At 33.8% G+C, this 49,640-nt stretch carries 42 protein-coding genes and 1 pseudogene; 21 read left to right on the top strand and 22 right to left on the bottom strand.

All coding sequences use genetic code 11. The annotated features are described in order from the left end of the window. Positions 1-379: 379 nt before the first annotated feature. On the bottom strand, positions 380-1,324 hold the full coding sequence (locus tag H0V01_15575) for an NAD(P)-dependent alcohol dehydrogenase (protein ID MBA2584791.1): 945 nt from the start codon (positions 1,322-1,324) through the stop codon (positions 380-382). Positions 1,325-1,496: 172 nt separating this feature from the next. Continuing rightward, positions 1,497-1,820 carry a hypothetical protein gene (locus H0V01_15570; protein ID MBA2584790.1) on the bottom strand — a complete coding sequence of 108 codons (324 nt, stop codon included), beginning with the start codon at positions 1,818-1,820 and terminating at the stop codon, positions 1,497-1,499. Between the two features lie 178 nt (positions 1,821-1,998). Here H0V01_15570 and H0V01_15565 point away from each other — a divergent pair, with 178 nt between their 5' ends. The 3 genes and pseudogenes from H0V01_15565 (at position 1,999) to H0V01_15555 (ending at position 3,573) form a co-directional block, all read left to right on the top strand. Then, complete coding sequence (locus H0V01_15565; GenBank protein ID MBA2584789.1) at positions 1,999-2,190, top strand: hypothetical protein; 192 nt, start codon at positions 1,999-2,001, stop codon at positions 2,188-2,190. A 24-nt stretch (positions 2,191-2,214) separates the two neighbouring features. Continuing rightward, a pseudogene (locus H0V01_15560) lies at positions 2,215-2,556 on the top strand (PAS domain-containing protein). Positions 2,557-2,991: 435 nt separating this feature from the next. After that, positions 2,992-3,573, top strand: a complete 582-nt coding sequence (locus tag H0V01_15555) for a PorT family protein (protein MBA2584788.1) — start codon at positions 2,992-2,994, stop codon at positions 3,571-3,573. A 170-nt stretch (positions 3,574-3,743) separates the two neighbouring features. Here the strand turns inward: H0V01_15555 and H0V01_15550 are convergent, their stop codons facing one another. Further along, positions 3,744-4,394: a dienelactone hydrolase family protein gene (locus H0V01_15550; GenBank protein ID MBA2584787.1), complete on the bottom strand. Its 651-nt coding sequence runs from the start codon at positions 4,392-4,394 to the stop codon at positions 3,744-3,746. Between the two features lie 26 nt (positions 4,395-4,420). Next, positions 4,421-5,308: a diacylglycerol kinase family lipid kinase gene (locus H0V01_15545; protein MBA2584786.1), complete on the bottom strand. Its 888-nt coding sequence runs from the start codon at positions 5,306-5,308 to the stop codon at positions 4,421-4,423. A gap of 294 nt (positions 5,309-5,602) precedes the next feature. Between H0V01_15545 and H0V01_15540 the strand changes: the two genes are divergently transcribed. Then, positions 5,603-6,673 (top strand): DUF2183 domain-containing protein, encoded by a 1,071-nt coding sequence (locus H0V01_15540; GenBank protein MBA2584785.1) that lies wholly within the window; start codon positions 5,603-5,605, stop codon positions 6,671-6,673. Between the two features lie 56 nt (positions 6,674-6,729). Then, on the top strand, positions 6,730-9,027 hold the full coding sequence (locus H0V01_15535) for a transglycosylase domain-containing protein (protein ID MBA2584784.1): 2,298 nt from the start codon (positions 6,730-6,732) through the stop codon (positions 9,025-9,027). Positions 9,028-9,114: 87 nt separating this feature from the next. Here the strand turns inward: H0V01_15535 and H0V01_15530 are convergent, their stop codons facing one another. From H0V01_15530 to H0V01_15505, 6 genes are all read right to left on the bottom strand, one after another. Then, positions 9,115-10,215 (bottom strand): M20/M25/M40 family metallo-hydrolase, encoded by a 1,101-nt coding sequence (locus H0V01_15530; protein MBA2584783.1) that lies wholly within the window; start codon positions 10,213-10,215, stop codon positions 9,115-9,117. 25 nt (positions 10,216-10,240) lie between these two features. Beyond that, positions 10,241-11,044 carry a pyrroline-5-carboxylate reductase gene (gene proC / locus H0V01_15525; protein ID MBA2584782.1) on the bottom strand — a complete coding sequence of 268 codons (804 nt, stop codon included), beginning with the start codon at positions 11,042-11,044 and terminating at the stop codon, positions 10,241-10,243. A gap of 86 nt (positions 11,045-11,130) precedes the next feature. Beyond that, positions 11,131-11,916 carry an acetylglutamate kinase gene (gene argB / locus H0V01_15520; protein ID MBA2584781.1) on the bottom strand — a complete coding sequence of 262 codons (786 nt, stop codon included), beginning with the start codon at positions 11,914-11,916 and terminating at the stop codon, positions 11,131-11,133. Positions 11,917-11,926: 10 nt separating this feature from the next. Next, positions 11,927-13,198 carry an argininosuccinate synthase gene (locus H0V01_15515; GenBank protein MBA2584780.1) on the bottom strand — a complete coding sequence of 424 codons (1,272 nt, stop codon included), beginning with the start codon at positions 13,196-13,198 and terminating at the stop codon, positions 11,927-11,929. 549 nt (positions 13,199-13,747) lie between these two features. Continuing rightward, on the bottom strand, positions 13,748-14,455 hold the full coding sequence (locus H0V01_15510) for a YebC/PmpR family DNA-binding transcriptional regulator (GenBank protein ID MBA2584779.1): 708 nt from the start codon (positions 14,453-14,455) through the stop codon (positions 13,748-13,750). Between the two features lie 133 nt (positions 14,456-14,588). Continuing rightward, positions 14,589-14,993, bottom strand: coding sequence for an acyl-CoA thioesterase (locus H0V01_15505; protein ID MBA2584778.1), 405 nt, complete (start codon positions 14,991-14,993; stop codon positions 14,589-14,591). A gap of 324 nt (positions 14,994-15,317) precedes the next feature. On the opposite strand from H0V01_15505, the gene H0V01_15500 reads away from it, so the two are divergent. Together H0V01_15500 and H0V01_15495 are read left to right on the top strand one after the other, a co-directional pair. Then, positions 15,318-16,076, top strand: a complete 759-nt coding sequence (locus H0V01_15500; GenBank protein MBA2584777.1) for a 5'-nucleotidase C-terminal domain-containing protein — start codon at positions 15,318-15,320, stop codon at positions 16,074-16,076. Continuing rightward, complete coding sequence (locus tag H0V01_15495) at positions 16,066-17,001, top strand: metallophosphatase (GenBank protein MBA2584776.1); 936 nt, start codon at positions 16,066-16,068, stop codon at positions 16,999-17,001. Before H0V01_15500 ends, H0V01_15495 begins: the two co-directional genes overlap by 11 nt. Before the next feature lie 56 nt (positions 17,002-17,057). Here H0V01_15495 and meaB read toward each other — a convergent pair whose 3' ends face one another. From meaB to ychF, 3 genes are all read right to left on the bottom strand, one after another. Beyond that, positions 17,058-18,074: a methylmalonyl Co-A mutase-associated GTPase MeaB gene (meaB, locus tag H0V01_15490; protein MBA2584775.1), complete on the bottom strand. Its 1,017-nt coding sequence runs from the start codon at positions 18,072-18,074 to the stop codon at positions 17,058-17,060. A gap of 85 nt (positions 18,075-18,159) precedes the next feature. Beyond that, positions 18,160-20,175 carry an OmpA family protein gene (locus H0V01_15485; protein ID MBA2584774.1) on the bottom strand — a complete coding sequence of 672 codons (2,016 nt, stop codon included), beginning with the start codon at positions 20,173-20,175 and terminating at the stop codon, positions 18,160-18,162. A gap of 259 nt (positions 20,176-20,434) precedes the next feature. After that, on the bottom strand, positions 20,435-21,532 hold the full coding sequence (gene ychF / locus H0V01_15480) for a redox-regulated ATPase YchF (GenBank protein MBA2584773.1): 1,098 nt from the start codon (positions 21,530-21,532) through the stop codon (positions 20,435-20,437). 183 nt (positions 21,533-21,715) lie between these two features. On the opposite strand from ychF, the gene H0V01_15475 reads away from it, so the two are divergent. The 5 genes from H0V01_15475 to H0V01_15455 all read left to right on the top strand — a co-directional run bounded on the left by H0V01_15475 (position 21,716) and on the right by H0V01_15455 (position 27,123). Beyond that, a complete protein-coding gene (locus H0V01_15475; GenBank protein MBA2584772.1) occupies positions 21,716-22,564 on the top strand; it encodes a transketolase in 849 nt (282 codons plus the stop codon). A 157-nt stretch (positions 22,565-22,721) separates the two neighbouring features. Further along, a complete protein-coding gene (locus H0V01_15470; protein ID MBA2584771.1) occupies positions 22,722-24,074 on the top strand; it encodes a VWA domain-containing protein in 1,353 nt (450 codons plus the stop codon). A gap of 78 nt (positions 24,075-24,152) precedes the next feature. Further along, positions 24,153-25,109: a transketolase family protein gene (locus H0V01_15465; GenBank protein MBA2584770.1), complete on the top strand. Its 957-nt coding sequence runs from the start codon at positions 24,153-24,155 to the stop codon at positions 25,107-25,109. Positions 25,110-25,124: 15 nt separating this feature from the next. Further along, entirely contained in the window at positions 25,125-25,808 is a 684-nt protein-coding gene (locus tag H0V01_15460; protein MBA2584769.1) for a hypothetical protein, read from the top strand. Positions 25,809-25,935: 127 nt separating this feature from the next. Beyond that, the gene (locus tag H0V01_15455; GenBank protein ID MBA2584768.1) at positions 25,936-27,123 is read left to right on the top strand and encodes an aspartate aminotransferase family protein; all 1,188 of its coding nucleotides are present in this window, start codon (positions 25,936-25,938) and stop codon (positions 27,121-27,123) included. Between the two features lie 171 nt (positions 27,124-27,294). On the opposite strand, the gene H0V01_15450 is transcribed toward H0V01_15455, so the two are convergent. Further along, positions 27,295-27,789: a T9SS type A sorting domain-containing protein gene (locus H0V01_15450; protein ID MBA2584767.1), complete on the bottom strand. Its 495-nt coding sequence runs from the start codon at positions 27,787-27,789 to the stop codon at positions 27,295-27,297. A gap of 122 nt (positions 27,790-27,911) precedes the next feature. Between H0V01_15450 and H0V01_15445 the strand changes: the two genes are divergently transcribed. Beyond that, on the top strand, positions 27,912-28,421 hold the full coding sequence (locus H0V01_15445; GenBank protein ID MBA2584766.1) for a hypothetical protein: 510 nt from the start codon (positions 27,912-27,914) through the stop codon (positions 28,419-28,421). A gap of 192 nt (positions 28,422-28,613) precedes the next feature. Then, entirely contained in the window at positions 28,614-28,772 is a 159-nt protein-coding gene (locus H0V01_15440; GenBank protein MBA2584765.1) for a hypothetical protein, read from the top strand. 2 nt (positions 28,773-28,774) lie between these two features. Here the strand turns inward: H0V01_15440 and H0V01_15435 are convergent, their stop codons facing one another. Then, positions 28,775-31,153, bottom strand: a complete 2,379-nt coding sequence (locus tag H0V01_15435; protein MBA2584764.1) for a DNA topoisomerase 3 — start codon at positions 31,151-31,153, stop codon at positions 28,775-28,777. A 203-nt stretch (positions 31,154-31,356) separates the two neighbouring features. After that, positions 31,357-33,651 carry an aconitate hydratase gene (locus tag H0V01_15430; protein MBA2584763.1) on the bottom strand — a complete coding sequence of 765 codons (2,295 nt, stop codon included), beginning with the start codon at positions 33,649-33,651 and terminating at the stop codon, positions 31,357-31,359. Between the two features lie 197 nt (positions 33,652-33,848). Here H0V01_15430 and H0V01_15425 point away from each other — a divergent pair, with 197 nt between their 5' ends. The 3 genes from H0V01_15425 to H0V01_15415 all read left to right on the top strand — a co-directional run bounded on the left by H0V01_15425 (position 33,849) and on the right by H0V01_15415 (position 39,223). Then, positions 33,849-35,090, top strand: coding sequence for an ABC transporter permease (locus H0V01_15425; GenBank protein ID MBA2584762.1), 1,242 nt, complete (start codon positions 33,849-33,851; stop codon positions 35,088-35,090). A 136-nt stretch (positions 35,091-35,226) separates the two neighbouring features. Continuing rightward, complete coding sequence (locus tag H0V01_15420; protein ID MBA2584761.1) at positions 35,227-35,811, top strand: DUF479 domain-containing protein; 585 nt, start codon at positions 35,227-35,229, stop codon at positions 35,809-35,811. Between the two features lies 1 nt (position 35,812). Next, on the top strand, positions 35,813-39,223 hold the full coding sequence (locus H0V01_15415; protein ID MBA2584760.1) for a SpoIIE family protein phosphatase: 3,411 nt from the start codon (positions 35,813-35,815) through the stop codon (positions 39,221-39,223). Between the two features lie 148 nt (positions 39,224-39,371). Here H0V01_15415 and H0V01_15410 read toward each other — a convergent pair whose 3' ends face one another. Genes H0V01_15410 through H0V01_15400 form a run of 3 tightly spaced genes read right to left on the bottom strand, consistent with a single transcriptional unit; the run spans position 39,372 to position 40,480 of the window. Further along, on the bottom strand, positions 39,372-39,821 hold the full coding sequence (locus H0V01_15410; GenBank protein ID MBA2584759.1) for a 50S ribosomal protein L9: 450 nt from the start codon (positions 39,819-39,821) through the stop codon (positions 39,372-39,374). 12 nt (positions 39,822-39,833) lie between these two features. Beyond that, positions 39,834-40,100, bottom strand: coding sequence for a 30S ribosomal protein S18 (locus H0V01_15405; GenBank protein ID MBA2584758.1), 267 nt, complete (start codon positions 40,098-40,100; stop codon positions 39,834-39,836). Positions 40,101-40,111: 11 nt separating this feature from the next. Beyond that, a complete protein-coding gene (locus H0V01_15400) occupies positions 40,112-40,480 on the bottom strand; it encodes a 30S ribosomal protein S6 (GenBank protein ID MBA2584757.1) in 369 nt (122 codons plus the stop codon). Positions 40,481-40,679: 199 nt separating this feature from the next. On the opposite strand from H0V01_15400, the gene H0V01_15395 reads away from it, so the two are divergent. Both H0V01_15395 and H0V01_15390 read left to right on the top strand, forming a co-directional pair. Then, the gene (locus tag H0V01_15395; GenBank protein MBA2584756.1) at positions 40,680-42,506 is read left to right on the top strand and encodes a DNA polymerase III subunit gamma/tau; all 1,827 of its coding nucleotides are present in this window, start codon (positions 40,680-40,682) and stop codon (positions 42,504-42,506) included. A 3-nt stretch (positions 42,507-42,509) separates the two neighbouring features. After that, entirely contained in the window at positions 42,510-45,464 is a 2,955-nt protein-coding gene (locus H0V01_15390) for an insulinase family protein (GenBank protein MBA2584755.1), read from the top strand. A gap of 104 nt (positions 45,465-45,568) precedes the next feature. On the opposite strand, the gene H0V01_15385 is transcribed toward H0V01_15390, so the two are convergent. Further along, positions 45,569-46,267, bottom strand: a complete 699-nt coding sequence (locus H0V01_15385) for a diphthine--ammonia ligase (GenBank protein MBA2584754.1) — start codon at positions 46,265-46,267, stop codon at positions 45,569-45,571. Between the two features lie 125 nt (positions 46,268-46,392). Between H0V01_15385 and H0V01_15380 the strand changes: the two genes are divergently transcribed. Beyond that, positions 46,393-47,496: an SPFH domain-containing protein gene (locus tag H0V01_15380; GenBank protein MBA2584753.1), complete on the top strand. Its 1,104-nt coding sequence runs from the start codon at positions 46,393-46,395 to the stop codon at positions 47,494-47,496. 10 nt (positions 47,497-47,506) lie between these two features. Next, positions 47,507-48,655 carry a hypothetical protein gene (locus H0V01_15375; GenBank protein MBA2584752.1) on the top strand — a complete coding sequence of 383 codons (1,149 nt, stop codon included), beginning with the start codon at positions 47,507-47,509 and terminating at the stop codon, positions 48,653-48,655. Here the strand turns inward: H0V01_15375 and H0V01_15370 are convergent. After that, on the bottom strand, positions 48,648-48,977 hold the full coding sequence (locus H0V01_15370; protein MBA2584751.1) for a hypothetical protein: 330 nt from the start codon (positions 48,975-48,977) through the stop codon (positions 48,648-48,650). The two genes, H0V01_15375 and H0V01_15370, sit on opposite strands and share 8 nt — an antisense overlap. A gap of 84 nt (positions 48,978-49,061) precedes the next feature. Next, positions 49,062-49,640: gliding motility-associated C-terminal domain-containing protein (locus tag H0V01_15365; protein ID MBA2584750.1), on the bottom strand; the 579-nt coding region annotated here is incomplete at its 5' end.

Genomic DNA, 49,640 nt, shown 5'->3' with positions numbered 1-49,640 from the left:
TGGTTTGCAAACAGCTCTTTTATAATTTCATGTTTCTCCGACTCGCTGAAAAGTCTATTCGATTTTTGAATGATTTTTTTGTCCATTTTACACTTTTTTAGTGTAAACCTATTTCAGGACAAGACAGATGGCAATTTTAAATTTTGTGCGCGAGGTAAAAAGGATAAAGCACGAAACGTTTGGCTGCTCAGTTTTTGAGAGTTATACAAAAGGTGTTAAATGCTTCTATCTAAAGGATTGTGGACTATTCTGTCTCTCCGAAATCACACGCTATCATATAAAAATTCAAATTGCTGATTCTTTTTCTTGGACAAGGAAAAAATTTCCTAGGTGCTAAGCAATAATTTATTATTCCATTGGAGATGATTCCAAAACCGGTTTAATGACCAATATCAATTGCTACTTTTCCATTAGGATGATTGTTTTCAAGGTAATAATGTGCCTGTGGCAAGGCATCCAGTGGAAATACAGAATCTACAAAAACAATGATTTTATTTGACTTAACCATTTTGGTCAAAAAATCAAGATCATCAGCATTGCTTTTCATTTTAACATATTTTGCACTTTTTCCCTGAGTGAGTTTTAAAAACAAATTATAAATCCCCCCACCCTTTGTTGGTTCAGTAGTAACATACCTACCATTGCTATTAAGCAAATGATAACAGCTGTCAAAGTTCTTGTTGCCCTTAACATCGAAAATCACATCGTATTTTTCTTTCTGTTTTGTAAAATCAGTAGTGTTGTAATCTAGAAAATAATCGGGGTTTAATTCCTGCATCATTGTTGTGTGCTTTGCATTGCAAACCGCTGTTACTTTAGCTCCTTTTTCCTTAGCCAATTGAACAGCAAAGCTTCCTACTCCTCCTGAAGCTCCATTTATCAATATTTTTTCTCCTGCCTGTAAATTTGCATAATCTCTCAAAGATTGTAATGCAGTTAAACCAGCATATGGAATAGAAGCAGCTTCAAAAAAGGAAATATTGTCAGGTTTGTTTGCAATTGCATTTTCCCTTACTTGTGCAAAATGGGAATAAGCTCCCGCGGAGTCACTCTCAAGGTTACCATAAACAAAATCCCCAACCTTAATTTTCTTTACATCATTTCCTATTTCAATAACCTCTCCGGCTATATCATAGCCCATAAACAAAGGCCTTAGCAATGCCTGTTTAGTGTGAAATCCTTCCCGGATTTTGCAATCAATTGGATTTACACTACTGGCCAACACTTTAATAATTATTCCATCATTTCTCAACTTTGGATATTCAACCTCACTTACCTTCAAAACTTCGGGTCCACCGAATTTATAGATCACTACTGCCTTCATAATTATTTAATGAATATATTTTGTTTCATGTTAAATTGAATAGTGATATATTGAGTTTATCAGGTTTTTTTATGGCATCCAATCCATAGTATATCCAATTATTACCGCAACAAGTAAAATTGCCAGCAAAATCCAAATAAACCCACTTATTGCCAATGAAGTTTTTTCATGTTTATTCATTATTTCTGTATTTTTTTTCAACTGATTTATAGTTTACTGGACTCATTGATGCAGCGTATAAAACAAAAGCGAATATGGCACCCACTATTAGAATTGGAACCCAGGCTAAACCAAAAAAAACAGGGCCTACGGGTATAATCCATAACCTTTCTGCCACTGATGCAAGAAAAATGACAACAAAAAACAATAGAACATTTCCTGGACAATTACTTTTGCTTTTAAATATGTAATAAAACATCCCTGAAACAATAAAAGCAATGAACAATATTATTAGCAATTCAATAAAGATCATTGGTACTTTTATTTCCTTTTTCAAAATGAAATTATTTTGCCAATGTTATATTTGACATGTAATTGCCTTATTTTATAAAGTATTTTACCATGCCTCCAAGAATTAAAATACCCAATTAATAGCAATTTATCCTCAATATATATGAAATTGAAAGTGAATTTTTTCAAATAAACTAGGGCGTAAAATATGTTTTGTAAAAAAGATGAATAATGATAAGAAAACAAGGTTATTTCTTGCCATTCCTTTAGATTTAAAAACACTGGAATTAATCCAAGCATTTGGCAAAAAACATCCTGAAATAGATGGATTAAAATGGGTATATACTTCACTATTAAGTAAAGTGTTTAAGTATTATTTGAGATTGTTTTATTTAATATTGAATTATCTGAATTAATTTTCACTTAAAAAAATGATAATCATGCATTCTAAGGAAGTCATTAAAAATCTAATTGATCTTAATGAAGAATTTGAAAATTATTTTTTTAATTACTATAATTCCGCAATTATTTATTTATGCAAATTTAGTGTTAAGAAAATTCACACCTCCAGCAATGAAGCAATTTAATTTTCATCCCTCTGATGTTGGTAAATCTATCTATGAAATAGCCATGCACGAACCGTTCACAAACGCTAATGAATATAACATGGCTATACCATATGACCTTAAAAAAACAAATTATATACATATGAAATTCAAGATAATTTTCGCTTTAATTCGCTCATAGAAAATATTCAACATGTTATAGATAGTGAAACTTGACTAATTTAAATTTAAGATCAGGCAAAACAAAATCACTCCCGCTAATTATTTTTATACCAGGTAATAAGTTACCTTCTGCCTATTAATTTCCCAAAATCTGCTATATCAAAGGCTTGCTCTAGTCCAATTTTAGCACTTGGAATTAAAAAATATTTCAATTACTTCTTCTATATTAGGTGAGAGCCACGCATTTATAGGTGTATTTTTTTGTCATGTCTATTTAATAATCAAAACTTTATTCCTAATAAAACAAATTAAAAGCCAATTTTTAAGGATTTGACTCCTTTTATTTTGCTACCCTTAATGTGTGAATAGTGCAAGTTATAATTGAAATTGTATAACATGCAAACAAGAAACAAGCCTCACCTTTGCCTTAAATAAAAAGGACTCTTTAAATTAATTAAAGACAAGTAACTTAACCAAACACAAAAAATTATGAAAAATTATTTAATCGCAGCATTGACTGCAATAACAATGATTGGAACTGTAGGTGCACAGCATTTTAACCTTGGGGTTAAAGGAGGAGCAAATTTATACAATATCAAATACGGAAATGGTACAAGACATGATTCCAAAGTAGGTTTCCATGCAGGCTTGCTTGGGCATTTCCATATGAGTAAACATTTTGGACTGCAGCCGGAAGTTTATTATTCTAACCAGGGTGCAAGACATACATTCAACAATAGAGTTACTACTTTAAACTTAAATTATGTTAATGTTCCTGTTTTATTTCAATATATGATAAATGACGGATTTAGGCTTCACGCTGGACCTCAAATAGGTTTTCTTGTTAACTCAGAAACAAAACATAATGATATTAATGTATATCAAAACAAGAATATAAACTTCCTTGACTTTGGTATAACTTTAGGTATGAGTTATGTGTTTAAATCAAATTTCGGAATAGATGCACGATACAATCATGGATTGCGTGATATTTACAATAATAGCAGTGTAAATTCATCCAACAGAGGATTTCAATTAGGCTTGTTTTATTTATTCAGTCATAAATCATAATGACGCTTTTAAAAATAGAAGGGAACTCCATTGTTGTTGTTCCCTTTTTTTTATTTAGGAATTATTGGCAAGTTGGCCTTTTATTAATGGCTATGAGGTTGGTGAATTAAGGATAAATTCAGAGATAATACTTTAACCAACAAATTTTATTTTGATTTTTTAAAGAGAATTTAAATCTTTTTAGAAAGCTCTGTCAATACCTGGGAATTTATTTCATGTTTTCCTTCAAACCTGATTAAATTATATTCAATCTTATGCTGTTTTAATACTTTTTCCTGACTTTCAAATTCTTCTGCACTAATAAACTCATCTTTATCGCCAAATACCATATATATCCCCATGGAATCAAATAGGGTTTTGTCAGGTTCAAAGGCAAGATCAGAAGGAAATCCTCCTGCCCATATTATGAGATTGTTTACTTTTGATTTTTTATTTACAAGCCACCTGCAAACAGTAGCAGTCCCTTGTGAAAATCCCAATACATTAATTTTTACTTTCCTACCATTAAATGAATTTAATATCTCCAAATACAAATCATCCAGAAAATGAATATAATCCTTAATATCATTCATTCTATCTTCCTTTGTCATCCAGGATGCCCCAACTCTGCCAGAATACCCTCCAAGGTAAAAGCGATGCAAACCCTCAGGTGCTACTATTAAGTTTTTACCATTGTTAAGCACTTCAAATTTTCGCAGAAAATAATTGGCCAATTGCCCGTAGCCATGGCAAACAATCCAAACAGAATTGATTGCATTAGTTACTTCTCCTGAAACAAAATACCTTGCAGTTTTTTTTATGGATATGTGTCGCTCATTCATTTTCAAATTTTTTTTTGTAATAATCCTTATAAGGGTACAATTATTTTAAGGCTTAAGGGATTTATTTCCGCTTCAATTACACTTGCTAATTCAATAATTTCGCCATCTATATGTAAGGGTTGATTGCTCTTATTTATGATCGTTATTTTTGTAAAGCTCCTGATATCTGCATACTTTATTTTATCTAAATAACCAAGGAAGATAGCTGCGGTTATTGTAAAAATTCCCCAAAAAGGATAGGGCTTAACAATGCAAACTTCAAATTTGCCATCATCAATTTTTCCGTTTGGATTAATTACTGCCCCTGTTCCATAACGTGTGGCATTAGCAATTGCTACTACATGGGCTCTTTTTTTAAACTTTAAATTATTATACAAAAACACATACCGGGAAGGCTTATAATACCATAACTCTTTGAAAAACTGTTTTGCATATCCATAAATTCCCCTTACTTTCTCCTCTTCAAAACGTTTTATCACTTTTGCATTTAATCCAATATCTGAAAGGTGTATGCAAAGCCTTTTGTTAATTGTAATGGTATCAATTATTTTAACCCTGCCGTGAATTAAAATATGAAGCGCCTGAGAGACATTCACAGGAATATTAAGCTCACTTGCCATCCCATTTGCAGATCCAAAAGGTACTAGTGCCATTACCTTGTTTGTATTTACAATTGTACTACCAACTAAATTGCATGTTCCATCACCACCCACTGCAATTATTATTTCAGGATTAAAATCAAGAATTTGTTCTTTAAGTAAAATGAAATCGTTGTTTCCCGTAGTATAAAAAACCTTGTATTCCATGTTATTTTCCATGGAGAAGTTTTGCAGGGAATCAACAAAGGGAGTTTTGTCATTACCACCTGACAATGGATTAATAACATACAAAACTTTTTTTTTATCGACAATCATTATTTTTGAACTCAGTAAAAATTAAATATATTTTAAACCAGCAGGTATAAAATTCTCTGCTAAATATACCATAAAGACCCTGATTTTTATCAAATTTATTTTACATTAAAAAAATTATTTCAGGTGATGGAAAAAAAGCAGATTCATTTAAATCAAGTGCGATTTGCAATGTTAGGAGTAATTTAGTAAATTGAACCATTCCCAACAACAGGAAATGTGGTAAAAAAATCAATAGGTATCTGGGCGAAAAAAATAAATCCCTTCAGAAAATTAGGATTGTGGACCAAGCAAAAGATGGGCTGGCTTGGCATTCCTGTGATTATTCCATACCGTGGCTATGGCAATAGGTTGTCTCTTTATATTTCAGGAACTGTTTCCGAAGACAAAGGCTTGGCTAAGCCCATAGAGGAACATAGCATTTGGGAAAACATGAGGGCTATGATAAAGCGTTTTATAAGCGATGAGATACCAGGAGTAAGAGTAAAAGCAACTTTTATGGGAAAGCAAATGACTGGCATTACAAATGAGCGCGGTTTTTTTCATTTTAAATTTGATTTGATAGGGATGGAAATTCCAGACTTAAATTGGCAATTTGTGGAACTCGAACTACTGGATTTTATAATACCCTTGCAGAAAAAAACAACAGCAACAGGAGAGGTACTTATTCTTAAAGAAAACGAAAAGCAGTTTGGTGTAATATCAGACATTGACGACACTGTTCTTGTTTCTCATGCTACCAATAGTATAAAAAAAACAAGGTTAATGCTTTTTAAAAACGCCATTACCAGACTTCCATTTGAGGGAGTAGCTGGTTTTTACAATGCACTTTCACGTGGAAAAGGAGACAATAATCAAAATCCTATCTTTTATGTTTCAAGCAGTCAATGGAATGTTTATGATTTGCTTTTGGATTTTTGTCGCCATCGAAATATTCCTGATGGTCCTTTTTTGCTTCAGCACTTCCATCCATTAAAGCTTAAGCATCTATTTAAAGGAAAAAACCAGTTGGACAAACATGTGCATAAAATCAAAAAAATAAGGCATCTTTTAACTACTTTTGACTTTCTGAATTTTATCCTAATTGGGGATAGTGGACAAAAGGATGCCGAAATTTATAAAAGCATCTGTTTTGAATTTCCTGGTAGAATACTCGCAATTTATATTCGGGACATTAAGAAATCAAAGGCAAAAAAAGTTACATTAATTGGTAAACAATTAAACCATGTTGGAGTAGAAATGCTATTGATAAAAGACACATTACTTGCAGCTAAACATGCTGTTGACAAAGGTTTTATAAATGAAGATGCCTTGATAGAGGTTGTTTATGAAAGAGAACTGGACCATTCTGCAGCAATTGTAATATAAAACCTATCAATAAAATTACATTAGATACGTTTGAAAAATAACAACAAAAAAAGCAAATGCCCCTGTTAAAAAAAATTCTTATTTTATTTGCTGCTTTTTTTATCCTTGTCAGCGCTGGCCTAACCTTATTTATTTTTTCTATTAAAAATGGAAGCTTTGGAGAATTGCCTGATCACAATCAACTAAAACAAATTGAAAATCATGTAGCCTCAGAGGTTTACTCTGCCGATAGTGTTTTATTGGGCAAATATTACCTTGTAAACAGAACAAATACCAGCTGGCAACAAATATCTCCAAATATTGTCAATGCCCTGATCGCAACAGAAGATATACGTTTTTTTGATCACCAAGGAATTGATAAAAGGAGTCTATTTAGAGTTCTTGTAAAATCGCTCATTTTGCAAAATGAAAGCTCCGGTGGCGGTAGTACAATAAGTCAACAACTTGCAAAAAACCTTTATCCCCGTGAAAGACATAATTATCTTTCCTTAACCATTAATAAAATAAAAGAAGTATTTATCGCAGTGAGTTTAGAAGAAATTTATTCAAAAGAAGAAATCTTAACTCTATACTTAAATACAGTTTCTTTTGGGGAAAATGTGTTTGGGATTGAAGTAGCATGTGAAAGGTATTTCAGTACTACCCCAAAAAACATAAATTTAAATGAAGCCGCAGTTTTAATAGGTATGTTAAAAGCAACTTCTTCCTACAATCCAAGAACCAATGCAGAAAAGGCTCTTCATAGAAGAAATATAGTATTAAATCAAATGCTTAAATACAACTTTTTGGAAAAAGAAATAGTGGATAGCTTAAAACAACAAACATTAAATTTACGCTACAAAAATATTACTCACAATGATGGCCTTGCACCCTACTTCAGGGAAAGTTTAAGACTTGAAATTCAAAAATGGCTAAAAGAAAATCCAAAACAAGATGGGTCCGTTTATAATTTATATACAGATGGTCTTAAAATTTTTACAACCATAAATTCAAAAATGCAAAAGCATGGGGAAAAAGCGGTTAATACCCATTTAAAAGAATTGCAAAAGGCATTTTTTAGTACTTTAAATGTAAAAAAACAATCAGCACAAAATGAGAGTGAAGTAAAAGCTAAATTTCGAAGTTCACGGTATAAAGAGTTGAAAAGTAAAAATTTATCCGAGGAAAAAATCAATGCGATTTTTGAAAAGCCTATTCCTATGAAAGTCTTTAGTTGGAACGGAGAATTGGATACGCAAATGAGTCCTATGGATTCCATTCGTTATTACCGTAATTTTTTTAATGCCGGTTTTTTTGCAATGGAACCCCAAACAGGCAAAGTTTTAGCCTGGGTGGGTGGAATTGATTATAACTATTTTAAATATGATCATATCCGATCAAAACGACAAGTTGGCTCTATATTTAAACCCATTGTATATGCAGCAGCAATTGAGCATGGTATAGATCCTTGCCATTACATTTCCAATGAAAGGGAAATATATAAAGAATTTGCAAATTGGTCTCCAGAGAATTCAAATTCAGAATATGAAGGATACTATACATTGCAGGGGGCTTTAACTAAATCTCTCAATACAATAAGCACAAAAATAATCATGCAAACCGGAACCAAACCAGTAATAAATATGGCTCAAAGAATGGGCATTACAAGTGAGCTTCCTGCTGTTCCATCTCTTGCATTGGGAACAGCAGATATTTCACTGGAAGAAATAGTAAGCGCTTATACAAGTTTTGCAAATGGGGGTGAAAGAACACAAGCGGTTTATATAGAAAGAATAGAAACTTCAAGCGGTGAAATAATTAAAGATTTCTCATCTGATTTTCCCCTAAAAAACAAGGCAATGGAAGCTGAAACAGCGGACATAATAACTCATTTTTTAAAATGCGTTGTGGATAGCGGAACGGCAATAAGTTTGAGGTATAAATACGGTTTTAAAAATGAAATGGCTGGCAAAACAGGAACTACCCAAAATCAGGTGGATGGGTGGTATGTTGGTTACACCCCCGATATTGTTGCAGGAGTATGGGTTGGGCATGATGATCCTAGTGTTCATTTTAAAAATTCCCAATTAGGCCAAGGCTCAAAAATGGCTCTTCCTATTTGGGCCAATTTCATGAATAATGTTTATGGAGATAAAGATTTTAAACATAAGAAAAAACTTACATTTCCGCCTTTGCCAGAAGAAACAGCATTAAAATTAAATTGCCCCCCTTTTGTGAAAAAAAACCCCTACAACAATAATATTTGGGATTTAATAATTGGAAAAAAGAGGGATAAAAGGATTAAGCCTACAATAAAAAATGCACACCCAAAGAAAAAACGTTTTATGGAAAACATTAAAAAAGTTTTTAATTAAACAGCTGGGTGTACTAATTTAGGATTAGACCAAAACTTCTCAAATCATTGAAAAAATTTCTCATTTCAAAATAAACCCAATTCCTGGTTATTGTAAAAGCTTACTTAACATAGCTATATACATGCTTATTCCCTCGTTTATTTCATAGAGGTAAACGAATTCATCACAGGTATATGATCGAGCTGGATCTCCTGGTCCAAGGATTAAGGAAGGAACATCAATTAATGCTTTGTCCCTGGTACCGCGTGAAGAAAGAATATTTCTTCCCAATGCTGTTCCAGCACTAATTAAAGGATGACTTTTATCAATAATATCTGAATTTAACCCGGAAGATAGCACCTTTATTTCTGAAAAAATGTTTTTGCCAATAAGTTCAAGCAATTCATCTATGTCAAAAGTCTCCCCTGTTCTTACCTCTACTGTGAATTTACATGATTTAGAAACATTATCACCTGTATTTGTTGTTTCTATATTGGTAAGTACTATTTTTAATGGACTTAAAAGGTTAGAATGCTTAAAATTTCTAAACCAGGCAATATCATTCATTGCGATTTCAATTGCATTTCCTTCATTTTCCTGTATGGAAAATCCTGGTTTTGTATGGGCAACACATTCAAGTACAAGTAAGGCTTTTTCAGCAATAATTAACTGCATTTTGGTTGGTTCTCCTATTATTGCAAAATCAATTTCACCTAATTTAGAAAATATCTGTTTCATTCCATTGTTGCCAGAAATTTCAACTTCCGAAGTTGCTGCAAATACTAAATTGTACTTAAGATTTTCATATTCGTTAAAATATAAAAAAGTAGTGATTAGAGAAACCAAAGCAGCTCCTGCATTGTTGCTCCCAAGGCCATAAATTTTTCCATTTTCAATAAGGGGAAAAAATGGATTTATACTCCATCCAAATGCGGGTCTTATTGTATCATGGTGAGCATTTAAGAGAATAGTAGGTAATTTGGGATTGAAATTTCTATTAAAAGCCCATAAATTATTAGACTTGCGTTGATGTGAAATTCTTTTCCTACTAAAAAAATCACTTAAAATTTCTGCTGATTTATCTTCTTGTTTGCTAAAAGACTCCACCGCAATAAGTTCTTTTAACAAGTTTAAGGATTCGCGGTATAATTCATCCATTGTGTAATTAATTATGGGTATCCCTTTCTCTTGTTTCAACACGTTCTCCATTTATTTTTTTTTTAAATTATTTATCCTAATACAATTCTCCTGCTTTCTTTGCTGATACTTTTATTCCTTTTATCATTGCTGCACTAAAACCTTTGTATTCCATCTCATTCAATCCTGCAATTGTACATCCTTTAGGCGAGGTAACTTTATCAATTTCATTTTCCGGATGCCCACCCGAAATTTTCAGTAATGAAGCTGCTCCCTTTGCAGTTTGTGTAGCCATTTTAAGCGCTTCATCAGCATGAAAACCCAGTTCGATACCTCCTTGAGATGCTGCCCTGATTGCCCTTAAGAAAAATGCTATTCCACATGCACATAATGCAGTTGCGGATGTCATTAATTCTTCCTTTATTTCAATTGTTTCCCCTACTGCATTAAACATTGCCTTTACATAAGCCATATTCTCAGCATTGGCATTACCAGAAGCAATACAAGTCATTGATTCGCCTATTGCTATAGCCGTGTTTGGCATTGCCCTTATAATCTGAATTTCCGGATTTAAAAAGCCAGAAATTCCTGATATTGGAGCACCTGAAACAACCGAAACAATAAGGTGTTTTTCAGGAACAGTGTAATCTTTTAACTCCTTTAACATTGTATCCAACTGCTGAGGCAAAACGGCAAGTACAATTATATCCGCTTTTGAAATTGCATGCTCAATGTTATTACTTACCAAATATCCCATTTTGGTGAATTCCGCAATTGTTGCTGTATTTCTTTTTACAAGAGCAATATGATTTGCATTAAATTTTCCAGAAGAAACAAGCCCTTTTGCCAAAGAAATTCCAATATTGCCAGCTCCTATAATAGCTATGTTTTTTGTAGTCATTTTTAAATCTGTTTTTTTCGGCAAAACTACATCTTTTATGTTTTTAATGGATTAGAAAAATACATTTTATATTGTATAAACCGTTTTTAAACATAAAGTTCCGTTCCAACCCTCTCCGGAGAGTTAACAGTATTCAGTAATTTATCAACGGAACAAATTCGAACAGATAGTACTTTCCTTTTTAATGCACTAAAAGCCTTATCTAGCTTTGGGGTCATTCCCTCTGCTATTACTCCATCCTTTTTCAAATGATTGTAATTTTCAAGAGTGATTTTGGGAATAACAGAATTATTGTCTGAAATATCCTTTAAAATCCCTTTCTTTTCAAAACAATAAATTAGATGAACATCATATAAATTAGTGAAAGCAACGGCCAGTTCAGATGCAACATTGTCAGGATCAAGATTTTTAAAATTACCATTACCATCATGGGAAATTGGGGCAATTACAGGAATTAAACAATTTTCAATAAGTGCAGCAATAACAGAAACATTTATGGTTTCACTATCCACATATCCTTCTTTATTCTCTTCTATTTTAACCGCGGGAATTATATTTGCATCCACTCCAGACAAGCCTATTGCATTGCATTGATTTGCTTGAAGCCTAGCAACAATACTTTTATTTATTAGCCCTGCATAAACCATAGCACTAATTTTAGAAGCATTTTGATCCAGTGATTTTTTTCCATGACTTTTTTCTGGATCCACACCTAACTTTTTACAAATTTCATTCACCATAACTCCACCTTCATGAACAAGAATCTTATTTGTCCTTATTTGTGAAAAATCCAATAGAAAATTATTGAGTCTGTCTTGATCATCGAGAATATTCCCACCTATTGCGATTATATATAATTTTTTCTTTTTCATTGATTTTTTTTTAGTCCTCAAGCAGGCTTGAATGATTATTTATTTGAACAGTTGATTCATTTGATTGATTTAATTGACCTTCTATACTCATTTTAATTCCATTTACCTTATGCCAAATGGAGACATGATTTCCTGTTATTTTTGAAAATCCCTTCACATCATCACTTGTCCAGGTGCTTTCCATCTGGTCAAAACTCCCGAATTTATCTGACATTAAATCAAAAGGTGATTTCACTCCTGTAACAGTAAAGCGTTGTGGAGCAAGAGAAACATAAACCTCTCCGCTCACATTTTTTTGTGTGTCCTCTAAAAATCTTTCAATATTTCTCATCACTGGATCAAGAAATTGCCCCTCATGCAATAAATTTCCATACCAGGCCGATAATTGCTCCTTCCAATACAATTGCCATTTAGCGAGCACATGTTTCTCCAGCATGTTATGGGCTTTTATTATTACCAATGGTGCTCCCCCTTCAAAAGCAATTCTACCTTTAATCCCCATTATTGATTCTCCTACATGTATATTTCTTCCAATTCCAAAAGGAGTTGCAAGCATATCGAGTTCATAAATTGCTTCAACAGGTGAATTGAAAAACACTCCATTAATTGCCTTTATCTCCCCTTTTTCAAATGTTAAGATAATATCCTGAGCATTAGTATCGGTTAATTCGTTTGGAAATGCAGTTTCTGGACGATTCTCTTTTGATGTTAATGTTTCTTTCCCAACAATTAAAGTTCCCCATAATCCCTTATTCACAAAATACTTGTTTTTAGATCCCTCAACATTAAAGTTAAAAGAATGCAAAAACATTATTTCTTCTTTCCTTGAAATTAATTTTTCCGTTAAAGGAGTTAATATTTCTATTCCAGGCACAAGGGTGTTAAATATTAAATCGAATCTAACCTGGTCATTGCCTTTGCCTTTGCAGCCATGGGCCAAAAAATCCGCATGTATGGTTTTAGCATAACCTGCCACTGAAATAGCCTCAAAAACCCTTTGTGAGCTTAAAGACAAGGGATAAGCATTGTTTTTAAGTAAATTTCCAAAAATCAAGTACCGGATGCATGATTCATAATATTTATTTGTTTCTTCTAAAACAGTATGATCTTTTGCCCCTAATAGCAATGCTTTTTTTTCAATTTCTTTTAATTCCTCCTGCGTGAAATTTCCTGTATTTACTGTTACAGCATGAACTTCCAGCTTTTTTGTTTCAATCAAAAATTTAGCGCAATAGCAGGAACTTATTCCTCCACTAAATGCTAATACTACCTTTTTTCTCATAATTTATTTTTTATATTGGTTATTGATACCATTCCTAAGTGCATTTCAATTCAACATAATTATGAATTATAAATTCCCTTCAGTTTTTTCAGGTATTTTTTTCCGTTTATTTAAAATTAAATAGAAAATAGAAATAATGCATGATCGAAAATCATAAATTTTTTCTTTATATTAAGAATGAAAAGGGTGAAAAACTTTAAAGATTAAATAATAAAAAAACTGATGGAAGATTTTTTTTTTAGAAAAGGATAAGCCTAAGCCTTTGTTTATTTTTATGCCCAGTTTAAGCTTTGTGGCAATTCAAATTAACCTTAAGAAAAGGATTTAATAGCAAAAACTCCATACAATTGTCAATTGCAGCAGCTTTAGTATGAAAGTGAAAAGGAAAATAAAAATTTGCTAAGAATTAAAAGGAAGATAAATAAATTTATTCCACTAGAAATAATCCTTTTATTACACATTTAAATGGTAAAAAAACAAAAGAAGCTATGAGCCAGCTTTAAAAAAGTAGAATTAAGGATGCAAATATTAAGAGAAATGCAATTATCCTTATTTCATGTTATGAAAAACAGCCTGAACATCCTCATCCTCCTCAAACTTCTCAATCAACTTATTAATATCTTCTTGTTGTTCCTCATTAAGCTCTACAACATTATGGGGGAAACGGTGTAATTCTGCACTGCTTACATTTATATTTTTTTCTTCAAGTAGTTTTTGCATGGCTCCAAATGCTGTGAAATCAGTGTAAACAACAATTTCACCTTCTTCTTCAAAAACCTCTTCAGCACCTGCATCAATTAAATCGAGTTCAATATCATCAAGACTTATACCCTCTTTTGGAAACTTAAATACTCCAATTCGGTCAAATAAAAATTCAAGTGAACCTGTTTTACCTAAAGTACCTTCTGATCGGTTGAAATACATACGAATATTAGCCACAGTTCGGGTAGGATTGTCAGTTGCGCACTCAACAAGTATAGCAATACCATGTGGGCCGTATCCTTCATATATCATTTCCTGATAATCCTTTTCATCCTTAGATGATGCTCTTTTTATAGCTGATTCAATGCGGTCTTTGGGCATGTTTACCCCTTTGGCATTTTGCATTGCAACCCTTAACCTGGAATTCATTGTAGGATCCGGTCCAGCTTGTTTTACAGCAATGGCAATCTCCTTACCTAGTTTAACAAAGGACTTGGCCATTTGTCCCCATCTTTTTTCCTTACGTGCCCTGCGAAATTCAAATGCTCGTCCCATAGTGGTTCTTGATAATTAAATGCAAATCTAAAAAATTGTATTGAGTAGTTAATACTGAAAAACCAAGAAAATAATAAATAATTGAAAAATTTAAAAGTAAATATTTCCAAACACGCAATCACTAAAATATCATTTAAAAAAAGGGCTGTATTTTTTCTATAAAATTTTCAGGAGGTGAACAAGGCTTTTTTGTGGTGCTGTTAACAAAAACCAATACTATTTCTCCTTTATTGAGTAATTCATTTGCTTCATTGTATGTTTCACAAATAAATTTTATTCGAGTTGTAGGAAATTCAGCAACTGTGGTACGAATAATAAGTAGGTCATCATAATAGGCAGGCTTGAAGTATTTCACATTCATTTCCAAAACTGGCATTATTATTCCATTATCTTCCATATCCTTGTAACTTAAGCCAAGTTCACGCAAGGATTCTACCCTTCCCACTTCGAAATATTCAGCAAAATTTCCATAATAAACATATCCCATTCGGTCTGTTTCAGCATATCTTACCCTTATTTTTGTCTCTGTTGAGTACATTGTAAATATTTTAAATAATCTTGCGTTTGTTAGCGATGTAAACTTAATAAATATGCTTGTAATACATCCTTTTTTTAATCCCTGTAATGTAAAAATTATAATTTCGAAAGATGAATATAAGTGAAAGGTAAGATAATGATGATTTTTTAAAACTATTATTTTTTCAAAAGAATATGTTTAAACAGTTTAGAGGATTTTGTGGAAAATTTAAAACAACTTCATTGTACATGTTTGTTTTATATAATTTTTATAAATGTTTATTAATCCATTTTTAAATTAGAATTCATTATACTTGTAAAGGATTTAGCATAAAAATAACCCCTGATGAAGAACTTAAAGTTGTTTGCCCTTCCAGGTTTGTTCGCCTTTTTTTCAGCCTGTTCATTTTCACCAAAATTAGCTTCTGTTGAGAGAAATTTTATTGAATTGAACGATACTTTAATTTCTCCTGATTCAACTACCATAGCTCTAATTAGTCCATATAAAAAAAGGATTGATGATGAAATGTATGGAATTTTAATACATTCTGAAATGGCTTTTGTAAAAGGACAGCCTGAGAGTTTGCTGGGGAATTTAGTGGCTGATTTAATTTTAAAAAAAGCAAATGAATATTATCAGAATAAGGGGGAGCCAATTGATTTTTGCCTTTTAAACAATGGCGGTCTAAGGTCATCCCTTCCAGAGGGAGAAATAACCAGGGGTAAAATATTTGAATTAATGCCCTTTGAAAATGAGTTAGTGGTGCTAACGCTTTCAGGAGAAAAAGTAAAAATGCTTTTTAATTATATAGCAAGTGCCGAAGGAATGCCTGTTTCCGGAATTAAAATGGGTATTTTAAAAAGCAAAGCTGTGAATATTCTTATTAATGAAATACCTTTTGATGAAAATAAAACCTACAAAGTAGTAACATCTGATTATTTAGCTGCAGGAGGAGACAAAATGTCTTTTTTCAATGAACCGGTTAGAATGGAAAATTTGAATAAAAAACTGCGTGATGCCATTATTGAATATATGAAAGAGGAAAACGGAAAGGGAAACAGGTTGAAATCTAAACTTGATCAAAGGATTTATCATGAGCAATAGAAGAAACTTTTTAAAACAGGCTATAATAGGAGGCACTGGATTTTTAGGCCTTAATGCTATTGCATTTGATGCTTTTGCTAAAAAGGAAATTGTAAAGCTCACCATTTTACATACAAATGATGTACATAGCCATATTGACCCATTTCCTGCAAATGATCCAAAATTTGGTGGTTTGGGAGGGGCTGCAAGAAGAGCCGCGTTGGTTAAAAAGATAAGAAATGAAGAAGAAAATGTTTTATTGCTTGACGCTGGTGATATTTTCCAAGGTACTCCCTATTTTAATCTTTATGGAGGAGAGTTAGAACTTAAATTAATGAGCCAGATGGGTTACGATGCTTCCACCATAGGAAATCATGATTTTGATAATGGACTGGAAGGCCTTGAAAAAATGTTGCCTCATGCTAATTTTCCCCTTATCTGCAGCAATTATGATTTTTCCAATACCATAATGAAAGATAAAACAATTCCATATAAAATATTTATTAAGGATGGTTTAAAAATTGGAATTTTCGGACTTGGGATTGAATTAGCAGGCCTGGTTGATAAAAAATTATATGGTGATACTGTTTACATGGATCCTATGCAATATGCAGCAAAAATGAGTTATATGTTAAAGCATGAACTACATTGTGATCTTGTAATTTGCTTGTCTCATTTAGGATTTAAATATAACAGCAATAAAATAAGTGATGTTATACTGGCAAAGAAATCTAAAAACATTGATTTAATTATTGGAGGCCATACCCATAGTTTTTTGGAAAAACCATTAATATATAACAATTCCGACAATCAGGAGGTGGTAGTAAGCCAGGTAGGTTGGGCAGGAATAAGGCTTGGAAGAATTGATTTCTTTTTTGAAAGAAGAAAATCAAAGAAAAGCTTCCAGGGTACAAGCCTTATTGTTTCGGAAAAAAGTCTTATTTAATCATTGATTTTCAATTTCAAACTCTTGCCAAACTACTTTTAATAGAGGTGTAGAAACTACTTCCGGTTTTTAAAAAGTTCCAATAATTCAACAGCTGCAGCATAAGAAGAAATCGTTTTATCCTTGATTTTCCTCTCAAATAAAGGCAAAGCATCTTTTATTTTTTGTTGGTTAAAAAAGGATGATTTTAAATTTTCTGTTATGGTATCATACATCCAAAAAATGGATTGTTGTTCTCTGTTAAAATCAAAGTATCCTTTTGTAACAGCAGCAAGGTGATGTTCTTCAATGATTTTCCAGATATTATCTATCCCCATATCGCTAAGTGCTGAACAAGTTTCAACCCTGGGCACCCATCCTGATTCAGAGGGAGGAAAAAGATGAAGAGCATGAGAAAATTCAGCTCTTGCGGCTTTTGCTTTAGTCAGGTTATCTCCATCAGCCTTATTAATTGCAATGGCATCAGCCATTTCCATAATGCCACGTTTTATTCCCTGTAGCTCATCCCCTGCCCCTGCAATCATTATCAATAGAAAGAAATCAACCATGGAATGCACAGCTATTTCAGATTGTCCAACACCAACGGTTTCCACAATAATAAAGTCAAAACCTGCAGCTTCACAAAGTATTATAGTTTCCCTGGTGGTTTTAGCAACACCACCCAATGAACCAGATGAGGGGGAAGGCCGAATAAATGCAGAAGGATCAATGGCAAGCCTGTCCATCCTTGTTTTATCTCCCAATATACTCCCTTTAGCTTTACTGCTACTAGGATCAATGGCTAAAACAGCTACTTTTTTATTGTGTGAAGTAAGATATGATCCGAAGGAATCAATAAAAGTGCTTTTTCCAGCTCCTGGTGCACCTGTAATTCCTATACGAATTGAATTTCCAGAATACGGAAGACAAAGTTCAACAAGTTCCCGGGCCATTGCCTGATGCTTCTCTAAACTACTCTCAATTAGTGTTATAGCCCTGCTTAATGAAACCCTGTTACCGGAAATAATTCCATTGAAATATTCACTTGCTTTTAATGGAGTAACATTTATTACGTTTTTATTGGAAGCATTCATAAGTACTAAACTAAAACAAATAATATTTGTCAAAAATAATAAAGTTAATAGTAACTCCTTTTAATCTTTGAAAGTGAAATATGGGCTATTTAGAAATAATTAAAAACTCCGTTCTGCGGTTTGCTGCTCTATTTTGCTCACTTGTATTTGGAACTAAAGGGTTGTTTTTCCCAAAGCCTTTAAAAGTTAATCTTTTTCTATCAATTCCTTTTTCCTGAAGGTAAGCCAAAACGGAAAATGCCCTATCTGTTGACAAGGCCAAATTAGCGGCATCATTTCCCACATCGTCTGTATGCCCATGAATTGCAATTGAAATTGAAGGGTTTTCTTCAAGATAATGTATAAAATCATTTAACACTTCCTTTGACTCGAAGGTAAGCTCAGCGCTATTAGTAGCGTAATTGATATTATTTAATTTATATGCAGCTCCCACAATCACTTCTTTTATTTGAGAAGAAAAGTCGCGTGGTTTTCCTAGAAGTTCCTCTTTTACGTGGATAATTTCAGATGAAAATGCTTTTCCTTCTTTTTTTACGGACAATACAAGGTTATCCTCTTTTTTTGCAACAATTATGGCTACATATTTTCCATCAATGGAGTCAACCTCCACCTCTACGATATTTTTTGTATTAATATTCCTGATTTTAACATTCGCTCTGGAAAAGTCTCCATTATCTGATTTCACTTCTCCTTTTACAAACATTACCTCTTCTGGCCTGGCCTCCTTATAAAGATCAAAAGAAAAAATATCATAACCACCTTTACATTTGCCCTTTAAGGAATTGGAGGAAAAATAACCAGTTTTGCCATCGGTGGAAACAAAAAAACCAACTTCATCATTTTCAGTATTAATAGGAAAGCCAAGATTTTTTGGCTTTGTCCATCCTGCTTTTCCATTATCTTTCACCATGAAAATATCGAGTCCTCCAACTCCGGTATGGCCATCCGAAGAAAAATATAATGTATGGCTATCAGAATGAATAAAAGGAGACTTTTCATGTTTTTCCGAATTTATAGGAGAGCCCATGTTTTTGGCCTTTTGCCACACTCCATCAGAAGTTTTGGAAGATGAATAAATATCCATTCCCTGGCTTTCTTCCCTAAAACTTGAGAAATAAAGCGTTTTATTATCTGAGGAAATGCTCGGTTGAGATTCCCAACCATCTGCAGTATTTATGTTTGTTCCTAAGTTACGAAGTGGGCCCCATTCCCCATTTATAAAGTCGGAAGTATAAATATCACAATTCAGGTATTTCTTGGGAAGTAATGTATCCTTACATACAGTAAGGTACATGTGTTTATTGTCAGGAGTAACAGTTGCCCCTCCATAGTTATCACCCCTATTGAAAGGACTTGGCAGAGATTGTCCTTTTTCAAATATATTTTCATTGCGCCTGCTCATAGTAAACCTTTCAACCAGTTTTTCTTTATCGGATTGCCAGGCCTGATCATTAAATTCTGATTTTATAGCCATTCTTCGGGTAAAAAACATCAGTTCATTATCGGGAGAAATGATTGCAAGGTATTCATCATCCTTTGTACTTACATGTTCAACGCAAATGGGATTAAACGGAACAGGCTTTTCAAAAATTTCAGCGTATTCCTTTGCTTTTTTACTTGATTCCGATGCAAGATTTAAATCAGCATCATTTTTAATTTCATCGGGATATTTTAAAAATTTATCAAAATTCTTTGCAGCATCTGTATATTTATTTGAATTGTATGCAATCTGACCCAGATAAAAATAAGCGTAATTGTCATATTCGGGGCATAATACAACAATTTTCAGAAGATATTTTTCAACATGCTTAAAAGATGTACCATCAGCCCTGGCGGTTTTAATTAATTCCTCAGCATAAAGGGATAAAGCCTCTACATAATCAGGTTCAGTTTCAATGGCTTCCTTGAGGAATTCCATCCTCTTGTTTTTTTCGTATTTTTTTTTATCCTTGCCCTGTTCATAAAGTTTAATTGCTTTTTTATCTGATATCTCAACACAACTTTCCTTTTCTACTTTTGCTTGTTTTTTTTGGGCAAAAGTAGAATTACTGAAAACAAACAGAACTAAAACATATAGTATAAAATGCTGGTAAAATCGCACGGATAAAGAATTTATTATCTTTAAAAAAAAATATTACTTCTTACAAAGATAATAAACAATTCATGCAGGATAAAGGAATTTTAGTCAATAAATGAAGGAAGAAATTATTGAAATTGGGATATGCACCAATAAAAAAAGAGGATAAAATAATTACCCTCTATTTTTATTGGTATGTAAGGTTACTATATAGCTTTGAATGATATTGCTTTCTGTTTTTAGAAATATTAACCCTTAAAATGGAAATTATTTCAATCCGGCACTATACATTAAATCTAAAATGCATGATATCACCATCAGCAACTACATATTCTTTTCCTTCAACTGCCATTTTACCAGCTTCTTTACAAGCCTGTTCTGACTTTAGCTTAACGTATTCATTAAATTTAATTACTTCAGCACGAATAAATCCTTTTTCAAAATCTGTATGGATTACTCCTGCTGCCTGAGGGGCAGTCATTCCCTTTTCAATGGTCCATGCTCTTACTTCCTTTACCCCTGCAGTAAAATAAGTATACAGGTTAAGCAACCTATATGCTGCACTAATTAGCTTGTTTACACCAGGCTCATTCAAACCAAGTTCTTCCAGGAACATTTGTCTTTCTTCAAAGGTTTCAAGTTCCGAAATTTCTGCTTCAATAGCAGCAGCAATCATTAAAATCTCAGCATTTTCATCCTTAATGGCTTCTTTTACAGCCTCAACATGCTTATTACCTGTTTTAACAGAGGCCTCATCTACATTACAAATATACAGTATGGGTTTGGCAGTAAGTAACATTATATCTTCAATGTGCTTTTTATCATCAGCTAAAACTGGGGCAGAACGAGCAGATTTGCCTTGTTCTAAGTGAGATTTATAAACCAGGAGTACTTCCAGGGCTTTTTTTGCATCTTTATCCCCTGTTTTGGCAGATTTCTCAACCTTTTGTATTTTTTTATCAACAGCCTCTAAATCCTTTATCTGAAGTTCAATATCTATGATTTCTTTATCACGTACAGGATTCACACTTCCTTCAACGTGAACAACATTATCATTGTCAAAGCAACGCAAAACATGTAAAATTGCATCCGTTTCTCTAATATTAGCAAGGAATTTATTTCCCAAACCCTCCCCTTTGCTAGCACCTTTAACCAAGCCTGCAATATCCACTATCTCTACGGTTGTAGGTACAACTCTTTCAGGATTAACTATAGCTTCAAGCTGAGTTAATCTCTCATCCGGCACAGTAATCACACCTATGTTTGGCTCAATAGTGCAAAAAGGAAAATTTGCTGCCTGAGCCTTTGCATTGGATAAACAATTAAATAAAGTTGATTTACCTACATTAGGCAGACCAACAATTCCACATTTTAAAGCCATTTGTTTTTATTTATTGTGTTAAAAAGGCCGCAAATATAATAACTAATTTATTAGCTATCTCTGAAAATACAATGAGCCAAAAATAATATTAACTAAGCTTCCAAAGTTATTAACAATGAAAAACCTTTTCCATATTAATAACCTATTTTTGCAGCCAAAAGTATCAGTAAATTAATATCAGTTATGTCTTCAACACAAGAATTAGAAAAAATTTCATCCCAGGTAAAAAGAGATGTACTAAGAATGGTACATGCAGTTCAATCGGGACATCCAGGAGGTTCATTGGGTTGTTCTGAATTTTTTACAGCCCTTTATTTTAAAATTTTAAAACATAACCCTGAAAAATTTTCTATGGATGGACATGGAGAAGATTTGTTTTTTCTCTCCAACGGCCATATTTCCGCAGTTTGGTATAGCGTTTTGGCCCGTTCGGGTTATTTTAATGTAAAAGAACTTTCCACTTTTAGAAAGCTAAATTCTCGTCTTCAAGGCCATCCTGCTACTGAGGAAGGATTACCAGGAATAAGAATAGCCTCTGGTTCCCTTGGACAAGGCTTATCCGTTGCAATTGGTGCATCTTTGTCAAAAAAATTGAACAAGGACAACAGGCTTGTTTATGCTCTTTTAGGAGATGGTGAATTGCAAGAGGGACAAATATGGGAAGCTGCAATGTATGCCTCTGCTAATAAAGTTGATAACTTAATTGTTAGCATTGATGTTAATGGACGCCAAATTGATGGTGATACCAATGACGTATTAAACCTGGGAGACTTAAAAGCCAAGTGGGAGGCCTTTGGTTGGGATGTGCTTGAAAATGCAAATGGAAATGATATAGAACTTGTTATCAGTACCCTAAAGTTAGCTCAGGAAAAAACAGGAAAAAGCAAACCAGTTATGATTTTAATGAAAACCGAAATGGGTTATGGAGTTGATTTTATGATGGGAAGTCATAAATGGCATGGTATTCCACCTAATAATGAACAACTTGCTAATGCCTTATCTCAATTAAAAGAAACCTTGGGAGATTATTAAAATTGATAATTGCAGATTTGGTTTATTGATGGCTTATTTGCTGATGCCAATTTTAGCCATTTGTTGTAAATAATTTGAGATTTGATTTTTATTAAAAGAATTACACTTGCTATCTAATTTGAAATACATCTTTTTAAGTTTGGTCTTTTTTTTAAAGATGGGTACTGCCATTGATGGTTCTGAAGCAATTGCTATTACTGCTCCTGCTGCTGAAAAAGTAAGAATCCTGTTTATTTTTGATGCTTCTCAAAGTATGCTTTCTTATTGGCAAACGGGAAAAAAAATAGACAGTGCTAAAAAATTGCTTATCCAAATGGTTGACAGTTTAAAGCATGTTAACAATGTTGAAATTGCCTTAAGAGTTTATGGTAACCAACCCAATGGCAAATCAAGTTATACAAAAGATTGCAAAGACAGCCATTTGGAAGTACCCTTTGCAGCATCCAACCATATAAAAATAAAAGCAAAATTAATGGAAATAGTACCAAAGGGAACCACTCCAATTGCTTATTCACTGGGACAATCAGCCAATGATTTCCCTCAATGCAGTTCTTGTAAAAATATTATTATACTAATTACAGATGGAATTGAAGAATGTGAAGGTAATCCATGTGCTGTAACACTTGCACTTTATCAAAAAGGTGTATTTTTAAAGCCTTTTATAATTGGAATGGGCCTAGGTCCTGAGATTATGAAAGAATTTGAATGTGTGGGAAAATATTATGACACCGAAAATGAAGAAACTTTTACAAAAGTGCTTAAAACTGTAATTGATGAGGCTGTAAATGCAACTACAGCACAAGTAAATCTTCTTGATGATAGAAATAATCCTACCGAAACAAATGTTGTAATGGCCTTATACAACAATGCAACAGGAAAGATAAAATACAATTATGTTCATTCGCTTAATCATAAAGGAAATCCTGATACACTCATTATTGAACATGAATACAGCTATAAAATGATTGTTTACACCCTACCCACTGTTGAAAAAGAAAACATCAAATTAATTCAGGGTAAACACAATACCATTATAAGTAGTACACCACAAGGAAGTTTATCCCTTAAGGTTAGCGGATACACAGATTATAAAAATTTAAAAGCAATTGTAAGGTTAAATGGCAAAATGGAAACAATTAACATACAGGAAACAAACAAATTACAGAAATATCTTACTGGAAAATATGATTTGGAGGTTTTAACTCTTCCACGTATTTATGTGAGTGACATCGAAATTAAACAAAGTCACACAACAACAATTGAAATTCCTCAGCCTGGAATTGCCTCAGTTGTATTGCCCTCAATTGGTTTTGCAAGCATTTACCTTGAGGATAATTCAGGGTTAAAATGGATCTACAACCTTGATGAAACAAAATCAAGGGAAAACATAACACTTCAACCAGGAAGTTACCGCATTATTTACCGTTCCATAAACGCAAAAGAATCCATTTATACTTCTGAACGATCTTTTAAAATGGAACCAGGTGGTTCTATTTCTGTTCAATTGTAAACATTATTGAAAATATTTAGACTGTTATTTGCCAATACATTATTACGTTTCACGATTTAAATAAAAGTAAAAATTACAATGAAAAAATACACTTATACTGAAGAAAAGGATACACGTTCAGGGTTTGGAGCGGGATTGCTTGAACTTGGCAGAAAAAACCCAAATGTTGTGGCGCTTTGTGCAGATCTTACCGGATCACTTAAAATGGATGCATTTGAAAAAGAATTTCCTGATAGGTTTTTTCAAGTTGGAATTGCTGAGGCCAATATGATGAGCATGGCAGCAGGACTTACTATTGGGGGAAAAATTCCTTTTACCGGAACTTTTGCAAATTTTTCTACAGGTAGGGTATACGATCAAATACGACAGTCCATTGCTTACTCTGGTAAAAATGTAAAAATATGCGCTTCTCATGCTGGACTCACATTAGGTGAGGATGGAGCAACTCATCAAATCCTTGAGGATTTAGGACTTATGAAAATGCTTCCTCACATGACTGTTATTAATCCTTGTGATTATAACCAAACTAAAGCTGCAACGCTTGCTATTGCTGATCATGAAGGTCCTGTTTATCTTCGTTTCGGCAGACCAAAAGTACCGGTTTTTATGCCCTTGGATCAGGAGTTTATTATTGGTAAAGCAATAGTATTAAATCAAGGTACTGATGTAAGCATCTTTGCAACAGGGCATTTGGTTTGGAAAGCACTTCAGGCAGCTGAAATACTTGAATCAAAAGGTATTAGTGCAGAAGTAATTAACATCCATACAATTAAACCTTTGGATAATGAAGCTATTTTGAATTCGGTAAGGAAAACAAAATGTGTTGTATCCGCTGAAGAACATCAAATGAATGGTGGACTTGGAGATAGTATTGCTCAATTACTAGGTAGAAATTTCCCTTCTCCCCTAGAAATGGTGGCTGTTAATGATAGTTTCGGAGAAAGCGGAACTCCTGATGAATTAATGGAGAAATATGGCTTAAGCACAGAAAAAATTGTTGAAGCGGTTGAAAAGGTCATAAAAAGAAAAATCTAAACTGTTGTTTCTCTTATGAGCTATGGTTACAACAATATATTAGCTATTTGTTGTGGTAATAAATTTATATTATTCCTGCTTGCTTTTTTTATTTGTGGAATTAATTCTGAAAATCAAGCGCAGGGATTCAAAAAAGGAAGCCATTATTTGAATTCGGGACTAGGATTTGGAGTTTATAACGTTACAACCCAAATTGGGGACAAAGTTTCTGAAAAAGATGCTGGTTCTTTTATCATCCCTTTAAATTATGAATATGGATTGCTGAATCAGGTAGGGCTTGGAGGACAATATCAATGGGGTAGATATAGTTCTTCTGATTCTGCAATTCAATCAAATATTTCTTCCCACACTTTTTTATTTAGCAATACCCTTCATTTTTTAAATGACGATCTTATTGATTTATATTTTGGTATTTCCTATGGTTTTGGTACTTATAAATACAGAGCTGCAAATAGTACAGGAAACGAAACTTTAATAAAAGGAGGTGGTTTTGCCTATTTGGTATCCTCAGGAGTTAAAATTCATATAACTCAAGGAACGGGAGTATTTCTAGGAGTAAATTACAACAACAGCTCCTATCAAATAAATACTTACCGCATAGATGACAAAAATGAAATTAATTATTCAAGAAAGAATTACAATATTAATTTTACAGGAATAAATATACTATGTGGAATTTCAATAGTATTGAGTGAATGATTGCTTGTTAACAAAACTACAGGAATAAAAATTCATTTAATTTTGTTTAACTTTTATTCACCTGGTTTAACTGCAATAATATCAGGCTTTATATATCCCTTTTTGATTATTAAATATACTTTTGCAAATGGTTTCACAAAGGCAATTGTTTCTAAATCATTTGGCACAAACATCTCCGGCTCCAATTGGACTTGAAATTGTTAAAGCCCAAGGTCTTTACCTTGAAGATTTTTCGGGTAAAAAATACATGGATTTGATATCCGGAATTTCAGTTAGTAACATTGGCCACAGACATCCAAAAGTACTGGCAGCAATACAGGATCAATTGGACAAATATCTATACTTAATGGTATATGGAGAGTATGTTCAATCTCCACAGGTTGTTTACGCTAAAATGCTTACCAATCTGCTTCCTTTTTCACTTAATACAGTATACTTTACAAATTCAGGAAGCGAAGCAAATGAAGGCGCATTAAAGCTTGCAAAAAGGTTTACTGGCCGAAGTGAAATTATCGCTTTTAAAAATGCTTACCATGGTAGTACCCAAGGTGCTTTAAGCGTAATGGGAAATGAGACTTTTAAAAATGCTTTCAGGCCTCTTTTACCAGGAATTCGTTTTCTGGAATTTAATAATTCAGCTGATTTAGAAATTATCACAACCAATACTGCTTGTGTTATTGTTGAACCGGTACAGGGTGAAGCGGGAATTATAGTTCCTAATAATGATTTTTTAAAAAAACTACGCAATAAATGCAATGAAACAGGAACATTGTTGATTTTTGATGAAATTCAAACAGGTTTTGGAAGAACCGGCAGTTTATTCGCCTTTGAACAATTTGATGTTGTTCCTGATTTATTAACAATAGCCAAAGGAATGGGCGGTGGAATGCCAATTGGGGCTTTTGTAGCATCCAATGAAATAATGAAAAGCCTTTCTGAAAACCCGGTCCTTGGTCACATAACCACCTTTGGGGGCCATCCTGTAAGTTGCGCAGCAGCAAAAGCATGTCTTGAAGTTTTAATTGAAGAAGAACTAATTCAACAGGTAAAAGAAAAAGAAATTCAGTTCAGGGAGTTATTAATTCATCCTAAAATAAAAAGCATCAGATCCTTAGGACTTATGATAGCCCTTGAATTTGATGATTTTGAATTCAATAAAAAAGTAATCGATTTATGCATTGAAAAAGGAATAATAACTGACTGGTTCCTGTTTTGTGATAATTCCATGAGAATTGCTCCTCCACTTAGCATTACTAAAAAAGAAATAATTGAAGCATGTACCGTAATTTTAAAAAGTATTGAAGAATCAGTTTAAATGCAAACTAAATCATTCAAAAGACAAGTGGTTTTTAAATAACCATGAAAATAAAATTTCTTCAGAAAAAGGGCACGGATAAAGAAAAAAACCAAGTTTACAAAAACAAATCCTTTTGCATTCCTGGGTCAATTAAATAGGTAAGGTATTTGGAATGCAAAAATATTTCTATTAACGGTCAATTTTAACGAATTTCTTAATCACTTGTTCTTCGTAATTTTTTACGGCAACAAGATACATCCCCTGTTTGAAACTACCGGCATCTATATAAAGATCCATTCTTTTTACATTTGTAAAATAGTCCTGGTAATACACCTTGCCAAACCAGTCAAAAACATATACTGTTACAGGGCCTTCCTGTTTAAGAATAATATCCAGATCAAGTGCATAATAAACAGGATTTACATCAATATTAAAATCAACTGCCTCACAAATACCGCTAACATATTGCTGAAATCCTGCAATCCTGGCAAAGCAATTGTTCCTGTATGTAGTATCATTGCAAGCACAAACAGGATCATATTCAGGGTAACAGTAGGTGCCAGGTGAAACAAGCAGTGAATCATAACAACCCCAGTTCCCATAGGGCTGCTGTTGTGCAATTACATCTGTTGCATTTGCAATCAAGAATAAAATTAACAATTTTACAAAAATCTTACTTTTCATACTTGCAAATTTAATCAATTTGACTGATAATACAGGTATTACAACATTATAATCTTTTATTAAATGCCGGATTGGAATAAATAACAAGGTTTATTTGTTATCTTTGTATTAAATAACTGGAGATGAAAAAACTTACTGCATTTATTGTTTTTATCCTTGCCACTACTATTCTTAATGCCCAAACTTTGGATACAGATTATGAATATTACAATCCCAAGGAAAGTGATTCAGAAACTACGGTTAAAGAAAAAGTGCCAGTAAAGAACCAACCAAGATTGGGTTTTATTGCTGGAACCAGTGTAGGAATGTTTAGCGGAAGAAATTCATTTTCAAGTACTTTCATAGCTCCCAACCTTTCATATAGTCTCTCTCCACGGGTAAAAGTAAATGCTGCAGCAATATTTAGTAGCACTCAATTCAATTATACCGGAGAGCAAAATACCAGGCAGTCATTTAACAATAAAAGCCTTTTGGTTTCCATGGATTATAAAATCAGTAAAAATGTTAGTATAGGAGCAGGTTTTCAAATGTCTAACGGCATGTATCCATCTCAACAACCTTTAGGACAATTTGGCCAATCCTTTGGAGGAGGGTCTTTTGCTCCAGGAACCTCTCCATTTATGGGATGGTAATAAAAGGAACTTTTTTCCCAATTTAAGAACCATTCCTGTTTTTTATAATCGTACTCCAACACTTCATCTTATTAGGTTAACTGGGTTATAGGAGTAAAGAATTCAAATAATCAGCCTAATTTAAATAATTCGGCATGGATTTTTGACTTAAAATTAAAAACATTGTTTTTAATAAATCGAATTATGAAATACATGCAAAACATATCAATAGCAGCACTTCTAGTAATGTTAATGACATTAACCGGTTGTGAATTTATTGAAGGGATTTTTAATTTAGGTGTAGCTGTTGGGATTTTTCTCGTAATAGTTGTTGTAGGGTTAATTATTTGGATATTTTCAAGAATAGGATAATATTATTTAAATCCTATTTCTTTTTTCTCATCCAGGTAAAATTTACCGTTTTTTGATGTGCCCTCTAGGGTTAAAATATTTTTTATTGGCTTGGTTTCACCTTTGCTTAAAAGAAGATCAATTTGAATAGATGATAATTTTTTTCCCATAAATTCAAAAGGCAGTCTGAAATCACATCCGCTTTTCCATTTGATGCATCCCCATGCCCTAGCACCTTTTATCAGGTTTGCTTTACATTTTGGGCATATAAATTCTACTGCATTAACTGCTGCTTTTTTCTTTTCTTTAGTTTGTTTAAATACTAATTCAAAACTCTTGTTGAGTTCGATAAAACCGGGACTGTTTTCCTTAATAAATTCAATCTTTCCATTTATTAAAAGCAAGTGAATTTGATCCTCATTTAATTGAAAAACTTCTGTATTAAAGGGAATTTTAAACCCACATTCATTGTAATTTCTACAGCCTATGGCTGTTTTTCCTTTTGCAATATGGGAAACTTTACATTTTGGGCATTTTAAATCCTCAAGTGTTGTTATGGAATTTGAAGTAGCTTTTTTGTGCTTTTTTGAATCTTTTTCTTTTGAATCTGAATTTTCAACAGGAATAATACTTCCTGTCTCATTTTTAACCTGAAGAACTAAGTTAGAAACCATTTGTTTCATTTCTTCAAGGAAAACCAAAGCTTCATATTCTCCTTTTTCAATTTGCCTAAGTTTAAATTCCCATTGGCCAGTAAGTTCTGCAGATTTTAGCAAATCATTGTGTATGGATTTAATAAGTGCGATTCCTGTTGGAGTGGCTACTAAAACCTTCCTTTCTTTTTTTATGTAATTTCTTTTAAACAATGTTTCAATAACTGCCGCTCTTGTTGATGGCCTGCCAATTCCATTGTCCTTCATTGCTTCCCTTAACTCCTCATCGTCTATTGTTTTACCTGCCATTTCCATTGCCCTAAGTAAAAGTGCTTCTGTAAATGGTTTTGGTGGCTGAGTTTGCTTTTCTTGTAGCAATGGAAGATGTGGGCCCGATTCTCCTTGGTTAAAGGATGGTAACAATTGAGTATCCTCCTGCTCATCCTCATTTGAGGGTAATGTTTCTTTTTGATAAACTATTCTCCAGCCTTCAGATAGAATCTGCCTTCCAGTAGCTTTAAATTCAGTATCTGCTGCCTGGCCTTTTACTGTTGTGTTTGAAACTTCGCAATCCGCATAAAAAGCGGCAATGAACCTTCTCACAATCATATCATACACATTTGCTTCATATCCACCTAAGCCACGAGCAGTAACATCAGTGGGAATTATGGCATGGTGATCTGTTACTTTATTGTCGTTAAATACTTTGCTTGATTTTTTTATTTGTTTTTGCAGCAAGGGCGCTGCTAATTGTTGGTAATCATTAAGGCTTTTTAAAATACCAGATATTTTAGGATACAGATCGTTGGAAAGATAAGTTGTATCAACCCTTGGATAGGTAACAAACTTTTTCTCATAAAGGGTTTGAATAGTTTTTAAAGTATCATCAGCCGAGTATCCGAACTTCTTGTTACAATCTACTTGAAGAGAGGTTAAATCGAATAATCTGGGAGGTGCTTCTTTTGCTTTTTTAATTTCAACACCTGTAATGGAAAATGGGAAATCAATAATGGCTTCAAGTGCTTTTTCTGCTTTTTCTTGATCCAGGAACCTTCCTTTAACTGAATTAAAGATTACCTCCCTGTATTTAGTTTTAAGTTCCCAAAAAGTCTGCGATTTAAAATCCTCTATTTCAAGTTGCCTGTTTACAATAAGTGCAAGAGTTGGAGTTTGAACCCTGCCAATGGACAAAACCTGCTTCCCCTGTCCATATTTAAGTGTATAAAGCCTTGTGGCATTCATTCCTAAAAGCCAGTCTCCAACTGCCCTTGAATTACCTGCAGCGTATAGCTTATCAAACTCGCTACCTTCTTTTAGATTTTTAAAACCTTCTTTAATGGCGGCTTCTGTAAGGGATGAAATCCAAAGCCTTTTTAATGGCTTTGTGTTTTTTGCCAGACTTAAAACCCATCTTTGGATTAATTCTCCCTCTTGCCCAGCATCACCACAATTTATGATTTCGCTTGCTCCTAAAACCAGAGTAGCAATGGTTTTGAATTGTTTTTCAACTCCTTTATTGGCTAATACCTTTATTCCAAAGCGAGGAGGTAACATGGGAAGGGTATTTATATTCCACCACTTCCAATTTTCATTGTATTCGTGTGGTTCTTTTAAAGTGCATAAATGACCAAAAGTCCAGGTAACCTGGTAACCATTGCCTTCAAAATAGCCGTCTTTTCTAGCTCCCGCACCAAGTACTGAAGCTATTTCTTTTGCTACACTGGGTTTTTCGGCAATACAAACTTTCATCCTGGAGTAATTTGTTTTTTAAAATCATGTACACATCATTAAATTTCTACACTACTTTGTAAAGCTTTAATTCATGGTGTTTCAGCGCATTCAAAAATAACAATCAAATGAATGAAATTTGTTAAAAGGGAAAAGTAGTTTTAAACAAAATAAAAAAGCTGCTTTAAGAAATCCTAAAGCAGCTTTTTTTATTTAAAAGTTAATTATGCACTTACTTTCGAGCGTATGATATTTAAAGCACCACCTGCTTTAAACCACTCAATTTGTGCCTGGTTGTATGAATGGTAAGCTGTTATTTCTTCGGTAATACCATTTGTATGATGAAGCACAATTGTTAGGGCCAAATCAGGAGCAAATGTAGTTAATCCCAGAATATCAATTGTATCGTCCTGTTGTATCTTGTCATAATCAGCTTTATTTGCAAAGGTTAAACCAAGCATACCTTGCTTTTTAAGATTTGTTTCATGAATACGGGCAAAAGATTTAACAAGAATTGCTCTAACACCTAAATGCCTTGGTTCCATTGCAGCATGTTCTCTTGAAGAACCTTCTCCATAATTTTCATCTCCAACAACAATGGATCCTATGCCCTCGGCTTTATAAGCACGCTGAACGGCAGGTACTGAATCATATTCCCCGGTTAATTGGTTTTTTACATTATCAGTCTTCTCGTTAAAGGCATTTACAGCACCAATAAGCATATTATTAGAAATATTATCCAGGTGTCCTCTGAATTTCAACCAGGGACCAGCCATGGAAATATGATCAGTAGTGCATTTTCCTTTAGCTTTAATCAAAAGTTTCAATCCTGAAATATCCGTTCCTTCCCAAGGAGCAAAAGGAGCAAGAAGCTGAAGCCTGTCAGAGGTTGGATTTACAATAATTTGTACTTTGCTACCATCTTTGGCTGGTTCTTGAAATCCGGCATCCTCTACTGCAAATCCTTTCTTTGGAAGTTCCAATCCTTGTGGTTCATCTAGTTTTACAAGCTCGCCACTTTCATTTACAAGAGTATCTGTTAAGGGGTTAAAAGTAAGGTCACCGGCAATTGCCAATGCTGTTACAATTTCTGGGGAAGCAACAAATGCATGCGTATTTGGATTTCCATCATTCCGTTTGGCAAAATTTCTGTTGAAAGATGTTATTATAGAGTTTTTTCTATTGGGGTCATCAGAATGTCTGGCCCACTGTCCAATACAAGGTCCGCAGGCATTTGCAAGTACAATTCCCCCCATGCTGTAAAAAGTATCTAAAAATCCATCTCTGTCAACTGTATACCTAACCTGTTCTGAGCCTGGTGTAATAGTAAATTCTGCTTTTGCTTTTAATCCTTTTTCCACAGCCTGTTTTGCAATACTTGCAGAACGGGAAATATCCTCATAAGAGGAATTTGTGCATGACCCTATAAGTCCTACTTCAAGAGTTGAAGGCCAGTTGTTATCCTTTACTGCTTGAGCAAACTGAGATATTGGCCAGGCTAAATCCGGAGTAAAAGGACCATTAATATGAGGTTCTAATTCATCCAGGTTAATTTCTATTAATTCATCAAAATAACCTTCAGGATTAGCATAAACGTCAGCGTCTCCGGTTAACTGAATGGCTACTGAATCAGCTGCCCGGGCTATATCCATTCTATCTGTTGATCTAAGGTAATCAGACATTTTCTGATCATAACCAAAAATGGATGTTGTAGCGCCTATTTCAGCACCCATATTGCAAATGGTAGCTTTTCCAGTGCATGAGAGAGATTCAGCACCATCGCCAAAATATTCAACTATTGCACCTGTTCCGCCTTTTACAGTAAGTATTCCAGCAACTTTTAAAACAACATCTTTTGCAGATGTCCATCCATTTAATTTACCTGTTAGTTTTACCCCAATTAATTTAGGAAATTTAAGTTCCCATGGTAAGCCCGCCATAACATCACAGGCATCTGCCCCACCTACACCAATTGCTACCATTCCTAATCCGCCTGCATTTACTGTATGAGAATCCGTTCCTATCATCATTCCACCTGGAAAAGCATAGTTTTCTAAAATTACCTGGTGAATAATACCTGCACCTGGCTTCCAGAACCCAATTCCATATTTATTTGAAACCGATGAAAGAAAATCAAAAACTTCTTTATTTGATTTAACCGCAGATTCCAAATCGGCTTTTGCTCCAGCCTTAGCTAAAATAAGGTGATCGCAGTGAACAGTTGAAGGAACTGCCACTTTACTTCTTCCAGCTTGCATGAATTGTAAAAGCGCCATTTGGGCAGTTGCATCTTGCATGGCAACTCTATCCGGCCTAAAATCAACATAATCCACTCCCCTTGCATAAGCCTTCTTAATTCCGGATTTTGCATATGCTTTATCTTCTGCTTCAACATCAAGATGTGAATAAAGGATTTTTTCTGTTAAGGTAAGAGGTCTTCCTACCACTTCTCTTGCTATATCAATTCTTTCAGCCAGATTTTTATAAACTGTCTGAATCATTTCAAAATCAAATGCCATAGTTGTTTAAGTTTATGTGTTATCTTTTAAATAATTCTAGTGATTTTGCCACGAATATATAAAATATACCGACCATAAAAAAGTTTATCCTTTCTGGTATTATTATTTTTACATTTATGAGCTTTTTAATTGGAGATTTCAAGGCCGGATAACTAACAGAAAATAATTGTTTTAAGGTATTTTAAGAAGAAAATATAATGACCCAGGTTTTTAAAGAAAATATTTTTATTGCTTTCGGATCGGTAAGGGGCCATTTGCTTCGCACCATTCTAACTGTGCTTATTATTGCTGTAGGAATTACCGCACTTGTTGGAATATTAACTGCCATTGATGCCATTAAAAGTTCAATTACAAGCAATTTTACCAATATGGGCGCAAATACCTTTACCATAAGAAATAGAGGATCAAATATCAGAATTGGAAAAGCAGGTAAAAAGCCTCAAGTTTTTCGAAGTATTTCATACAAGGAAGCAATGGATTTTAAAGATGGATTCAAACAAGGATCAGGAACATCTGTATCAGCAATTGCTACATGGGCAGCCACCATAAAATATAAATCCAATAAAACCAATCCAAATATTACTGTTTTTGGTGGTGATGAAAATTACATTGTTACTTCAGGATATGAAATTGAGAAGGGAAGAAATTTTTCCCAGCAGGAGCTTCAATTAAGTAGAAATGTAGTCCTTATAGGGAAAAGTATTTCTGATTTGCTTTTTCTGAATAATGAAGATCCTGTAAATAAGGAAATCACCATTGGAAGCGGAAAATACAAGATAATTGGAGTGCTTAAGGAAAAAGGTTCAAGCATGGGATTTGGAGGGGATAAGAATTGTATTATTCCACTCTCAAACATGCGACAATATTTTTCCAGACCTGATTTATCCTTTGTAATTAACGTGTTATCTCCAACCACCGAACAGCTTCATCAATCAATTGGCGAGGCCGTTGGGTTTTTCCGTATTGTTAGAAAATTAGCCTTGGAGGATGAAGAAAATTTTGAAATTATAAAAAGTGATAACCTGGCAAACATTCTTATTGATAACATTAAATATGTTACTGCCGCAGCAACTATTATAGGTTTTATTACACTTTTAGGAGCTGCCGTAGGGCTAATGAATATAATGTTGGTTTCTGTAAGTGAACGTACAAAGGAAATAGGAACACGAAAGGCAATTGGTGCAAACCAGCAAACAATAAAGAATCAATTTTTAATTGAAGCTATAGTAATTTGTCAACTGGGAGGATTTTTAGGAATTATTCTTGGAATAATTATCGGAAATGCCACTTCCATGCTTATTGGAGGAGGTTTTATTATTCCATGGGCCTGGATTATAACCGGGGTAATAATTTGTTTTGTAGTAGGGCTTGTTTCCGGCTATTATCCTGCCATCAAAGCAGCTAAACTTGACCCAATTGAAGCACTAAGAGCCGATTGATTTTTTTATTCTCAACAAATATCTTTTTAAAAGTCAAAAAAACTCCTTATTTTTCTGAAATAAATCGTTTAAACTTTTTTAATCCCAATTTTAAACGCTGAAACTTTATTACCTTTGAATCCCTGCAATTAAAAAAATGAATTTTCTAGCCCATATTTTTCTTTCGGGAAACAATGACTTGATTAAAATTGGCAATTTGATGGCTGATGGTATTCGCGGCAAAAATTATTTGCATTTTCCGGCAGATATTCAAAAAGGAATAATCCTACATCGGGCAATTGATACTTTTACTGATAATCATTCTATATTCAGGATCAGCAAACGTAGACTTCAACAAAAATACGGGCATTATTCAGGAGTGATAATAGATATTTTTTACGATCATTTCCTGGCCAAAAACTGGAGCATTTATTCAGATGAAAAACTAGAAGTTTTCGTGAATGATTTTTATAAATCCCTGGATGCTAATTTTGAAATCCTGACTTTGAAAACCCAGAACATGTTACCTTATATGAAAAAAGGAAACTGGCTTTTCAATTATCAATATACCCATGGAATTAGAACAATACTTTTACAAATGGACCATCGGACCAATTACAAATCCAAAATGGGCGAATCTGTAAATGAACTTAAAGAATATTACCTTGAGTTTGAGCAGGAGTTCACGCTTTTTTTTAAGGAACTAATCGCTTTTTCAGAGCATAACCGCATTACTTTATAAAATGGTTTTAAGATATACGCTCTTTCAAAGGATTAGTCTGTTGCTTTTTCTTCTTTTTATTTTACATTTTCCAATTCTTAAAGCCCAGCAGGAGACTAGGTTTAAAAACATTTCACTTCTTCAGGGATTATCTCAAAGCACGGTGAATTGCATTCTTGAAGATCAACAAGGATTTATATGGATTGGAACACAAGATGGTTTAAACAGGTATGATGGATATTCATTTAAATTATTCAAGCATTCATCAGCAAACACAAACTCACTGTCCGAAAATTTTATTCAATCCCTTTATGAGGATAATGAGGGAATAATCTGGATAGGTACATATGGTGGGGGATTAAACAGCTTTAATCCTGTTACAGAAAAATTTACACATTATTTATACGATGAAAAAAACACTTCTTCTTTAAGCAACAATGTAGTAATGTCCATTACTCAGGACAAAGAAAATTTTCTTTGGATTGGCACAGTTTCCGGCTTAAACAAGCTGGATGGTAAAACCGGGAAATTTGAACGCTTTCATTTTTCCGAATCTGATTCATTAACAATAAGCAGTGATAACATTCGAACTGTTTTTCTTGACAGTAAAGGCAGGATATGGATAGGAACAAAAGACAATGGCTTCAATCTTTTCAATAAAAACAGCCACAATTTTAAAAGATTTACTTCCAATCCAAAATATTCCAATAACTTAAGTCATAATTTTGTTCAAACATTTTCCGAAGATCGTGATGGGAAACTATGGATTGGGACTTCGGGAGGTGGTATTAATATTTTTAATCCAGTTGATCTGTCATTTATTCATCTTAAAAAGGGGGAAGCAAACACCAACAGTTTAAAAAGTAACGATGTTTGGACAATTTTTGAAGATCAAAAGGGTGTTATGTGGTTTGGAACTTATGGCTGCGGGCTGAATAGCTATGATCCAAAAAAGAAAATTTTCCGCCAGCACATAAATAATCCTGTTGAAAATACTTCCCTTGGGAACAATATTGTATTATGTTCCTACAAGGATAAGAAAGGTTTGGTTTGGATTGGAACTCTGGGTGGAGGGCTTAGTTATTTTGATCCCATTGAAGCATCTTTTGCCCATTACAAAAACGATCCCTTTAATAAAAACAGCTTAAGTGAAAACTTAATTATGTCTGTACTGGAGGATGAAAATGAAAATTTATGGATTGGGACATACGGGGGAGGTTTAAATTATTATAACCAGGCCAAGGATACCTATATTCATTATAAAAGCAACGACAATACCTATTCTATTAGCGGAAATATCATACGGGCTGTTTTTAAGGACAGCGAAAACAATTTATGGATTGGAACTTACAATGGAGGCCTGTCATTATGGTTAAACGGAAAGTTTAAACAGTATAAAAATCAGGTGGGGAATTCCTCTTCTATAAGTAATAATGATATTTGGTGTATAACAGAGGACAAAGACCAAATACTTTGGATTGGAACATTGGGAGGCGGTTTAAATAGGTTCGACAGAAAAACAGAAACATTTACCAGTTACCTTAATTCTGTTTCTCAGCGTACTTCATTATCTAACGACAAAGTAATTTCTCTTTTGAATGACAGCAAAAATAATTTATGGGTAGGCACAAATGGAGGTGGACTTAATTTATTGGAAAAGGGATCTGGGTCCTTCACTGTTTTAAGGCACAATCCAAATGATTCCACTTCCATTAGCAATGACAGGGTAAGATCAATATATGAAGATAAGGAAGGGAAATTATGGATTGGAACAGATGGAGGAGGTTTAAATTTAATGAATCCTGATTATAGTTTTAGGCACTTTACTGAAGATGATGGCTTGCCAAACAATGTAATTTATGGAATATTAGAAGACGACCAGGATAATTTATGGCTAAGTACCAACAACGGACTTTGCAGGTTTAATAAACACAGTTTTCTTGTTCAAAATTATGATGTAAGTGATGGCTTACAAAGTAATGAATTTAACCAGGGTGCTTATTTTAAAGGTAAAAGTGGCAAAATGTATTTCGGAGGGATAAATGGTTTATCTGTTTTTTCTCCCTCCCACTTAAAGAAAAACAATAAGGGACCTAAAGTATTATTGACATCGATAAAGTTATTTGGAAAAGAAATAGCAACAGATACATCCCAAGCCTTTTTAACAGAATTAACATTTGCACACGATCAAAATTTTTTGTCATTTGAATTCGTAGCTCTCGACTTTCGCGCCCCTGAAAAAAACCAATATGCATGCAAAATGGAAGGGTTCGATAAAGACTGGATAATGCTAGGTAATAAGCACTTTGTGAGTTACACCAACCTTGATCCTGGCACTTATTTTTTTAGAATAAATGCTTCAAATAATGATGATGTCTGGGGAGAAACAGGAAAAACCATAAAGATCACTATAACACCTCCCTTCTACCTCACAAAGACTTTTTATTCTTTTATAATCCTAAGTTCCATTTTATTGCTCTATTTATTTATTAAATGGAGAACACTTAAACTCCGGCAAACTCAAAGGCTTTTAGAAAATATTGTAAGAACAAGGACTCAGGAAGTAATGAATCAGAAAGAAATAATAGAAGTAAAAAACAAAGACATTACGGATAGTATTAATTATGCAAAAAGAATTCAACAAGCAATTCTTCCTCCTGTAGATGCATTTGCAAAAGCATTTTCTCAATCTTTTATCTTATATAAACCAAAAGATATTGTAAGTGGTGATTTTTATTGGATGGAAAAGACTGAGGCTGGAACCAAAAATGAGAACATTCAGGAAACAGAGGACTCCAATTCTGAACCTGTAATTTTAGTAGCGGTTGCAGATTGCACAGGTCATGGTGTTCCCGGGGCATTTTTATCAATAGTAGGGAACAATATATTGAACCAAGCGGTAAATGAACATGGTATTTCAAGACCTGATTTAATTTTAAACGAATTGAATAAAAACCTTTCAAAAACCCTACAGAATCAAGAAGATTTTTCTGTAAAGGATGGAATGGATATCGCTTTATGTTCAATAGATTCAAAACAAAAAATTGTTCAATTTGCAGGTGCAAACAATCCCTTATGGATAATTAAAAACAGGTCGAATTCCTCTCCGCTTTCAGAGGAATTTATAGAAATCAAAGGAGATAAAAAACCAATCGGATCTTTTGTTTCTGAGCATAACCTCTTGTTTTCCAATCACAAAATACATTTGGAGCAAAGTGATACTTTATATATATTTTCAGATGGTTATGTAGATCAATTTGGTGGCGATAAAGGAAAAAAATTCAAGAAAAGTCAGTTGAAAGCCTTATTGCTTTCTATTAAAAGCAAAACAATGGATGAACAGAAAATCATTCTTGAACAAACTATAAATGACTGGCAAGGGAGCCTGGAACAAGTAGATGATATTCTGGTTATTGGAATAAGGTTAGGATGATTGTTTTACTCAAAGAACGCTGCTAAGCTTAAGCTAATAGGAGCACCAAGTGTTTTGATTTATTGGAATGCTAAGTTTGAAACAAACTGGCCAAACAAAAAAGGCTGAACAAAACGTTCAGCCTTTTTTCATGTTGTATTAGCTACAATTATGCTTCTTCTACTACATCAAATTTAACTTCAATGGTAACTTCTTTGTGAAGTCTAATTGAGGCTGTGTAAGTACCAAGATTCTTAATTGGTTCTTCTTTGATTGTAATGTATTTTCTTTCCACATCCACACCAAGTTTTTTAAGCACATCAGCAACCTGAATGGTTGTGATAGAACCGAAAATTTTGCCGCTTTCGCCAGCTTTGGTAGGAACAACAACAGTCATTGCTTCTAAGGTTTTTGCATTTTTTTCTGCACTTTCCTTAAGTTTGGCCTCTTTGAAAGAACGCTGTTTTTGTGTTTCGGCAAGCACTTTTTTGTTTGTAGTGTTCGCTATAATAGCTACTTTTTGTGGAATAAGAAAATTTCTTCCATAACCAGGTTTAACGTTCACTACATCATCTGCGTAGCCTAAATTTTTAACGTCCTTTATTAAAATTACTTCCATTTTCTTTCCTCCTTATTTTAACATATCTGCTACATAAGGCATTAAAGCCAAATGACGCGCTCTTTTAATTGATTGTCCAACTTTTCTCTGATATTTCAAAGAAGTTCCGGTAAGCCTTCTTGGTAAAATTTTACCTTGCTCGTTTACTAATTTCAAAAGGAAATCAGCATCCTTATAATCGATAAATTTAATACCGCTTCTTTTAAAACGGCAATATTTTTTCTTCTTAACCTCTACACTAGGAGGAGTAAGATATCTTATTTCTGATGAATTCGACATAGTTAATAAATTTAAGCTTCAGCTGATTTAGCCTCTTGCGGTTGGGAATTTTTTGATTTATTTCTTTTTTTCTCTGCATAAGCAAGAGCATGTTTATCCAATGCTACAGTAAGAAAACGCAAAATGCGCTCATCTCTTTTAAACTGTACTTCCAGACCTGCAATTACAGTACCCTCTGCTTCAAATTCAACAAGATGGTAAAAACCTGTACTTTTTTTCTGGATTGGATATGCAAGCTTACGCAAGCCCCAATTTTCTTCGTGCTTTATCTTAGCACCATTGTCAAGCAAATATTGCTTGTACTTGTTTACCGCTTCCTTTGTCTGTTCTTCAGACAAAACGGGAGTCATAATGAAAACGGTTTCATAACGATTTGACATAATTTAACTTAGTTTTTGTTGTTATTAATTGAACCTTACTTTTTTAAGGACGCCAAATGTAGTGATTTATTTTATCATACAAAAGGAAATTTAAGCAGAGTATCACATTAATTATTCAAAATTGTTGAAAAATCATTTGAATTGCTGCCATAAATAAATCATATATTTGCCATCTCAGTGGAAAATACGCATAAAAAACATGGAAAATTTTATTGTTTCGGCCCGAAAGTACAGACCCTCCACCTTTGATACTGTTGTTGGGCAGTTAACCATTACATCCACGCTTAAAAATGCCATAAAAAACAAACACCTTGCCCAGGCATTTTTATTTTGCGGACCAAGAGGTGTTGGTAAAACAACCTGTGCCCGTATTCTTGCCAAAACAATTAATTGTCCGGATAAAACCTCCAATATTGAGGCTTGTGATAAATGCGATTCCTGTGTTTCTTTTAATACCGGCAGCTCATTAAATGTTTTTGAACTTGATGCCGCCTCCAATAATTCGGTAGATGATATTCGAAATCTTGTTGAACAGGTAAGATTTGCTCCTCAACTGGGAACACACAAAATATATATAATTGACGAGGTTCACATGCTTTCCCAGGCTGCATTTAACGCATTTCTTAAAACGCTTGAGGAACCACCAGCACACGCCATTTTCATTCTTGCTACTACCGAAAAGCATAAGATTATTCCTACTATACTTTCCCGTTGCCAGATTTTTGATTTCAGCAGAATACAAATTGATGACATTGTAAAGCATCTGCAAAGCATTGCACAAAAGGAAAACATCAATGCAGAATCAGACGCTCTTCATATTATTGCTCAAAAAGCAGATGGAGCTTTAAGGGATTCCCTTTCCATGTTTGATCAGATTGTTACTTATACCGGTGATGCTATTACTTATAAAGCGGTTATCGAAAATCTAAATATACTTGATTACGATTATTATTTTAAAGTAACTGATGCTATTTTAGGAAAAGATATTCCTTCTTCTTTAGTATTGTTCAACGAAATTCTTGACAATGGATTTGACGGCCATAATTTTATTAACGGCCTTTCTGCTCATTTTAGAAATTTACTTGTTTGTAAAGATGAAGTTACCATAAAACTTCTTGAGGTAGGAAACAACATCAAGGAAAAATATAAAAGTCAAGCAGGACTTTGCCAGCAAGAATTTTTACTTGATGCACTTAATGTGGCTAACACTTATGATCAGCAATTCAAATTAAGCAAAAACCAACGCTTAACTGTTGAACTCGCATTGATGAACCTCTGTTCAGTTACAACAGGAAGCAGCTTAGCTGCTGAAAAAAAAAATGACCTGATAAAAATAATAGCTCCCCTTTCACCTCAAAACGGATTTGAAACTTTACAAGCCGCTCCACAAACACTTAATAATAAGGATGTTGTATTAGATTCGAATAAAAATGTAGAGAGTCAACAAAACGGTAAGGAAACAATTCAAGCTGCAAATCAAACCTCTTTTCAAACTATAGAACATGGAAAAAGTAATTTTGTACCTGATTCTAAACCATCGAAAATTACTGTAAACAAACCAATTTCCATTAAGGAACATCTTGCCTCAATAAATAAGCCTGAGAAGAAAAACCAAATAGGAAACAACGGGGAGAATGCTCAAGAAGAAACAAATTCACAACCCTTTAATTACGAAGAATTCCTAAATGTTTGGAATGATTATGCTGATATTGTAAGGGAACAAACCAAACAAAATTTATATACAACACTAACTTCAAGGAAACCAAATATAGAAGATGATTATATTATTACATTATTAGTAGATAACGATTTTCAAATAGATGAACTAAAAGCAGAACAATTTGAATTGTTAAGCTTCCTGAAAAACAAATTAAAAAACTACAAATTAACGTTTACAGCAAGTGTAATTGAGGTAGAAAGGGAAAAAAAAATATTTACTTCAAGGGATAAATACAAAAGAATGTCAGAAATAAACCCGCATATTATTAAATTAAAACATACCTTAGATTTAGAATTAGACTATTAAATTATGAGAAAAATAAACCTATTTGCCCTGGCCCTGGTGGCCCTTGTTTACTTTAATGCAAGCGAATTTGCATTGGCATCAAAAGAAAAAGTATCAACAGTTTTAACTGAAAAGGATAAGAAATACACCTTTGAATCTGTAGCTGATGATCCTATGAATGCCCGTATTTACACCCTTGAAAACGGAATGAAAGTTTACCTTTCTGTTTATAAGGATGCCCCCAGGATTCAAACTTATATTGCTGTAAAAGCAGGAAGCAAGAATGATCCTGCCGATGCAACCGGCCTTGCTCATTACCTGGAACATATGGTTTTTAAAGGAACAGATGTTTATGGAAGTCTTGATTTTGCAAAGGAAGGACCACTTGTAAAGCAAATTGAGGATCTTTACGAGGTTTATCGTCAGACAAAGGATGAGAAAAAACGAACCGAAATCTATACCAAAATTGACAGTGTTTCTGGGGTTGCTGCAACCTATGCTATTGCCCAGGAGTATGATAAAATGTTAACTTCAATCGGGGCAAAAGGTACAAATGCTTACACCTGGGTAGAACAAACAGTTTATGTAAATGACATACCTTCAAATCAAATTGAAAACTGGTTAACAATCGAAGCAGAAAGGTTCAGAAAGCCTGTTTTGCGCCTTTTTCATACTGAACTTGAAGCTGTTTATGAAGAAAAAAACAGATCGCTTGACAATGATGGCAGCAAGGCCTGGGAAGCTTTATTAGCAGGACTTTTTGTTAAACATCAATACGGTACTCAAACTACAATTGGTACAATTGAACATTTGAAAAATCCTTCAATGAAGGAAATAAACAAGTATTTCAACAATTATTATGTTCCCAATAACATGGCAATTTGTATGTCAGGTGATTTTGATCCAGACCATGTAATTGCTTTAATTGATCAGAAATTTGGCAAACTCCAGCAAGGCAAGGTTCCTGGATTTACACCTGCACTTGAAGTTCCACTAACTAAACCTGTAATAAAAGAGGTTATAGGACCAGACGCTGAAAATGTTATGTTGGCTTTTAGATTCAGTGGCACAGGATCAAAGGATGCGGATATGATAAAAATGATAAACAAAATTTTATTCAACGAGCGTGCAGGTTTAATTGATCTTAATTTAAACCAGAGTCAAAAGGTACTTTATGCAAGTTCCTTTGATTTGCCATTAAATGATTATTCAGGACATATTTTATCTGGTGAATCAAAACAAGGACAATCCCTTGAAGAGGTTAAGGGTTTATTGCTTGAACAAATTGAACTTTTAAAAAAGGGAGAATTCTCAGACTGGCTTTTGTCAGCTATTATAAACGATTTAAAATTGGAGAAAATAAAAGTACTTGAGAACAATAATTCCAGGGCCAATGAATTTGTTTCTGCTTTTATCAGCAACACTTCATGGAAAGATCGCATCAATGAAATAAACCGACTCTCAAAAATAACAAAAAATGATGTTGTTGAATTTGTAAAAGCGAATTATAAAGAGAATTATGTAGTTGTTTACAAAAGAACGGGCACAGATAACAATTCGGAAAAAGTAACTAAGCCACAAATAACACCCGTAACTGTTAACAGTGAGGATGAATCTGCTTTTGTAAGCTCCATTCTTAATGCTTCAACAACTGATATAAAACCTGTTTTTCTCGATTTTAAAACCGATATAAAGCAATTGACAATAAACAATACGATTCCATTATCTTATCTTAAGAATAGTGAGAATGAAACCTTTAAATTGTATTATATATTTGAAATGGGAAGCATTCACAACAAGAAAATGAATATTGCCATTAATTATCTGCCTTATCTTGGTACTTCAAAATATACATCGGCCCAGATACAAGAAGAATTTTATAAAATAGGCTGTTCCTTTGATGTTTATAATTCAGAAGAGCAAGTATATGTTAGTTTTAGCGGTTTAAATGAGAATTTCGAAAAGGGACTTTCACTTTTTGAACACCTTTTGAGTGATGCAAAACCTGATAAAGAAACATTGGATAATCTTGTGCAGGATATGCTAAAAGAAAGAACAGATGCAAAACTTTCTAAAAGGGCTATTCTTTGGTCAGGAATGAATAATTATGGAATTTATGGAGCTAAATCTCCTTTTACCAATATTCTTTCTACTGAGGAGTTAAAAGCACTTAAGCCGGAAGAACTTGTAGCAAATATTAAAAGTCTGACATCCTATGAACATAAGATTCTTTATTATGGGCCCTCTGAAACTGAAGCCCTGAAAAAGTCAATTACACAATTGCATAAAACACCTGCTAACCTTAAACCTATACCAGCCCAAACTAATTTTACAAGACTTGAAAATAAAGAAAACCTGGTTTATGTAGTTGATTATGATATGACTCAGGCTGAAATTTTGGTAATAAGCAAGGGGATTAATTACAATAAAGATTTAACTCCAGTATTAACTCTTTACAATGAATATTTTGGAAAGGGTATGTCTTCAATCCTTTTTCAGGAAATGAGAGAATCAAGAGCCCTGGCATATTCTGTATTTTCCTCTTATGATGCACCTAATAGAATGAATAAGCCCCATTATCTTAGCGCTTATATAGGAACACAGGTTGATAAGCTTCCTGAGGCTCTTGATGGGATGTTTGATCTTTTAAATAATATGCCAAGACAGGAGAAAAAAATTGAAGCCGGTAAAAATGCTGTAATTCAGAAAATAAATACTGAAAGAATTACAAAAAGCAAAATCCTTTTTCAGTATGAAAGCGCTAAAAAGCTAGGGATTGATTATGACATAAGAAAAGACATCTACACTAAAACCTTAACGATGACTTTGAATGATGTTGAAAATTTCCAGAAAGAACAAATTAAAAACAAAAAATATACTTTGCTGGTTCTTGGCAATAAAGACAAATTGGATATGAAGACGCTTGAAAAGTATGGTAAGGTGAAATTTCTTACGCTAGAAGAAATATTTGGTTATTAAAATGAAATCCATTTTTATAAAAGCCCTTTTGCTGCAAAGTAAAAGGGCTTTTTTTGGGATCATTGTTTAAGAAAATGTTTAATTTTTTTTTAAAAATACTGGAATTAAATAATATCAATAAACCAAAACCCTGGCTTTATTGCTTTTTTACCTGTTTGTTTTATTTCCAGTGGCTTAAATACTTTTTCACCAAGACTGTATTGTATAGGTTTAGAAAAAACAGGGCCTTCAAAACAAAATGTATGGAATTCACCATTTTCTCCGCATATATCCACATTTTGTGGCATTGTGGAAATCAAATCAGCAGTAAGCTCCTTACCAACAAAATTTTCATCAAGAACAGTGGCATTAACACAGCAAACAAGGGTTTTAAAGCCATCACTTTTCAATTGGTTGAAAATTTCGGATGTATTCTGTTTCCAAAGAGGGTAAATGCCTTGAACTTTGAACTTATGTAACAAATCATCACGGTACTTGCGTAAATCTTCAAGAAAAATATCTCCAAAAATGACTTTATTGATTCCTTCTTTTTTAAGGTTTTCAAAAACCTGCGTTAAACTTGCCTCATAATTCTTATTGCTTGCTCCTTCAACATACATTTTTATTAACGGAATTTCGGTTTGTGCAGCCTGTCTTTCAAGAACCTCCTCTGACAAACCATGCATAGAAACTCTTTTAAAATTGCGGTTGATGGTAGTAACCAAATATTTTACATCAAGTTTATTCTCTTTTTTTATTTGCCAAAGTGCAAAAGCAGAATCTTTTCCTCCACTCCAGAATAATGCGGCTTTATTGTTTTGCATTAGGTTTTATTTTTAATAATGCTCGAAATTAAACAGAATTTTTACAAACCATATTGTTGATTTTAAAGTCATTTTTATTATTTTTGAATTTCATCCATATATAAAATACTTAATACTGCATAAATATGTCAATCTGGAAAAAAATAAAAAATGAATTAATTGATATTGTCGAATGGACTGATAATACCAGCGACACATTAGTATATCGATTTGAAAGGCATGGAAATGAAATAAAAATGGGAGCAAAACTTACGGTTAGGGAATCCCAAGCCGCAGTATTTGTGAATGAAGGAAAACTTGCTGATGTTTTTCTTCCCGGACTTTATACCCTTGAAACCCAGAATATGCCTGTATTGTCTACCTTAAAAGGTTGGAAGTATGGTTTTAGGAGTCCTTTTAAGGCAGAGGTTTATTTTGTGAGCATGCGTAATTTCACGGATCAGAAATGGGGAACAAAAAACCCTGTAATGTTAAGGGATGCTGAGTTTGGACCAATCCGATTAAGGGGATTTGGTACTTATTCTTTAAGGGTTCAGGATCCAGCAAAATTCATTACCGAAGTTGCAGGAACAAATCAAAGTTTTACCACGGATGGAATAACAGAACAATTAAGAAATTTAATTATCACAAGATTTACAGATGCAGTAGCAGAAAGTAAAATACCTGCACTTGATCTGGCAGCCAATTACAATGAACTTTCAACATTTGTAAAAGAAAAAATAAATCCTGAATTTAATGAACTTGGATTAGAAGTCTCGAAATTTTTGGTTGAAAATATTTCCCTTCCTTCAGAAGTGGAAGCTATGCTGGACAAAAGAAGCTCAATGGGAATTTTAGGAAATTTAAATTCTTTTTCACAATTTCAGGCAGCACAATCTATGGAAAAAGCAGCCGAAAACCCCGGGGGAATGGCTGGTGCAGGTGTTGGTATGGGAATGGGATTTGCTATGGCAAACCAAATGGGAAATATGATGAACCAGCCTCAGCAAGGACAAACAAATTTAGGAGGCCCTCCTCCTATTCCAGCTGCTGTTCAATATTTTATGGCAACAAACGGTCAACAAACCGGACCATTTGATGCCCCTGCTATAAAGCAAATGATTCAGCAAGGAACCCTAAAACAGGAAACTTTGGTGTGGAAACAAGGAATGGCGGAATGGATTGCTGCCTCAACGGTTCCTGAAATTAAAGATCTTTTCCAACAATCCCCTCCTCCTATTCCATCTTAAAAATTATTTTTTGGAAAAACTTTATTCCATGGCTGAAACTCTTGATACATCTGAAACAACTCGGGAAGTAACATTTCAACATTCTTGTACGGGATGTGGTTCTTTATTAAAGTTTAAGCCAGGTACTCATCATCTTGCCTGTGGACATTGTGGAGCAGAAAATGAAATTGAAGGTTCGGCAGAACCCTTTGTTATAGAGGAATTGGATTTTGAAAAATTCATTCAAGAAGGTTTAGAAAAAGATGAAAAAGAAATTATTTCATCCGTAAGCTGCACCTCATGTGGGGCCTTTACAACACTAAAGCCAAACATTAGCTCTGATAATTGTCCTTTTTGTGATACCAGCCTGATAATTTCTAATGGTACTACTTGTTCTGTTCATAAACCTCAATATATCCTTCCCTTTTTTATAGATAATAAAAAAGCAGTTGAGTCCTATTCAAAATGGGTAAAGGGATTGTGGTGGGCACCAAGTGACCTTAGGAGGTTTTCAAACAAAACCGATAAATTAAATGGAATTTATACTCCTTACTGGACTTATGATGCGGATACAACAAGTGATTATACCGGGCAAAGAGGCGATGATTATAATGTAAATGAATCCTACACTTCAACAGAAAATGGTAAATCGGTTACAAAAACAAGGAGCGTAAAAAAAACCAGGTGGACTTCTGTTTCTGGCAACCATTCACGCGCTTTTGATGATATTCTTGTAATTGCCAGTCACTCATTACCAAAAAGCAAAGCCAATAAACTTTGTCCTTGGGATACAGAAAATCTGGCTGTTTTTAATGAAAAATATCTCAGCGGTTTCCGCACCGAGACTTACCAGGTGGATGTTAAAGAAGGCCTGGGTACTGCCAAAACAATCATGCACGATGAAATTGAACAAGCCATAAAAAGTCAAATCGGAGGAGATCAACAAAGAATTTACACCTGCAATACCACCTACAAAGACATAAAATTCAAACACATTCTTTTACCAATTTGGATAAGTGCTTTTAAGTATAAAAATAAAGTTTATCGTTTTCTTATAAATGGCCGTACCGGACAAGTGCAAGGCGAAAGGCCTTATAGTTGGATGAAAATTTCTTCTGCTGTTTTTGTAGGACTCTTGATTCTGGGAATCTTACTTTATGTTTTAGACGTTTTTAAATGAATTCCCAGTCTAAAAATACATTTTCCTTCCCTAAATGCCAATCGGTTTTCTGCCTGTGCTGTTTGCAAGATATTCCTCCCTTTGGTCGGAATGACAGCTTGTTTTTTTTACGATAAGGGAAAGAAGGGGCGGCTTTGCCGCCCCTTCTTTCCCTTCCTTGACCACCCAATGCTGTCATTCCGATTGTAGCGAAGCGCAATGAGGAATCCCTTTCCTGAGTCCAGTGTTCTTTGTATGAACTATTTGCACGAGATCCAATGTTATTATTCCAAATGAAGCAAAGCTTAATGAGGAATCTTTTCTGATTGCAAGTTTGTTTCATGAATTATTTGCTAAAGGTTCCTCCCTTTTGATTCAATAACAGCTTGTTTTTTTTTAGAAAAAAAAAAGAAATTTTCCCCTAACATCATCTCATTAAATGCAGGGAACCTTGTTTTTGAAAGGCTTCTCCATTTTCCAAGACTCCGGTGATGGTATAATAATAAACCCCCTGGCTGCATTCCTGGCCTGTAACTGTATTTCCATCCCAGTGCATATCGTTTCCTTTTTCCCAAGTGTGAATTTGTGTGCCCCAGCGGTTGACAATACTTACCTTGAATGTTTTTGTCCCTTTTACAACCAGGGTGAAAGTATCGTTTTTACCATCTCCATTGGGGGTGAACACATTGGGGGCAAGCACCACTAGGGTTGAAGCAATGGTTATGGTATGCATTACAGTATCTGCACAATGGGGATAATTGTTGTAGGCAATTAGCATGACCTCATAAGTTCCCCCCGAATCAAAAAGCTGGCTAAGGTTTTCTGAATAAAGGGTATCCCCGTTTGGAAACACCCAAATGTAATGTGTGGCATTTTTACTGTTGTTTATAAAACCAATTTTAAGCAAATCGTCTTTAAATTTTTGTGTAAGGTAGCCGGCCTTGACAGGGTTTGTTTCATTAATGCTTACCGTATCTGAAAAAACACAGCCCATTGCATCTGTTAC

Source organism: Bacteroidota bacterium, from assembly GCA_013696965.1.
Classification (GTDB): domain Bacteria; phylum Bacteroidota; class Bacteroidia; order JACCXN01; family JACCXN01; genus JACCXN01.
Note: the sequence above shows the minus strand (reverse complement) of the source record. Positions and strands in the feature narration are given on the sequence as shown.

Bases quoted from the DNA above. Each gene is read 5' to 3' on its own strand.
- H0V01_15575 (MBA2584791.1), bottom strand. From the start codon at position 1,324: ATGAAGGCAGTAGTGATCTATAAATTCGGTGGACCCGAAGTTTTGAAG.
- H0V01_15565 (MBA2584789.1), top strand. From the start codon at position 1,999: ATGAATAATGATAAGAAAACAAGGTTATTTCTTGCCATTCCTTTAGAT.
- H0V01_15555 (MBA2584788.1), top strand. From the start codon at position 2,992: ATGAAAAATTATTTAATCGCAGCATTGACTGCAATAACAATGATTGGA.
- H0V01_15550 (MBA2584787.1), bottom strand. From the start codon at position 4,394: ATGAATGAGCGACACATATCCATAAAAAAAACTGCAAGGTATTTTGTT.
- H0V01_15545 (MBA2584786.1), bottom strand. From the start codon at position 5,308: ATGATTGTCGATAAAAAAAAAGTTTTGTATGTTATTAATCCATTGTCA.
- H0V01_15540 (MBA2584785.1), top strand. From the start codon at position 5,603: ATGGGCTGGCTTGGCATTCCTGTGATTATTCCATACCGTGGCTATGGC.
- H0V01_15535 (MBA2584784.1), top strand. From the start codon at position 6,730: ATGCCCCTGTTAAAAAAAATTCTTATTTTATTTGCTGCTTTTTTTATC.
- H0V01_15530 (MBA2584783.1), bottom strand. From the start codon at position 10,215: ATGGAGAACGTGTTGAAACAAGAGAAAGGGATACCCATAATTAATTAC.
- proC (MBA2584782.1), bottom strand. From the start codon at position 11,044: ATGACTACAAAAAACATAGCTATTATAGGAGCTGGCAATATTGGAATT.
- argB (MBA2584781.1), bottom strand. From the start codon at position 11,916: ATGAAAAAGAAAAAATTATATATAATCGCAATAGGTGGGAATATTCTC.
- H0V01_15515 (MBA2584780.1), bottom strand. From the start codon at position 13,198: ATGAGAAAAAAGGTAGTATTAGCATTTAGTGGAGGAATAAGTTCCTGC.
- H0V01_15510 (MBA2584779.1), bottom strand. From the start codon at position 14,455: ATGGGACGAGCATTTGAATTTCGCAGGGCACGTAAGGAAAAAAGATGG.
- H0V01_15505 (MBA2584778.1), bottom strand. From the start codon at position 14,993: ATGTACTCAACAGAGACAAAAATAAGGGTAAGATATGCTGAAACAGAC.
- H0V01_15500 (MBA2584777.1), top strand. From the start codon at position 15,318: ATGAAGAACTTAAAGTTGTTTGCCCTTCCAGGTTTGTTCGCCTTTTTT.
- H0V01_15495 (MBA2584776.1), top strand. From the start codon at position 16,066: ATGAGCAATAGAAGAAACTTTTTAAAACAGGCTATAATAGGAGGCACT.
- meaB (MBA2584775.1), bottom strand. From the start codon at position 18,074: ATGAATGCTTCCAATAAAAACGTAATAAATGTTACTCCATTAAAAGCA.
- ychF (MBA2584773.1), bottom strand. From the start codon at position 21,532: ATGGCTTTAAAATGTGGAATTGTTGGTCTGCCTAATGTAGGTAAATCA.
- H0V01_15475 (MBA2584772.1), top strand. From the start codon at position 21,716: ATGTCTTCAACACAAGAATTAGAAAAAATTTCATCCCAGGTAAAAAGA.
- H0V01_15470 (MBA2584771.1), top strand. From the start codon at position 22,722: ATGGGTACTGCCATTGATGGTTCTGAAGCAATTGCTATTACTGCTCCT.
- H0V01_15465 (MBA2584770.1), top strand. From the start codon at position 24,153: ATGAAAAAATACACTTATACTGAAGAAAAGGATACACGTTCAGGGTTT.
- H0V01_15460 (MBA2584769.1), top strand. From the start codon at position 25,125: ATGAGCTATGGTTACAACAATATATTAGCTATTTGTTGTGGTAATAAA.
- H0V01_15455 (MBA2584768.1), top strand. From the start codon at position 25,936: ATGGTTTCACAAAGGCAATTGTTTCTAAATCATTTGGCACAAACATCT.
- H0V01_15450 (MBA2584767.1), bottom strand. From the start codon at position 27,789: ATGAAAAGTAAGATTTTTGTAAAATTGTTAATTTTATTCTTGATTGCA.
- H0V01_15445 (MBA2584766.1), top strand. From the start codon at position 27,912: ATGAAAAAACTTACTGCATTTATTGTTTTTATCCTTGCCACTACTATT.
- H0V01_15440 (MBA2584765.1), top strand. From the start codon at position 28,614: ATGCAAAACATATCAATAGCAGCACTTCTAGTAATGTTAATGACATTA.
- H0V01_15435 (MBA2584764.1), bottom strand. From the start codon at position 31,153: ATGAAAGTTTGTATTGCCGAAAAACCCAGTGTAGCAAAAGAAATAGCT.
- H0V01_15430 (MBA2584763.1), bottom strand. From the start codon at position 33,651: ATGGCATTTGATTTTGAAATGATTCAGACAGTTTATAAAAATCTGGCT.
- H0V01_15425 (MBA2584762.1), top strand. From the start codon at position 33,849: ATGACCCAGGTTTTTAAAGAAAATATTTTTATTGCTTTCGGATCGGTA.
- H0V01_15420 (MBA2584761.1), top strand. From the start codon at position 35,227: ATGAATTTTCTAGCCCATATTTTTCTTTCGGGAAACAATGACTTGATT.
- H0V01_15415 (MBA2584760.1), top strand. From the start codon at position 35,813: ATGGTTTTAAGATATACGCTCTTTCAAAGGATTAGTCTGTTGCTTTTT.
- H0V01_15410 (MBA2584759.1), bottom strand. From the start codon at position 39,821: ATGGAAGTAATTTTAATAAAGGACGTTAAAAATTTAGGCTACGCAGAT.
- H0V01_15405 (MBA2584758.1), bottom strand. From the start codon at position 40,100: ATGTCGAATTCATCAGAAATAAGATATCTTACTCCTCCTAGTGTAGAG.
- H0V01_15400 (MBA2584757.1), bottom strand. From the start codon at position 40,480: ATGTCAAATCGTTATGAAACCGTTTTCATTATGACTCCCGTTTTGTCT.
- H0V01_15395 (MBA2584756.1), top strand. From the start codon at position 40,680: ATGGAAAATTTTATTGTTTCGGCCCGAAAGTACAGACCCTCCACCTTT.
- H0V01_15390 (MBA2584755.1), top strand. From the start codon at position 42,510: ATGAGAAAAATAAACCTATTTGCCCTGGCCCTGGTGGCCCTTGTTTAC.
- H0V01_15385 (MBA2584754.1), bottom strand. From the start codon at position 46,267: ATGCAAAACAATAAAGCCGCATTATTCTGGAGTGGAGGAAAAGATTCT.
- H0V01_15380 (MBA2584753.1), top strand. From the start codon at position 46,393: ATGTCAATCTGGAAAAAAATAAAAAATGAATTAATTGATATTGTCGAA.
- H0V01_15370 (MBA2584751.1), bottom strand. From the start codon at position 48,977: ATGAAACAAACTTGCAATCAGAAAAGATTCCTCATTAAGCTTTGCTTC.